The organism is Kaistia dalseonensis, from assembly GCF_030814715.1.
GTDB lineage: Bacteria > Pseudomonadota > Alphaproteobacteria > Rhizobiales > Kaistiaceae > Kaistia > Kaistia dalseonensis.
The window spans coordinates 346,030-403,700 of record NZ_JAUSVO010000001.1; the positions used below are offsets into that span (position 1 = coordinate 346,030).

Annotated in this window: 47 protein-coding genes (2 of these 47 only partly in view); 30 read left to right on the plus strand and 17 right to left on the minus strand. The window is 64.7% G+C overall.

What is annotated here, in order from left to right:
• Positions 1–573, plus strand: partial view of a DMT family transporter gene (locus QO014_RS01590; RefSeq protein ID WP_266346896.1) — the 3' portion only. 333 nt of this gene lie to the left of the window's left edge; only the last 573 of its 906 coding nucleotides appear in the window; its start codon lies beyond the left edge, outside the window; the stop codon is at positions 571–573.
• Here the strand turns inward: QO014_RS01590 and QO014_RS01595 are convergent.
• Complete coding sequence (locus QO014_RS01595; protein WP_266346897.1) at positions 554–1,252, minus strand: nitroreductase family protein; 699 nt, start codon at positions 1,250–1,252, stop codon at positions 554–556. The genes QO014_RS01590 and QO014_RS01595 overlap by 20 nt on opposite strands.
• Positions 1,253–1,608: 356 nt before the next feature.
• On the opposite strand from QO014_RS01595, the gene QO014_RS01600 reads away from it, so the two are divergent.
• Positions 1,609–4,848, plus strand: a complete 3,240-nt coding sequence (locus QO014_RS01600) for an autotransporter outer membrane beta-barrel domain-containing protein (RefSeq protein WP_266346898.1) — start codon at positions 1,609–1,611, stop codon at positions 4,846–4,848.
• Positions 4,849–5,064: 216 nt separating this feature from the next.
• Here QO014_RS01600 and QO014_RS01605 read toward each other — a convergent pair whose 3' ends face one another.
• The 5 genes from QO014_RS01605 to QO014_RS01625 form a co-directional block, all read right to left on the minus strand.
• Complete coding sequence (locus QO014_RS01605) at positions 5,065–5,856, minus strand: ATP-binding cassette domain-containing protein (RefSeq protein ID WP_266346899.1); 792 nt, start codon at positions 5,854–5,856, stop codon at positions 5,065–5,067.
• On the minus strand, positions 5,849–8,137 hold the full coding sequence (locus QO014_RS01610; protein WP_266346900.1) for an ABC transporter permease: 2,289 nt from the start codon (positions 8,135–8,137) through the stop codon (positions 5,849–5,851). The genes QO014_RS01605 and QO014_RS01610 overlap by 8 nt, the downstream gene beginning before the upstream one ends.
• 184 nt (positions 8,138–8,321) lie before the next feature.
• A complete protein-coding gene (locus QO014_RS01615; protein ID WP_266346901.1) occupies positions 8,322–9,404 on the minus strand; it encodes a substrate-binding domain-containing protein in 1,083 nt (360 codons plus the stop codon).
• 343 nt (positions 9,405–9,747) lie between these two features.
• The gene (locus QO014_RS01620; RefSeq protein ID WP_266346902.1) at positions 9,748–10,374 is read right to left on the minus strand and encodes a YitT family protein; all 627 of its coding nucleotides are present in this window, start codon (positions 10,372–10,374) and stop codon (positions 9,748–9,750) included.
• Between the two features lie 27 nt (positions 10,375–10,401).
• Positions 10,402–11,709, minus strand: a complete 1,308-nt coding sequence (locus QO014_RS01625; protein WP_266346903.1) for an NtaA/DmoA family FMN-dependent monooxygenase — start codon at positions 11,707–11,709, stop codon at positions 10,402–10,404.
• Positions 11,710–11,983: 274 nt separating this feature from the next.
• Between QO014_RS01625 and QO014_RS01630 the strand changes: the two genes are divergently transcribed.
• From QO014_RS01630 to QO014_RS01670, 9 genes are all read left to right on the plus strand, one after another.
• The gene (locus QO014_RS01630) at positions 11,984–12,868 is read left to right on the plus strand and encodes an SMP-30/gluconolactonase/LRE family protein (RefSeq protein ID WP_266346904.1); all 885 of its coding nucleotides are present in this window, start codon (positions 11,984–11,986) and stop codon (positions 12,866–12,868) included.
• Between the two features lie 564 nt (positions 12,869–13,432).
• Positions 13,433–14,752, plus strand: a complete 1,320-nt coding sequence (proS, locus tag QO014_RS01635; RefSeq protein WP_266346905.1) for a proline--tRNA ligase — start codon at positions 13,433–13,435, stop codon at positions 14,750–14,752.
• Between the two features lie 42 nt (positions 14,753–14,794).
• Entirely contained in the window at positions 14,795–16,063 is a 1,269-nt protein-coding gene (locus tag QO014_RS01640) for a lipoprotein-releasing ABC transporter permease subunit (protein ID WP_266346906.1), read from the plus strand.
• Complete coding sequence (locus QO014_RS01645; RefSeq protein ID WP_266346907.1) at positions 16,060–16,782, plus strand: ABC transporter ATP-binding protein; 723 nt, start codon at positions 16,060–16,062, stop codon at positions 16,780–16,782. Before QO014_RS01640 ends, QO014_RS01645 begins: the two co-directional genes overlap by 4 nt.
• Before the next feature lie 33 nt (positions 16,783–16,815).
• Positions 16,816–17,097 (plus strand): TM2 domain-containing protein, encoded by a 282-nt coding sequence (locus QO014_RS01650; RefSeq protein WP_266346908.1) that lies wholly within the window; start codon positions 16,816–16,818, stop codon positions 17,095–17,097.
• Positions 17,098–17,262: 165 nt separating this feature from the next.
• Entirely contained in the window at positions 17,263–18,270 is a 1,008-nt protein-coding gene (cysP, locus tag QO014_RS01655) for a thiosulfate ABC transporter substrate-binding protein CysP (RefSeq protein WP_266346909.1), read from the plus strand.
• A gap of 17 nt (positions 18,271–18,287) precedes the next feature.
• Positions 18,288–19,151, plus strand: a complete 864-nt coding sequence (cysT, locus tag QO014_RS01660) for a sulfate ABC transporter permease subunit CysT (RefSeq protein WP_266347759.1) — start codon at positions 18,288–18,290, stop codon at positions 19,149–19,151.
• A gap of 2 nt (positions 19,152–19,153) precedes the next feature.
• Positions 19,154–19,996: a sulfate ABC transporter permease subunit CysW gene (gene cysW, locus QO014_RS01665; protein ID WP_266347760.1), complete on the plus strand. Its 843-nt coding sequence runs from the start codon at positions 19,154–19,156 to the stop codon at positions 19,994–19,996.
• A gap of 191 nt (positions 19,997–20,187) precedes the next feature.
• The gene (locus QO014_RS01670) at positions 20,188–21,216 is read left to right on the plus strand and encodes a helix-turn-helix domain-containing protein (protein ID WP_266346910.1); all 1,029 of its coding nucleotides are present in this window, start codon (positions 20,188–20,190) and stop codon (positions 21,214–21,216) included.
• A 27-nt stretch (positions 21,217–21,243) separates the two neighbouring features.
• On the opposite strand, the gene QO014_RS01675 is transcribed toward QO014_RS01670, so the two are convergent.
• From QO014_RS01675 to QO014_RS01685, 3 genes are all read right to left on the minus strand, one after another.
• The gene (locus QO014_RS01675; RefSeq protein WP_266346911.1) at positions 21,244–22,158 is read right to left on the minus strand and encodes a DUF2950 domain-containing protein; all 915 of its coding nucleotides are present in this window, start codon (positions 22,156–22,158) and stop codon (positions 21,244–21,246) included.
• Between the two features lie 11 nt (positions 22,159–22,169).
• The gene (locus QO014_RS01680) at positions 22,170–23,561 is read right to left on the minus strand and encodes a DUF3300 domain-containing protein (RefSeq protein ID WP_266346912.1); all 1,392 of its coding nucleotides are present in this window, start codon (positions 23,559–23,561) and stop codon (positions 22,170–22,172) included.
• Positions 23,562–24,074: 513 nt separating this feature from the next.
• Entirely contained in the window at positions 24,075–28,790 is a 4,716-nt protein-coding gene (locus QO014_RS01685; protein ID WP_266346913.1) for a PAS domain-containing protein, read from the minus strand.
• Positions 28,791–29,180: 390 nt separating this feature from the next.
• Between QO014_RS01685 and QO014_RS01690 the strand changes: the two genes are divergently transcribed.
• Genes QO014_RS01690 through QO014_RS01700 form a run of 3 tightly spaced genes read left to right on the plus strand, consistent with a single transcriptional unit; the run spans position 29,181 to position 30,877 of the window.
• On the plus strand, positions 29,181–29,831 hold the full coding sequence (locus tag QO014_RS01690) for a response regulator transcription factor (RefSeq protein WP_266346914.1): 651 nt from the start codon (positions 29,181–29,183) through the stop codon (positions 29,829–29,831).
• On the plus strand, positions 29,824–30,213 hold the full coding sequence (locus QO014_RS01695) for a response regulator (protein ID WP_266346915.1): 390 nt from the start codon (positions 29,824–29,826) through the stop codon (positions 30,211–30,213). The genes QO014_RS01690 and QO014_RS01695 overlap by 8 nt, the downstream gene beginning before the upstream one ends.
• Positions 30,203–30,877, plus strand: a complete 675-nt coding sequence (locus tag QO014_RS01700; RefSeq protein WP_266346916.1) for a response regulator transcription factor — start codon at positions 30,203–30,205, stop codon at positions 30,875–30,877. Before QO014_RS01695 ends, QO014_RS01700 begins: the two co-directional genes overlap by 11 nt.
• Before the next feature lie 144 nt (positions 30,878–31,021).
• Here QO014_RS01700 and QO014_RS01705 read toward each other — a convergent pair whose 3' ends face one another.
• The 7 genes from QO014_RS01705 to QO014_RS01735 form a co-directional block, all read right to left on the minus strand.
• A complete protein-coding gene (locus QO014_RS01705; RefSeq protein ID WP_266346917.1) occupies positions 31,022–31,774 on the minus strand; it encodes an SDR family NAD(P)-dependent oxidoreductase in 753 nt (250 codons plus the stop codon).
• Positions 31,775–31,828: 54 nt separating this feature from the next.
• Positions 31,829–32,266 carry a glutathione S-transferase C-terminal domain-containing protein gene (locus tag QO014_RS01710; protein WP_266346918.1) on the minus strand — a complete coding sequence of 146 codons (438 nt, stop codon included), beginning with the start codon at positions 32,264–32,266 and terminating at the stop codon, positions 31,829–31,831.
• Positions 32,267–32,502: 236 nt separating this feature from the next.
• Positions 32,503–32,916 carry a cupin domain-containing protein gene (locus tag QO014_RS01715; protein ID WP_266346919.1) on the minus strand — a complete coding sequence of 138 codons (414 nt, stop codon included), beginning with the start codon at positions 32,914–32,916 and terminating at the stop codon, positions 32,503–32,505.
• A 60-nt stretch (positions 32,917–32,976) separates the two neighbouring features.
• Positions 32,977–33,948: an alpha/beta fold hydrolase gene (locus QO014_RS01720; protein ID WP_266346920.1), complete on the minus strand. Its 972-nt coding sequence runs from the start codon at positions 33,946–33,948 to the stop codon at positions 32,977–32,979.
• A 62-nt stretch (positions 33,949–34,010) separates the two neighbouring features.
• A complete protein-coding gene (locus QO014_RS01725; RefSeq protein WP_266346921.1) occupies positions 34,011–34,769 on the minus strand; it encodes an SDR family oxidoreductase in 759 nt (252 codons plus the stop codon).
• Between the two features lie 57 nt (positions 34,770–34,826).
• Positions 34,827–35,606 carry an alpha/beta fold hydrolase gene (locus QO014_RS01730; RefSeq protein WP_266346922.1) on the minus strand — a complete coding sequence of 260 codons (780 nt, stop codon included), beginning with the start codon at positions 35,604–35,606 and terminating at the stop codon, positions 34,827–34,829.
• Positions 35,607–36,532: 926 nt separating this feature from the next.
• Entirely contained in the window at positions 36,533–37,303 is a 771-nt protein-coding gene (locus tag QO014_RS01735; RefSeq protein WP_266347761.1) for an SDR family oxidoreductase, read from the minus strand.
• Between the two features lie 406 nt (positions 37,304–37,709).
• Between QO014_RS01735 and QO014_RS01740 the strand changes: the two genes are divergently transcribed.
• The 3 genes from QO014_RS01740 to dnaE all read left to right on the plus strand — a co-directional run bounded on the left by QO014_RS01740 (position 37,710) and on the right by dnaE (position 44,044).
• Positions 37,710–38,054: a hypothetical protein gene (locus QO014_RS01740; protein WP_266346923.1), complete on the plus strand. Its 345-nt coding sequence runs from the start codon at positions 37,710–37,712 to the stop codon at positions 38,052–38,054.
• Between the two features lie 337 nt (positions 38,055–38,391).
• Entirely contained in the window at positions 38,392–39,906 is a 1,515-nt protein-coding gene (locus tag QO014_RS01745) for a mechanosensitive ion channel family protein (RefSeq protein ID WP_266346924.1), read from the plus strand.
• Between the two features lie 655 nt (positions 39,907–40,561).
• Positions 40,562–44,044 (plus strand): DNA polymerase III subunit alpha, encoded by a 3,483-nt coding sequence (gene dnaE / locus QO014_RS01750; RefSeq protein WP_266346925.1) that lies wholly within the window; start codon positions 40,562–40,564, stop codon positions 44,042–44,044.
• Between the two features lie 56 nt (positions 44,045–44,100).
• Here dnaE and QO014_RS01755 read toward each other — a convergent pair whose 3' ends face one another.
• A complete protein-coding gene (locus QO014_RS01755) occupies positions 44,101–44,898 on the minus strand; it encodes a class I SAM-dependent methyltransferase (RefSeq protein WP_266346926.1) in 798 nt (265 codons plus the stop codon).
• A gap of 445 nt (positions 44,899–45,343) precedes the next feature.
• Here QO014_RS01755 and rpsB point away from each other — a divergent pair, with 445 nt between their 5' ends.
• The 13 genes from rpsB to QO014_RS01820 all read left to right on the plus strand — a co-directional run.
• Entirely contained in the window at positions 45,344–46,126 is a 783-nt protein-coding gene (gene rpsB, locus QO014_RS01760) for a 30S ribosomal protein S2 (RefSeq protein ID WP_266346927.1), read from the plus strand.
• 111 nt (positions 46,127–46,237) lie between these two features.
• Positions 46,238–47,164 carry a translation elongation factor Ts gene (gene tsf, locus QO014_RS01765; RefSeq protein ID WP_266346928.1) on the plus strand — a complete coding sequence of 309 codons (927 nt, stop codon included), beginning with the start codon at positions 46,238–46,240 and terminating at the stop codon, positions 47,162–47,164.
• A gap of 98 nt (positions 47,165–47,262) precedes the next feature.
• Positions 47,263–47,985, plus strand: coding sequence for a UMP kinase (gene pyrH, locus QO014_RS01770; protein WP_266346929.1), 723 nt, complete (start codon positions 47,263–47,265; stop codon positions 47,983–47,985).
• Positions 47,986–48,030: 45 nt separating this feature from the next.
• Entirely contained in the window at positions 48,031–48,576 is a 546-nt protein-coding gene (gene frr, locus QO014_RS01775) for a ribosome recycling factor (protein ID WP_266346930.1), read from the plus strand.
• A gap of 16 nt (positions 48,577–48,592) precedes the next feature.
• The gene (locus QO014_RS01780; protein WP_266346931.1) at positions 48,593–49,378 is read left to right on the plus strand and encodes an isoprenyl transferase; all 786 of its coding nucleotides are present in this window, start codon (positions 48,593–48,595) and stop codon (positions 49,376–49,378) included.
• Between the two features lie 5 nt (positions 49,379–49,383).
• Entirely contained in the window at positions 49,384–50,238 is an 855-nt protein-coding gene (locus QO014_RS01785) for a phosphatidate cytidylyltransferase (protein ID WP_266347762.1), read from the plus strand.
• Positions 50,239–50,264: 26 nt separating this feature from the next.
• Positions 50,265–51,464 (plus strand): 1-deoxy-D-xylulose-5-phosphate reductoisomerase, encoded by a 1,200-nt coding sequence (gene dxr, locus QO014_RS01790; RefSeq protein ID WP_266347763.1) that lies wholly within the window; start codon positions 50,265–50,267, stop codon positions 51,462–51,464.
• Positions 51,465–51,512: 48 nt separating this feature from the next.
• Positions 51,513–52,658, plus strand: a complete 1,146-nt coding sequence (gene rseP / locus QO014_RS01795; protein WP_266346932.1) for an RIP metalloprotease RseP — start codon at positions 51,513–51,515, stop codon at positions 52,656–52,658.
• Positions 52,659–52,840: 182 nt separating this feature from the next.
• Entirely contained in the window at positions 52,841–55,183 is a 2,343-nt protein-coding gene (gene bamA, locus QO014_RS01800) for an outer membrane protein assembly factor BamA (RefSeq protein ID WP_266346933.1), read from the plus strand.
• A gap of 68 nt (positions 55,184–55,251) precedes the next feature.
• Positions 55,252–56,316 (plus strand): UDP-3-O-(3-hydroxymyristoyl)glucosamine N-acyltransferase, encoded by a 1,065-nt coding sequence (lpxD, locus tag QO014_RS01805; RefSeq protein ID WP_266346934.1) that lies wholly within the window; start codon positions 55,252–55,254, stop codon positions 56,314–56,316.
• 4 nt (positions 56,317–56,320) lie between these two features.
• A complete protein-coding gene (gene fabZ, locus QO014_RS01810; RefSeq protein WP_266346935.1) occupies positions 56,321–56,776 on the plus strand; it encodes a 3-hydroxyacyl-ACP dehydratase FabZ in 456 nt (151 codons plus the stop codon).
• Between the two features lie 9 nt (positions 56,777–56,785).
• Positions 56,786–57,598: an acyl-ACP--UDP-N-acetylglucosamine O-acyltransferase gene (lpxA, locus tag QO014_RS01815; RefSeq protein ID WP_266346936.1), complete on the plus strand. Its 813-nt coding sequence runs from the start codon at positions 56,786–56,788 to the stop codon at positions 57,596–57,598.
• 10 nt (positions 57,599–57,608) lie between these two features.
• Positions 57,609–57,671: the 5' end (the start) of an LpxI family protein gene (locus QO014_RS01820; protein WP_266346937.1), read on the plus strand. Its footprint extends 810 nt past the window's final position; only the first 63 of its 873 coding nucleotides appear in the window; its start codon is at positions 57,609–57,611; its stop codon lies off the right edge, out of view.

Genomic DNA, 57,671 nt, shown 5'->3' on the forward strand with positions numbered 1-57,671 from the left:
GCGGCGGCGGCGATCTTTCTCGGCGAGGCCGTGGGCTGGCGTCGCTGGACGGCTGTCGGCATCGGGTTCATCGGCGTGATGCTGATCATGCGGCCGGGCGTCGCCGGATTCGATATCTATTCGGTCGCGGCGCTCGCCTCGATGGGCTTCATCACCATGCGCGATCTGGTGACGCGGCGCTTCGAACCCGGCATTCCGACGCTGCTGGTGATCGCAGTTACCGCCGCGGCCGTGATGCTGTCCGGCCTGGTTGTGGCCGCCGGCGAGACATGGCCGGCGCCGACGGGGACGGAATGGCTGATGCTGCTCGGCGCCTCGACCATGCTGCTGGCCGGCTATGGCACCTCGATCCTCGCCATGCGCTATGGCGAGATGTCGGTCGTGGCGCCGTTCCGCTATAGCGGCATCGTCTTCGCCATCATCATCGGCTACGTGATCTGGAGCGACGTGCCCGACATCTTCACGATCGCCGGAACGCTCATCGTCGTCGCGACGGGCATCTACACCTTCAATCGCGAGCGGCGGATCGCGCAGGCTAAGCGGGCGGAAATCGTCAGCCCGTCCAGCGCGTGACGACGGTCGCGAGGTCCGGGCGGATCCGGTCGGCCGGCTTTTCCGTCTGCCGGCCGAGATGGATGAAGCCCGCCACGCGCTCGCCCGGCTGAACGCCGACCAGCGCTGCCGCCTCGCCATCGCGCCCCGGCCATTTCAGCAGCCATTGCGCGGCATAGCCGAGCGCGGTGGCGCCGTGGATCAGGTTCATGCCGGCCGCGCCCGCGCTCAGCATCTGGTCCCATTCCGGGATCTTGGAGGCGGGGTCGGTGCGGCTCACCACTACGACCGTGACCGGCGCGCGCAGCATATAGAGCGTCCAGATATCCTTCTTCGACGGGTCGAGGCCGGGATTGCGCGCGGCATAGAGCGCATCGAAGCGCTCGCCGGCGACCCGCCGCGCATCGCCCTCGATGACGATGAACCGCCAGGGCACGAGGCGCCCGTGATCGGGCGAGCGCGCCGCGATCTTCAGCATGCGATCGAGCTCGACGGCGGGAATCGGCGCCGGGTCGAAGGCGCGCATCGGCACCGAGCGGCGCATGTCGAGCTTGGCCAGCATGTCCGGCGCGATCTGGAGTTCGAACGCATCATAGTAGATCGGCTCGGGAGCAGGGGCAGGCGCGCCGTGATGGGTCGAGCCGTGGGACTGACTGCCCTGATGATTCGGTGTGCCCTGATGATTCATGACGTGGTTCATGGCGCAGGCCTTCGGAATTCGGGCGCGGTGACGGCGGAGATGTGCGCCCGAGGCCGTGATTTTGCAAGCCGGCCGGGATCGCCCCCGCGTTTCGTTGGGGGGAATGGCTGTTGCATTTGTGTCAGCGGACAGTCGAAAGTGCCGCGCTTGCCGTCGGGGAAGTGGACGAATGGGCGGCGGAGTTCGATAATCGTCTTGAATATTGCCGCATGGGGGGCGATGCGAGATCAGGACGGGACGGTCGCCATGGCCGCCGGCCTCGGTTCGTCCTGTTGCCCATGATCGGCGAGCGTGAAATTTCGTGCCGGGGGGCATTCTCGATGTCGGTGTATCGTGTGGTTCCAGGTCGCGGCGGCGTGAGCGCCACGCGACAGCAGGCATCGCGCTCGGTCTCCGGGCGGCCCGCTCTCTGGCGCCGGCTCCTGGCGACATCGGCGCTGGTTCCGGCCGCCGCCTCCTGTGGCCTGCTGCTCTCCGCGCTCGCGGCAAGCCCCGCGGCTGCGGCCTGCAATGTCACGGGCACCACGACCATCTCCACGTGTGACGCATCCTCCGTCGGCGTGACCATGATACCGGGCACGGGCTCGCTGACCGTCAGCGACATGACCACAGGCTCGGTCGGCTATGCCTCGCCGACGACGACGGGCATTTACGATCAGTCCGTCCTGCTGACGGGCGACCTCGTTCTCAATCGGCCGGATTACAGCGCGCTGATCATGCAGTTCGGCACGAATTCGTCGGCGGAGACGATCCCCGTCACGGTGAATGTCGACATCACGATCGACAGCACGGTCAAGGCCACGGCGAGCGCGGGCTTCGGCACGATCTGGGTCCGCAATGATTATGCCGGCACGATCTCGATCGACAATGCCGGCACGATCGACTGGAAGGGACCGACCTCCTATCCCGGCAGTGCGGCGATCGATGCTTCCACGCATCTCGGCGGGATCACAGTCGTCAATGCCGGCATCGTGACGTCGAACGCCCGCGGCATCTATGCCGACGGCAATTTCTACGGCGCCGACGCTGGCGAGCGGCAGACCGTCTCGGTGACCAACACCGGATCTGTCACCGCCACCACGGCCGGCATCCGCGTGATCGACTATTACGGCCTGGCCAAGATCGTGAATGAGGGCACCGTCCAGGCGACGCTGCAGCACGGGCTCACCGCCTGGTCGGCCGATGGCGATGCTAGCATCACCAATTCCGGCACCGTCACCTCGGGCAATGACAACGCCATATTTGCCGCGACGGAAATGGGCGCCGCCACCGTCTACAATAGCGGCACCGTCACGGCCGAGGGCGACCCGGCGCTGGACGACGCCCATGCCGCGCTCAAGGCGGCGCAAGGCTATAATGGCCTCCGCGCGAACGCCTACATCTCTGGCGACGTGGCGATCACCAATACCGCAACCGGCGTGGTCACCGCCAATCGCGACGCCGGCATCCTGGCCGAGACGCCCAAGGGCGACATCACGATCATCAATGACGGCAAGGTGACCGCGAAAATCGGTATCGCCGCCGATAGCGGCGCGACGACGGGCTATAATGGCGCGGTCGTCGGCATGGTCGATGGCGCGGTCTCGATCACCAATAATGGTAGTGTCACGGCCACGGAACTGGCCGTGCGCATGGATGGCAAGACCAACGGCCTGGTGAACACCGGAACACTCGCCACGATCGACGCCACGGCCGTCAGGATCGGCGACGGCGATACGACGGTCTATAATGCTGGCACGATTTCCGCTGGTTCCGCCGCCGGTACGGCGATCGCGATGGGCGGCGGCAACAATCGCCTCGTGATCGCGGACACGTCCGTCCTCGTCGGCAAGGTGACGAATGAAAGCGCCGGCAACGCGCTGGAACTGACCGGCACGGGCAGCGGCACGCTCGACCTCGGCAGCGTCAGCGACACCGGCGCCTATCAGGGCTTCTCCAACCTGACCAAGTCCGGCTCCGGCCTCTGGGTGCTGAGCGGTTCCGGCGGCAGCCTGACCGGGCCGACCACGATTGACGCGGGCATGCTGCAACTTGCCTATGGCGCCTCGTCGGCCTCGGTCTTCACGGTCAATGGTGGCACGCTCGGCGGAACGGGCTCGATCGGCGGGCTGGTGGTCAATGCCGGCGGCACGGTCGCGCCCGGCTATTCGCCGGGCACGCTGACCGTCAACGGCAATGTCGCCTTCGCCAGCGGCTCGACCTATCTGGTCGATATCGCGACCTCCGGCGCCAATGATCTGATCACCGCGACGGGAACGGCGACGATCTCCGGCGGCACCGTGCAGGTTGCGGCTGAGACCGGCTATGCCGACCCGCTCGCGACCTACACCATCCTGACGGCCTCGAGCGGCGTCAGCGGCACGTTCGACAGCGCGACGACCGATTATGCCTTCCTGACGCCGGTGCTCGGCTATGACGCGAAGGACGTCTATCTGACGATCGCCCGCAACGACATCCGCTTCGCCGCCATGGCCCAGACGCCGAACGAGCGCGCCGCAGCCGTCGCGGCCGAATCGCTCGGGCTCGGCAATCCGGTCTATAATTCCGTGCTGCAATTGACCGCCCTGCAGGCGCCGGGCGCCTTCAACGCACTGTCCGGCGAGGCCTATGCGAGCGCTGTCTCGGTCATCGGGCAGGATTCGATCTATCTGCGCCAGGCGGTTGGCGCGCGTGTCTGGCAGGGTCTCGGCGCCGATGCCGCGCCTGCGGCCGACGGGCCGGCCACGGCCAAGCTCGGCACCGGCCTGACCGTCTGGGGCCAGGGCTATGGCGCCTGGGGCAATATTGACGGCGACGGCAACGCGGCGTCGGTCTCGCGCGACATTGGCGGCTTCTTCGCCGGCGTCGATGGCGCCGTCGCCGATGGCGTCCGCCTCGGCGTTGTCGGCGGCTATGGCCGCTCGAGCTTCCAGATCGATGATCGCGCCTCGTCCGGCGACATCGATACCTATGATCTCGGCGCCTATGGCGGCGCGCGGATCGGCGCCCTCGGCCTGCTCGGCGCCGCGACCTACAGCTGGAACGATGTCTCGGTCAGCCGCACGGTCGCCTTCCCCGGCTATCTCGGCGCCAATAATGCGAGCTTCGATGTCGGCACGACGCAGATCTTCGGCGAGGCCAACTGGCGCTTCGACCTGACCGCGCCCGGCAGCGAGCCGGCCTATGGCAAGGCCTGGCTCGAACCCTTCGTGAGCCCGGCCTATGTCAATCTCGGCTCGGGCGACATTGCCGAGACCGGCTCGAGCTCGGCGCTGACCGGTTCGACGGATGGCGAGGATCTGTTCTATGTGACGCTCGGCGCGCGGGTCGCGACCACGATCAAGCTCGCCAATGATGCGAGCCTGACGCCGCGCCTCAGCCTCGGCTGGCAGCACGCCTTTGGCGACGTGAACCCGAGCGCCAGCCTCGCCTTTGCGAGCGGCGGACTGCCCTTCGCCGTCAGCGGCGTACCGATCGCGCAGAACACCGCCGTGATCGGCGCCGGCGTCGATTACGGCTTCAACCAGACCGTCTCCGCCGGAATCTCCTATAGCGGCCAGTTCGGCGACGGCCTGCAGGACAACGCCGTCAAGGGAACCCTCAACGTCAAGTTCTGACCGCTGCTCGCGGCCCGATCGGCCGCGACCAGCCTTTGTCTCGATCGGGCAGAGCCTTTCATCGGTTCAGAGAAGCCGTTGAAGGCGCGCATCCTATGTCCGGTTGTGCGCAGTTTCGCGCCGGACTTGAGGAGTGACGGGGCCACGAGGCGCCTCGTCGAAGGCAGTCGGCCGCGTGCGACCTCAATCGTGAGCCTCGATCAGGGTTGGCGGGCCTTATGCCGCCCGCGATTCGAGCGCCTGGTCGGCGGTCAGCGCCGTCTCCGGCGTGCCGGAGACGATCAGTTCGAGCACTTCCTGCTCGGTCGTGTGCGCGATGTAGCGATCGCCGACATTCTGCCCGCGCTTCATCACCATGATCCGGTCGCCGACCTCGAAAATGTCGGTCAGGCGGTGCGAGATGATGATCTGCGCCACACCCTGCTTCTTCAGTTCGCTCATGGTTTCGAGCAGCCGTTCGGTGGCCATGACGGAAAGATTGGCGGTCGGCTCGTCGAGGACGACGACCTTGGGGTCGAACGAGATCGCGCGGGCGATGGCGACTGATTGCTGCCGCCCGCCCGAGAGGCTCTCGACCTTCTGGAACACGGAATTCACATCGACCTTGAGGCGCTTCAGCACCTGGTCGGCTTCCTCATACATGCGCCTGCGATCGACGAAGAGGCCGCGCCGGGGCCAGCGGCCGAGGAAGATGTTCTGCGCGATGTCCATGTTCCCGCAGAGCGCGAAGTCTTGGTAGATCATCTCGATACCGTCGACGCGGCTCTCATGCGGGCTCTTGAAATGGGTCTCGCGGCCATTGACGAGCACATCGCCGCTGTCGCGCTGATAGGCGCCGGTCATCACCTTCATCAGCGTCGACTTGCCGGCCGAATTGTCGCCGACCAGCCCGAGGATTTCGCCGGGCGCCAGCGTCAGGTTGATGTCGCGCAGCGCCTGCACGGGGCCGAACGCCTTGGAGATGTTGCGCATCTCGATGAACGGTGTGGGGCGGCTATGATCAGACATGGCGGGCGGCTCCATGGGCCGGGGCACGGCGGGAGAAGAAGCGTCGGCGGATGGTCCCGGCGAGATCGCCCTGTCGGAGCCAGATGTCGCCGACCACGGCAACGATCAGGATGAGACCGATGAAGACGTTGACCCAATGCTGCGGCATCACGAAGGATTGGCCGTTCGAGAGGATCAGTTGCAGCGAGAGCAGCGCGCGGATGAGCGCAATCACGGCGGCGCCGGCGAGCGCGCCGAGCACGGTGCCATAGCCGCCGAAGATCGAGCCGCCGCCGATGATCACCGCCGCGATCGCATCGAGCTCGCGCAACTGACCGGCCGAGGGGTTGAAGCTCCGCAGGAAGGCGACATAGATCACGCCGGCGCAGGCGGCGCAGAGCGCGGAGAAGACGAGGCTGATCGCGCGCACCCGGCCGGAATTGATGCCGGCATATTCGGCCGCGCGGCGGTTGCCGCCGGTCGCATAGACCATCTGGCCGAAGGGCGTCTTGGCGAGCACGATGCCGGCCAGGATCGCCACCACGATCATGAAGATGGTCTGCACGCTGAGCGCGGCGGCGATGTCGTAGACGAGGGTCCCCCGCGCCGGCGCGATGCCGAAATAGGTCAGCGCGTCGATCAGCTTGCGGCCGAGCAGGTTGAAGGTCTCGGAGAAGGAGGAGAGCTGGCGCCCCGCCGTCATCCAGGCGCCGATGCCGCGCGCCATATAGAACATGCCGAGCGTGGCGACGAAGGCGGGCAGGCCGAAGCCGACCGTCAGGAGCGCATTGACGAGACCGGCCGCCGCGCCCGCCATCAGCGCGATGAAGACGGCGGTCCAGGGATCGAAGCCCATCTGCTTCATCAGGAAGGCGCAGGTGGCGGCCGAAAGCGCCAGCACCGAGCCGACCGAAAGGTCGATGTCGCCATTGGCGATGACATAGGTCATGCCGATCGAGAGCAGGCCGACCTCGGTGAAGGACAGCATCAGGTTGAACGAATTGTCGATCGAGCCCCAGAAATCGGGCCTGAGGTAGAGGCCGACGCACCAGAGCAGAATAGCGAGCACGATCGCGGCCGCATCGCGCCGGGCGAGGAAATGGCCGATCGGCCCGCGCGCCCGCATCGCGCTGTCGGAGGCCGAGGAACCCTTGGTCTGCGCGCCCTCGATGGCGACCCCGCCGACTTCGATGATCGGCGGCAGCGGCCGGCCGGTGAGGCGAGCCCAGAGGCGGGGGAAGACGTTGCGGCGGATGATCCACGGCTCGATCAGCACGGCGATGAGCAGGATCAGGCCGAGAAAGGCCGGGACGGCGCCGGGTGGCAATTGCGCCATGCCCTGCACCTGCATGTCGACGCCGCCGACCTTGACGGTGCGAGTCATCGGGATGCCCTCGCGCAGCACCTTGTCGATCAGCACCACGAGGATCGCGCCAAGCGCGCCGCCGAGCAGCCGCCCACGCCCGCCGAGGATCGAGGCGCCGCCGACGATGACGGCCGCGATCACGATCAGTTCCGCGCCCTGGCCATATTGCGAGGTGATGCCCTTGTCCTGCGCGACGTTCATGAGGCCGGCCAGCGTCGCGCAGAGTGCGGAGAGCACATAGCCGCGCATGCGCACGCGCCGCGTGGGGATGCCGGCATAGATCGAGGCCATCTCGTTGCCGCCGGTCGCATAGGTCTCATAGCCCCAGCGCGTCTTGGCGAGCACGATCATGCCGACGATGGTAACGGCGAGGAAGATCAGAATCTGGTTGTTGAAGCCGAGGGCGTTGGTCTCGCCGATCTGGAAGAACCACGGCGCCTCCAGCGCCTTCTCGCTATAGGAGATCGTCTTGCCGCCGGTGAGCCCGAGCACGAAGCCGCGGCCGATGAACAGCATGGTCAACGTCGTGATGAAGGAGGGGACGCGGAGCACCGTCACGAAGAAGCCGTTGACGAGCCCGACGCCGAGGCCGACCAGCACCGCCGCAATCACCGACGGTCCGATGCCGAGATCGTAATAGGATTTGGAAAAGCAGATCGAGAACACGGTCGCGACCAGGCCGAGCGTCGAGCCGACCGAGAGGTCGAGATCCTTGTTGATGATGACGAAAGTCATCCCCGCCGCCATGACGCCATAGCGCGCCGTATCGCGCAGGATCGCCGAGAAGGCGTCGGTCTGGCCGAAGAATTTCGGGTTGATGAAGACGCCGGCGATGTAGAGCAGCACCATGAAGACGATGAGGCCCACCTCCCAGCCGCCGATCAGCTGGAGCGGCAGGCGTCTGCGGGCGGGCGCGGCAAGGGTCGTTGCGGTCATCGACAGGGTCTTTGGGTTCAGGGCGTTGCCGAGGGCCAGGCACCGTCATCCCACGCAGGCGGGACCCGTGAAGGGCGGAACGAGTCCGGCCCTCACGAGTTCCGGGGCAAGCCCGGGATGGCGGCAGCATGTGGGGGCACGTCGCGCCTCATGAAGAGTGGCGACGTGCCCGATCGGGTTTGGCTCAGTTCTCGAAGCGCTTTCCGACGAGATCGACCGTATCCTTCGTCACGAGCTGCGCGCTGGTGTCGAGATTGGCGGCGGAGATGCCGCGGTCGATCTGGAGGTAGAGCTGCGCGACGGGCCAGAAGCCCTGCAGGAACGGCTGCTGGCCGAGCGAGCCGGTCAGCGCGCCGGTGCGGATCTGCTCCTGCTGCTTCGGACCGAGGTCGAAGCCGAAGGCGCAGACCTTGCCGTTGAGCTTGAGCTGGGCCACCGCATCGCCGAGCGCCGGCGTCACGAAGCCATTGGCGGCAAACGCGCCGACGACGTCGCCGCGCGATTCGATCAGCGACACGACCGAATTGGTGATGTCGTCCTTGTTGACGTCGATGCCGATATTCTCCGGGCCGGCATCGACCTTGAAGTCGGCCAGGCGGCCGGCATCGTTCAGCCCCTTGACGGTGGCCTCGAAGGCGGCCGTCACGCGGCGGTTGACCTCTTCATTGCCGAGCGTCGTCGTCGACGGGAAGATGATCGAGCCGCCCTTGGCGCCGCTCGCGAGCACGCATTTGGCGAGCGCCTCGCCGCCGATCGCCGCGGCCTGCGACTGCTGGCCGGTATGGCTGATCTGCGAGCGGTTGGCGATCTTCGGATCGAACGAATTGGTCGTCGCGACCGGAATGCCGTTGGCGAAGGCCTTCTTGACGATGTCGTCATAGGCGCCGGATTGCGGCGTGGTCAGGATCAGCCCGTCGATCGTCGGATCGTTGATGACCTGGTTCAGGATCTCGATCTCGCGCGGAATATCGTCGACCGGGGCTTCCGAGCCGAGCTTGATCAGGTTGATGCCGAAGGCGTTGGCGGCCACCTGCGCGCCGACATAGGTCGGGTCGAAGAAGCCGTTGCCGGCGGTGTGGGTGATGATCGCGAAGGTCAGCTTGCCGTCCTTGGAGTGGAAATCCTTGGTCGTCGGCGCTTCCTTGGCGGCGTCCTCGAACGAATAGCCGCCGACGGCCTTGTCGAGCGTGCCGGACTGGGCATGGGCATAGCTGGCGATGACCGAGACGGCGGCGCCGAACGCCAGCGTCTTCATGAGCGTTTTCATACTATCCTCCCAAATAGCTGATCCCGGACTTCTTTGAAATCGATCCAGGTGGCGGCAGCATATTGAACGGGATCGAGGGTCGCAACGACTCGATGATGTGTTGAAGCGGATTTTGAGGTTCGCTCTTCAAAGTATCGGTCATTGAATACAGGCTGAAAATTCTGATGCACTGCACACATCATTTCACATCATAACGACAAGTCTTCGGTCAATGATGCTGCAACGCGATATTGATTGGAGCGATCCTGCGGCAGTGCATGGCCGACTTTACGTCAGGACCGCCAGCCTGCGGGGCGCTCCCGGTGGACCGTTCAGGCTCGCGCGTGTCGGCATCCGGTTGCGGTCAGCTGATGCCCATGTAGCGGCCGGGCTTGTGGTTCATCGCCAGGATCAGGTTGAGCACGGCGGCGCCGATCATCGACAGGATGACCTTGTCGATCGGCAGCACCATCAGCGCGCAGGCGAGGATCACGCCGTCGACGGCGAGCTGGAAATAGCCGGCGCGGATGCCGTGATGGTCCTGCAGGTAGAGCGCGAGGATGTTGATGCCGCCGAGGCCCGCGCGGTGGCGGAACAGCATCAAGAGGCCGATGCCGGAGAGCGCGCCGCCGATGATCGCCGCATAGAGATCGTCGAGCCGGGCGAAGGAGACCCAGCCGGGCGTCAGCCGCGAGAAGAGCGAGACGAGGGCGACGGCGATGAAGGTCTTGAGCGTGAAGCGCCAGCCCATGCGGCGGAAGGCGAGAATGTAGAAGGGGAGGTTGATGACGAAGAAGATCGCGCCGAAGGAAAATCGGCTGACATAGGAGACGAGCAGGGCGATGCCGGCGGTGCTGCCGGTCAGCAGCATCGCCTTGGTATAGAAGGTGACGCCGAGCGCGACGAGCAGCGTGCCGAGCAGCATCGCCAGCGCATCTTCATAGAGGCGGTGGCGATCATGGGGCGGCGGCACGCCGTCGTCGGTCGGCATGGTTGCTGATGGGCCGGGCAGGGCGGCTCAGAACTCCTTCAGCGTCTGGCGCAGCGTCGGCTGCGTGTAGACGCTGCGGGTCAGGCCGCGGCGCTGCAGCGCGGGGATCAGCCCTTCCGTGACTTCGACCAGATATTTCCGGTTGATGCGGTGGAAGGGCGCGGTGATCAGGAAGCCGTCGCCGCCGACCGCCTCCATGACCTCGCCCATCTGGTCGGCGACGCTGTCCGGCGTGCCGATCAGCTCGACCGAGCCCGACATGCCGCCATCGATCGCGAGCTGGCGCAGCGTCTTGCCCGAGCCCCATTGCTGGAACTTGTCGAGCGAACCCTGCTCGCCATTGGTGACGAGCTTTTCCGGCAGCGGCTTGTCGAGATCATAGACGGAGAAGTCGATATCGGTGAACGAGCCAAAAAGGGCGAGCGCGCGCTTGACGTATTCGGTCGAGTTGACCGCGCGGTCGGTCTTGGCGCGAGCCTCCTCGATCGTATCGGCCAGGATGGGGGCGGCGAGGAACAGCACCTTGATGTCGTCCGGGTTGCGGCCGAGCGCCGCCGCGCGGGCGCGCACGTCGTCGCGATAGGCCTTCATCCCCTCGATGCCGTTCGCGGTCGCGATGATCGAATCGGCATATTTGGCGGCAAACTGCCGACCCTTGGGCGAGCCGCCGGCCTGCACATAGGCCGGGCGGCCCTGCGGCATCGGCGCGGTGTTGAGCGGGCCGCGCGAGGAGAAATACTTGCCCTTGAAATGGATCGGCCGAACCTTGTTGAAATCGGCATAGGTGTCCGTCTCGCGGTCCATGACGATCGCGTCGGGATCCCAGCTTTCGAACAATTGGCCGACGAGCTGGAGATATTCGTCCGCCATGTCGTAGCGCAGCTCGCGCGGCGGCAGCTTCTCGAGGCCGAAATTCTGCGCCGCCGTATCCTCGCCGCTGGTGACGATGTTCCAGCCGAAGCGGCCCTTGGCGATATGGTCCATGGTCGCCGCGAGGCGCGCGAGCAGGAAGGGCGGATAGGCCATGGTCGACATGGTCGTGACGACGCCGAGATTCTTGGTCGCCGCGCTGATCACGGCCGCGAGCGGCAGCGGATCGTGCTTCGGCACCATGATGGCGGCCTTCAGATATTCCTCCGTCGTGCCGCCATAGGCTTCGGAGAGCATCAGCGTATCTTCGAACATGATGTAGTCGAAGCAGGCCCGCTCCAGCGCCTTCGCCATGTCGACATAGAACTCGCCATCCCAGGGCTGGCCGCCGGACGCGAACGGATCGTTCCATTCGTCGATGCCGAAGGTGGTGAACCAGCCGAGGTGAAAGCGTTTAGCCGCCATATCCGAAGTCTCCGCAACAAGATGCCCGTTCCGAGGAGCGAGGATGGAGGGTGGCTTAAGCGTTGCAAAGATTAGATATTCGCCAGATGCGCCATGAAAGAGGCAGCGACCTGCCGCAGATCGGCCCGCATGCGCGCAATGACGCCTGCAATGTGCGTGGCGGGCCGGCAGCTCTGTCGCGGCTCGACGGGAAAGGGGGGCTGTGCGATGGTCCGCCGACTGGCGCCCCGGCGCTTTCGGCGCCTCTTGGCGCATTTGGCTTACGGAACATCATATGACGGATCTCGGTCTTCGCCCTCTTGTCCCGACGCTCTATCAGCTGGCCGAGAGCCCGGTCTATGACGACCGCAGTCACAGGCTGGTGTTCTGCGACATCGTCGACAATGCCGTCCACGCCGTCGATCTCGCGACTGGTGAAGATCGCGTCTGGCGCTTTCCTTCGCTCGTTGCCTCGCTTGGCCTCGCCGAAAGCGGCAAGATCGTCGTGGCGCTCAAGGACAGCGTCATTCTGTTCGATCCCGAGACCGGGACGAGCAAGACGCTCGCCTCCGTCGAGGCCGACAAGCCATCGACGCGGTTGAACGACGGCAAGGTCGGGCCGGACGGCGCGTTCTGGGTCGGCACCATCAACGAAGCGGCCGATCGAGCGCCGATTGGCGGGCTCTACCGCGTCGATGCGGCCGGCCATGTCGAACTCAAGGTCGACGGCATCAAATGCTCGAACGGCCTCGCCTTTACGGCCGATGGCCGCACCATGTTCCACACCGATACGCGCGGCCCCTGGATCGACCGCTGGGATTTCGATCCCGCGACGGGCGCGATTTCCGGCCGCACGCGGATCGCGACGCCTGATGACGCGACGGGGCGGCCCGATGGCGGGGCGGCGGATGTCGAGGGCTATTACTGGAGTTCCGGCGTCTCGGCCGCGCGCCTCAACCGCTACGCGCCGGATGGCACGCTGGTCGAGAGCTATCCGGTCCCGGCGGCGGCGCCGACCATGCCGGCCTTTGGCGGGCCCGACATGAAGACGCTCTTCGTCACCAGCCTGCGGCAGGGGCGCAGCGCCGAGCAACTGGCGCAATATCCGCTGAGCGGCAGCGTCTTCATCGGTGCGGCGCCGGTCGCGGGCGTCAAGGTCTCGCGCTTCCGCGATATCTGAGCCGTCCTGTTCGAGGGCGCGACCTCGCGACGGGCGAGCGCCCTCGGACATGAGCCGCCTAACTAAAACGGGCGCTGGCGAAACGGAGCTGAAAATAAAAAAGCAAGGCCCGTGAGAGCCTTGCTTCTTAGTTCGCGTCCTACCCCTCAAGCCGAGCTTTTCGCCCGATTGGCTTGATCGAGCTCATTAAACGAGCCCGGCGGCAGCAGCCTTACGGCGCGCCAGAGGGGTCTTCCTCCCAAGACTCAGACCGCGATGCCATTTGTTGGAACCGTGCTTGTTCGCCGGTTCCTTTCTTATGGGGACGGACGTTATCCAAGCTTCGAACGCTTGTCATCTATTTGTGCAGCCCCAGCACATTATTTTTGCGTCAGTATGACTGACGTGAATATGGAAATGACGGAATCGAGCCATAGCGAGGTTTGAACGTGCTTTATGCAGACTGCGCAGAATTGATGCAGCGGTCCGGACGTTCTGCGGCGATTGATCTCAAGCGCGCCCTTGTTTTTTCACTCGTCTATGGCTTGATGGCGGCCCATTCGACTCGTCCGGAGCCCCTGACTGATGCGCCTTTCCCGGTCCTTCCTGCCGATCCTGCGCGAAACGCCCAAAGAGGCCGAGATCGTCTCGCATCGGCTGATGCTGCGCGCGGGGCTGATACGCCAGCAAAGCGCCGGCATTTACTCCTGGCTGCCGCTCGGCAAGCGCGTGCTCGCCAATATCGAGCGAATCGTTCGCGAGGAGCAGGATCGCGCCGGCGCGATCGAGGTGTTGATGCCGACGCTGCAATCGGCCGATCTCTGGAAGGAGAGCGGGCGCTACGACGATTACGGCAAGGAGATGCTGCGCATCGAGGACCGGCACGAGCGCGCCATGCTCTACGGCCCGACGAATGAGGAGATGATCACCGACATCTTCCGCAGCTATGTGCGCTCCTACAAGGAGCTGCCGCTCAATCTCTACCATATCCAGTGGAAGTTCCGCGACGAGGTCCGCCCCCGCTTCGGCGTGATGCGCGGCCGCGAATTCCTGATGAAGGACGCCTATTCCTTCGATATCGACGAGGCGGCGGCCCGCCGCGCCTATAACCGCATGTTCGTCGCCTATCTCAGGACCTTCGACCGCCTGGGCGTCAAGGCGATCCCGATGCGCGCCGATTCCGGCCCGATCGGCGGCGATGCGACGCATGAATTCATCGTGCTGGCCGCGACGGGTGAAAGCGCCGTCTTCCTCGACAAGGCCGCGCTCGATACGCCGATCCCGCCCGCCGACGTTGATTTCGACGGCGATCTCACGCCGATCGTCGCCGCCTGGACCGAGAAATACGCCGCGACCGAGGAAATGCACGACAAGGCCGTCTTCGAGGCCCTGCCAGAAGATCAGCGCATCGAGGCGCGCGGTATCGAGGTCGGCCAGGTCTTCTATTTCGGCACGAAATATTCCGAGCCGATGGGCGCCAAGGTCACTGGCCCCGATGGTGTCGAGCACGCCGTCCATATGGGCTCCTACGGCATCGGCGTCTCGCGCCTCGTCGCCGCGATCATCGAGGCGAGCCATGACGAGGCCGGCATCATATGGCCGGAGAGCATCGCGCCCTACCGCGTCGGGCTCATCAACATGAAGGCCGGCGACGACGCGACCGACACGGTCTGCAACGCGATCTATGAGCGCCTTACGAATGCCGGAATCGAGGTCCTTTACGATGATCTCGACCAGCGCGCCGGCGCCAAGTTCGCGACGATGGACCTGATCGGCCTGCCGTGGCAGCTGATCGTCGGTCCGCGTGGATTGGCGAATGGCGAAGTCGAATTGAAGCGACGCGCCACGGGCGAACGTGAGACACTGACGATCGACGCGGCAGTGAATCGGCTCATCGCGGGCTGATCGGCTTTTGAACGGCGCGCTCGCGCCGCGGATAGGACAGGAATGGCGGAGCCGACCGGCACCAAGCCTTTTTCAGCCTTCGAATGGATGCTGGCGCTGCGCTATCTTCGCGCGCGGCGCCGCGAGACGTTCATCTCGATCATTGCCGGCTTCTCCTTCATCGGCATCATGCTGGGCGTCGCGACGCTCATCATTGTCATGGCGGTGATGAATGGCTTTCGCGGTGAGCTGATCGGCAAGATCCTCGGCATTAACGGCCATGTGATCCTGCAGCCAATCGATACGCCACTGACAGATTTCGCCGATGTGAGCGCCCGGCTTGCGATGGTGAAGGGCGTCAAGGCGGCGATCCCCTTCGTCGAGGGCCAGGTGCTGGCCTCGGGCGCCTCGGCATCGAGCGGCGCGCTGGTGCGCGGCATTCGCGCCGAGGATCTGCCGGCGATCCCCGGCGTCTCGAAGAATGTGAAGCTCGGCACGCTCGACAATTTCGACAGCGCCAATGGCGTGGCGATCGGAACGCGGCTCGCGACCTCGCTCGGCCTTTCGATCGGCGACAAGATCACGCTGGTCTCGCCGCGCGGCGCCGTGACTCCCATGGGGGTGACGCCGCGCGTGAAGGCCTATCCGATCGTGGCGATCTTCGAGATCGGCATGTCGGAATATGATTCCTCCTTCGTCTTCATGCCGTTCGCCGAGGCGCAGGCCTATTTCAACCAGGACGACAAGGCGACTGCGATCGAGATCTATCTCGACGATGCCGACCAGACCGGGGCGATGCGCGATGAGCTCGAGAAGGCTGCGGGCCGGCCTGTGCTGCTGAGCGATTGGCGCCAGAGGAACATGACGTTCTTCTCCGCGCTGGAGGTCGAGCGCAACATGATGTTCATGATTCTGACCCTGATCGTGCTGGTCGCGGCCCTCAACATCATTTCCGGCCTCACCATGCTGGTGAAGGACAAGGGCCACGACATCGCGATCCTGCGCACCATGGGCGCGACGCGCGGCGCCATCCTGCGCGTGTTCTTCATCACCGGGGCGGCGATCGGCACCGTCGGCACCTTTGTCGGCGTGATCCTCGGCATGATCGTCTGCCTCAATATCGAATCGATCCGCCAGTTCGTCTCGTGGATCACGCGGACCGAGATCTTCTCGCCCGAGCTCTATTATCTCTCGCGCCTGCCCGCCGACATGAACGCCGGCGAGACGATCTCCATCGTCGTCATGGCGCTGGTGCTGTCCTATCTCGCGACGCTCTACCCGGCATGGCGGGCCGCCAGGCTCGATCCCGTCGAGGCATTGCGATACGAATGAGCGAACAGGCGAGCACCTTGTCGAGACCCACGGCTACGAAGCGCGTTCCCGTGCTGCGCCTTGCCGGCATAGAGCGCCATTACAAGGAAGGCGCGGGGCGGCTCAACATATTGAGCGGCGCCAATCTCTCGGTCTATCCGGGCGAACTGGTCGCGCTCGTTGCGCCCTCTGGCGCCGGCAAGTCGACGCTGCTGCATGTGGCGGGCCTGCTCGAAAAGCCCGATGCCGGCGACGTCTTCATCGACGAGAAGCCGCTCGGCGAATTGAACGACGCCAACCGCACCATCATCCGCAGACTGCAGATCGGCTTCGTCTATCAGTTCCACCATCTGCTGCCGGAATTCTCGGCGCTGGAAAACGTGATGATGCCGCAACTGATCCGCGGCCTCTCCAAGGCCGAGGCGGCGAAGCGTGCGGCCGAACTGCTCTCCTATATGCGGCTCGGCGAGCGCAAGGATCACCGTCCGTCGGAGCTTTCCGGCGGCGAGCAACAGCGTGTCGCCATCGCGCGCGCGGTCGCCAATGCGCCGCGCATTCTTCTCGCCGACGAGCCGACCGGCAATCTCGATCCGACCACCGCCCATTACGTCTTCGACGCGCTCGCGGCGCTGGTGCGCGCCTCGGGACTCGCGGCGCTGATCGTCACCCACAATATGGACTTGGCGGAACGCATGGATCGCCGCATAACGCTGAACGCCGGCAAGATCGTCGAGTTCTAGGCCGACCACAAACGCCAATCCAGGAAGCATCGCATGTCGCTGACCACGCAGGACAAGCTCCTCATCGAGCAGCGCGTGACGAATGAAGGCCCGAACATCGTCGTCGCCTATCTGTTCTGGCTCTTCCTCTGGTTCGTCTCGGCGCACCGCTTCTATCTCGGACGCCCCAAATCAGCAGTGCTGCAGATCCTGAGCTATTTCATCGTGATCGGCTTCGTCTGGATCCTCGTCGACATCTTCCTGATCCCCGGCATGATCCGCGAGCGCCAGCAGCAAATTCGCGACCGTCTGGCGTTCCAGATGCTGCAGGGCTGACGCCACGGCAGGATATCCGCTGATATGGTGCGCCGGTAGAACGACGATCCGCCCAGACGTCTGAAATGGGATTGTCGTTCCTCGAAGTCGCGGTTTTCGTTTGTTAGTTTGCCCGTCCAATCTGGTCGGAGGGTTCGTCCCTCTGCTTTTCGAACGGGGACGACGATGCGCTCGATTTCGATCCTGACGGCTGCGGCCGTCTTCGCCCTCGGCGGTTTCGCCACCGCCTCGGCCGAGGAACCCACCAAGATCCTCAACGCCTCCTATGACGTGTCGCGCGAGCTCTTCGTCGCGGTCGACAAGGCCTTCGTCGAGAAATACGCCAAGGACACCGGCAAGACGGTCACGATCGACCAGTCCCATGCCGGCTCCTCGAAGCAGGCGCGCTCGATCCTGGAAGGCCTCGACGCCGACGTCGTGACCTTCAACCAGACCACCGACGTGCAGGTGCTGGCCGACAAGGGCTTCGTCGCCGCCGACTGGCAGGCCAAGTTCCCGAACCACGCCTCGCCTTATTATTCGCTGCCCGTCTTCCTCGTCCGCGCCGGCAATCCCAAGAACATCAAGGATTGGGACGATCTCGTCCGCGACGACGTCAAGCTCGTCTTCCCGAACCCCAAGACATCGGGCAATGCGCGCTACACCTATCTGGCCGCGATGGCCTATGCGAAGGAGAAGTTCGGCAACGACGACGCGAAGGTCGAGGCCTTCATGAAGAAGTTCCTGTCGAACGTCCCGGTGTTCGATACGGGCGGCCGCGCCGCCACGACGACCTTCGTCGAGCGTGAGGTCGGCGACGTGCTGATCACCTTCGAGACGGAGACCATGGGCATTCGCAAGGAGTTCGGGGACGACAAGTTCCAGACCGTCACCCCCTCCGTCAGCCTGCTGGCCGATTTCCCCGTCGCGGTTGTCGACAAGGTCGCCGACAAGCGCGGCTCGCGTCAGCTCGCCACCGACTACCTCAATTTCCTCTACACGCCGGAAGGCCAGACCATTCTGGCCGAGAACGGCAACCGGGTGCGCAACGAGGCCGTGGCGGCCAAGTTCGCCGACAGCTTCCCCAAGGTTCGTCTGGTGACGGTCGACGAGGTGTTCGGCAGCTGGGCCGACGTGACGAAGAAGCAGTTCGGCTCCGATGGCGTGCTGGATCGCCTGCTCGCCGGCACGTGACCGTCCTCGATCAAGCCATAGGCCGGCCGCTCGCCGGCCCCGCAGCGAGCGCCGTCAAGCAAGGCCGGGTCGTTCCCGGCTTTCGCCTTTCGCTGGGCGTGACGCTGGTCTATGCCGCGCTGGTCATCTGCCTGCCGCTGGCGACGCTGATCTTCGTCGGCGCCGGCCTCGGCTTTGCCGATTACTGGCAGGTCGTGACCTCGCCGCGCGCGCTGGCGAGCTATCGTGTGACGCTGCTGTCGGCGGCGCTCGCGACTGCCTTCAACACCGTCTACGGCTTCATGCTCGCTTGGGTGCTGGTGCGCTATGATTTTCCCGGCCGGCGCCTGCTCGACGCGATCGTCGATCTGCCATTCGCGCTGCCGACCGCCGTCGCCGGCATCGCGCTGACGGCATTGTTCGCGAAGAATGGCTGGTTCGGCGCGCCTCTGCTCGCGATGGGGATCAAGGTCGCCTATACGCCGATCGGCATCGCCGTCGCCATGGCCTTCACGAGCCTGCCCTTCATCGTGCGCACCTTACAGCCCGTGCTGGAGGAACTCGATTCCGCGGTCGAGGAGGCCGCGCGGACTCTCGGCGCCGGCGCGTTCACCGTCTTCCGCCGTGTCGTGCTGCCAATCCTCGTGCCTGCGCTGCTCGCCGGCGTGTCGCTCGCCTTCGCCCGCTCGCTCGGCGAATTCGGCGCGGTGATCTTCATCGCCGGCAACCAGCCCTATGTCTCCGAGATCACGGCGCTCGTCGCCTTCATCAAGATCGAGGAATATGACTATCCGGCCGCGGCGGCGATCGCGACCGTGATGCTCGGCACCGCCTTCATCATGCTCGTCGTCACCAATGCGCTGCAGGCCTATGCGCGCCGCCATGAGGGCGATCGCCGATGAGCATGGTGGCCCATTCCCCGCCGAGCGCCGGACCGGCGCGGCGCCTCGTCGATGGCCGCCGCCTGATCATCGGCATCGTCCTGCTCTTGACGGCGATCGTCATCATCGCACCGGTCGGCGTCATCCTGATCCAGGCCGGCAGCCAGGGGTTCGGCGCGTTCTTGGGCTCGCTGTCGACCTCCGATACCCGCGCCGCGATCGGGCTCAGCCTCGTCACGGCGCTGATCGTGGTGCCGATCAATACGCTGTTCGGCATCGCCGCCGCCTGGGCAATCGCCAAGTTCCGCTTCCCCGGACGCAAGCTGCTGCTCGCCATCGTCGAACTGCCCTTCTCGGTCTCGCCGATCGTCGCCGGCATTGCCTATCTGTTCGTCTATGGCGGGCAGGGGCTGCTCGGCCCGTTCCTCGACGCGCATGATCTGAAGATCATGTTCGCCCTTCCGGGCATCGTGCTGGCCTCGATGTTCGTCACCGCGCCCTTCGTCGCGCGCGAATTGATCCCGCTGATGACGCTGCAGGGCAATGACGATGAGGAGGTCGCGGCGACGCTCGGCGCGCATGGACGGCAGATCTTCTTCCGCGTGACGCTGCCCAATATTCGCTGGGGCCTGCTCTACGGCATCGTGCTCTGCAATGCCCGCGTGCTGGGCGAGTTCGGCGCCGTCTCGATCGTCTCCGGCAGCATTCGCGGCGAGACCAACACGTTGCCGCTGCAGATCGAGCTGCTCTATCACGATTACAACACCGCCGGCGCCTTCGCGGCTGCCTCGGTGCTGACGCTGGTGGCGCTCGTTACGCTGGTGGTGAAGCTGATCCTCGAGGCGCGGATCGGCGAGGGCCACTGACGCTTTTGCCGGCTGATCGTCGTCTCCCTGACGCATACGGATGCCGCAAACGGAACGGCGGCCCAAAACGGCCATAATCTCCGGCTCATCACCACGGCGGGCAGTATGCGGCGTTCGCCGTCAGGGCGTGATGATGGCGGGCGGAATCCGGACAGGTTTCCAACCCGCGAGGAGGTTGGGGAAGTCCTTTCATGACTGCCGACGCGGCACGGCCGCTCAATCCGATTCGCTTCAATTCGTCCGCCATTCCGAAGCACGATCAGTTCGATGCCTGGCGCACCTTTGTCGGCGGCGCGGCGGATATTTCGCTCGTCTCGGCGCCGGAGAGCGGCTTTGCCGCCGACCTGACGATCTGGGACCTGCAGAGCATGGCCTTCATGCGCGCGGAGCTGCCCGGCCAGGGCTATCTGCGCCGCTACCAGAACCGCCAGAAAGACCCGGTCGACCATTGGTGCCTGTTGCTGACGGGCCGATCCGAATCGACTGCAGGCGGGGCGGGGTCCTGGACGCTGCGGATGCGGCCCCTCGGCCTGCCGTTCGACCATGTCAGCGAAGACCCGGAAATGCTGCTGCTCTATGTGTGCCGGGATCTGTTCCCCGGTCTCGAGCAGGCCCTTGATTCCCTACCCGCCGATGTTCCCGATAGCGGGCTCGCCCGCATCGTCGCGGATTATATGCAGATCCTCGCCCGCAACCTGCCGCGCGTGACGGCGGCGGAGCGGGGCGCGGTGACCGAGGCGACGCGGGTCTTGCTCGCAGCCCTCGCCGCGTCGAATCCGGACGCGCTTGCCGAGGCGGAGCGGACGATCGACATGACGCTGCGCGCGCGCATCCGCCGCTATATCCGCCAGAATCTCGGCGCTCCCGATCTTTCTCCGGACGGTCTCTGCCGGGCTGTGGGCATTTCGCGTTCCCGGCTCTATCGGCTGTTCGAGGATCTGGGCGGCGTGGCCGCCTATATCCAGCGCCAGCGCCTGCTTGCAGCGCTTGCGGCGCTGTCGGAGCCCGATCCAACGCGGACGGTTTCCAGCGTCGCGCAGGCGCTCGCCTTCCGGGATCTTTCGAGCTTCAGCCGTTCGTTCAAGAACGTGTTCGGCTTCAGCCCGAGCGATGCGCGCCAGGCCGGCGCCGCCGGCCGGCCGTTGCTGCCATGGACGATGGGCGCCCTCGAACGGGAGCCCGATGATTTCGACATGCTGCTCCGGCGCCTGCAGGTCTGAGCGCGGTGTTTCCGGCCGGCAGCGTGCCTATTCCGGCACGACCTGCCAGTCGGGGCCGGGATTGAAGGCCCGGATCGCCGCAGCCGTCTTGGCCGTTGAAGGGCCGAGATTGCGCTCATAGACATTGCCGCGCTGGTCGCACAGGAACGTCATGATACCGGTCTCGCCCCATTTCTCCGGATAAGCGACGAGCGCATAGCCGGCGAGCAGGCGGCCGTTCACCATGTAGTCATAGGCGCCGCCGGGCGCCTCCGGCCCCTGGCGCGTCAGGATGCGATAGAAATAGCCCTGATAGGAACGCGGCGCGCCCTCGGCCTCGCCGGTCCTGACCGTCGCGGCCGCGATCCTGTCGCCGAGCGGACTGCGATCGGCCTGCGTCTCTGGCTCCCAGAACAGGCCGTCATGCAGCCCGGGCGTGCTGATAAAGTGCTGAGCGTATTGCTGCACCGGCTCGTCATCATGGAGGGAACCGAAATACTCGTTCTGCGCGGCGACATAATCCGCGCAGGCGGCAATGGTCAGCAGTTCGTTGCGGCCGATTTCCCGGTCCGTGACGGCCTGCCGGCCGGCGGCGAGATCGAAGGTCCAGCCCGACGGCCCCGATTTGAGCGGGATCGGGAACGACCACTGGTTCTGCCCGTAGGTCAGCAGCTTCTCCCCGTCCTTGCCGTCGATCACGGCCATGCCCCTGGAGGCGAGATCGAGAAAGGCCGAGAGGCGGTCACTGTCGACGGCGGGATCGCCGGAGGAGAGCAGGTCTTCGCCGCCCGGCCCGAAGATCTTGTCGAGCAGATGGTTGCCGGGCGCCTTGGCCGCCTCGACCAGCGCGGCGGAGGCCGCCTCGGGTGTTGGGAAGACCTGCTGCGCCAGGGCAGGGAAGGCGGCGAGCGAAAGTCCCGCCGCGATAAGGGCGCCGAGAAGCGAAGTGCGATCATTCATCATGGCCATTCTCCTCAACGCCTGCGTCCGCCGCCACCACCGCCGCCCATCTGCCGGCCGCCACCGCCGCGGTTCACGGCGGGCCTGTTGCCGCCTTGAGGCCGCGAGATCGATTGCCGGCTCGCCGCGCCGCGGTTCGACATCGCCCCGGAGGCGCGACCACCATAATCGGCGCCGCTGAAGGCGGTGTCGCGCGCCGGACGCTGCTGAGCCGCCGGTCGCTTGGCCGGGGCGGCGCTCTTCTTGGCTGCGGCAGCCTGCTTTTTCGGCGCGGCGGCCTGCTTCTTGGTCGTCACCTTGCCGCTCGTGGCCTGGCGATTGCCCGCGCCGGCCTCGGCGCGCGCACGGGCCTCGCCGCCGCCGACCTTGGCGCCGGCGCCGGCCGCGCCGAGCTTCGCGCCGCCCTCGCCACCGCCGATCCGCGGCACCGACCCGTCCGGACGGCCTGCGGCGCCGGGACGGGCGGCATTGCTGGTCCGTGAACCGGACGGCCGGTTGGCGAGCGCGGGCTTGCTGCCCTGTCCGGGACGATAGCGGTCATTGTCCGGCCGCCAGGGCCGCGTATTGCCGCTGCCTATATTGATCTCGTTGCCGATATTCACGTTGCCGCCGCCATAGCCCGGGCGATAACCGGGATAGCCGGCCCAGCGCGGCGGATAGACCCAGCCGCGATTCCAGTCCCAGGGATTGTTGACGATGGCGCCGACGGCGACCCCGACGCCGAAGCCGATCACGCCGGCCGCGAGCGCGTCGCCACTGTCGTAATAGACCGTGGCCGGATCGTAGACGGGTACGTAGATCACGCCCGGATCAGCCGGCTCGATGACGACGTAATTCGTCCCGCCCTGATCCTGGACGCTGACTTTCTGCTGCTTGGTCGTCTTGAGGCTGCCCGCCTTCTGCGCCTCGCGGCGCAGGTCCTGGATCATGCTCGCCACGTCTTCCGGCTGGTTGACGAAGGCGTCGCCGAGATCGGTCGTCAGGTCCAGATCGTCGTTCAGCTTGGCGATGATGTCGGGGAAGCGCACGAGCGCCTTGACCGAGGGATCCCAGTTCTGCGTGTCGGCGCTGGAGAAATCGCCCTTGGCGACGGCCGCCTTGTTCTTGTCGATCCAGCGCGCGGCCTGGACGATGTCGACTGGATAGGCGCAGGCGGGCAGCAATTGCGCCAGCAGCGCGTCGGGATAGAGCGCGAAGGGCGCGAGCAGCTTGCGCAGCTCCGCCTGGGTGAAAAGGTCGGCTGCGGGCGCCGCAGCGGCGGCCTGGTCGGCCGGTGCCGCGTCGACGGGCGGCGCGGTTGGAACTGCCGGCGCCGTCTGCGCCGCGGGCGGCGGTGGAGTCTCGGCCGCGCGCCCGATCGACGACATCGTCGTCAAGGATGTGGCGGCAAGCAGAAAAAGTGCCAAACCGTGCGGGCTCTTGATGTTCAGCCGGCCGTACATTGGCGTCCTCCGATAATGTTTGCTGTCATGAGGCATCGTCATGACGTTCGGAACCATCGCCAGATTAGCAGGAAAGCTTGGCGGTACGAAAGAAAGTTCAGCGGTGAAGAAAGCGCGGCATGATGGCGCCGCCGAATTCATAAACTTGTCTCGCCTCGACAAGAATAGATGTCGGCCTCAACAAGCCATGGCCTGGCGTCGCGTTCCCTCGGAACCCGTCAGTGCTGAAGGCGGTCCGTGCGGGCGGCGAGGGATTCGATGGGTGTCCGGTCTGCGACAGCGGTGGAGACCCATCCAATATCTGCCGGAGCTTAGCGGTATTAGCCGGGACTAGCCGGATGACGCCGGACGAGCCCGGATTGGGCCGCTTGCGCGCATCAGCGTGTCGGGAGTTTCCCACTATTGCCTGTCGCTGGCGGGCTGAACGCGTGCCGAAAATTGCAGAATGCAGCGAGAGGGATTGGTCCAAAGATGCGCTCATGCCGGCTTGCTTTGGGGATTGGGCGTCGGCCCGTTCGACGAGTAACCATCATCCGGGCCGCCGCCGACGTGCGACTCTTGGCGCTGCTCTGTGCTGGCCGGCACCGGCTCGACCGGCAATACGAAGACGAATTTCGCTCCGATCGGCGTGTTGGGTTCGACCCATAGCCTTCCGCCATGTGCCTCGACGATCGAACGGCAGATCGCGAGGCCCATGCCCATTCCGCTCGACTTCGTGGTGTAGAAGGGCTCGAAGACCTTCTCCGGATCAGCAAGCCCGGGGCCGAGATCGCTGATCTCGGTGTAAACCTGTTCGCCGACTCGGCGCGCGCGAATGCCGAGCGCGCGCTTGCCGTCTACGGTTTCCATTGCCTCGATAGCATTGCGGATCAAATTGATCACGACCTGCTGCAACTGGACACGGTCGAGGGCCACCGGCGGAAGCCCGGCATCGACTTCGATGTCGATGCGGATACGGCTGCGCATCGCCTCCTCGGACATCAGATTGCAGGCTTCCCGGATGAAGCCGTCGAACGCTGTCGGATGTCTGACGACGCTCGATTGCCTGAACAGCGCCCGGATGCGGCTCACAATGTCCGCGGCCCGATTGGCATCGCGAATGATCCGTTCCGCCGTAGTGACCGCGCGTTCGATGTTGGGCGGCGTGCCGGTCAGCCAGCGGTGGCAGGCATGCGAATTAGCAATGATCGCCGCAAGCGGCTGGTTCACTTCATGCGCGATCGAGGCCGAAAGCTCGGCCAGGCTGGCGGCCTGGCTGGCGCGGGACAATCGCTCGCGGGCAAGGCGGAGCGCTTCCTCGGCGTGGACCTCGCTGTCGATGTCGAGGCAGATGACGTTCCACTGCACGATGGTCCCCGCGGCGTCGCGCATCGGACCGGCCCGCGTCTCGACCCAGCGATAGACGCCGTCGAAGCGGCGCAGACGATGCCTGCGCGCATAGGGTTCGCCGGTCGTCAGTGATTGGGCGTAGCGCTCCTTGACGCCGGCAAGGTCGTCGGGATGCACGCCGGCTTCGAGCGTGCCGGCCAGGCGGGATTTGCCCGTTCCGTCGAGTTCCTCGAGATTGTAGCCGAGGAATTCGCGCAATTGCTGGCTTCGATAGACGGGTTCGCCGTTGGGTGCTGCGCAATCGATCATGGCTGGCAGCGTCTCGACGAGTTGCCAAAGGAAACGCTCGCGTTCACGAAGCGCCTCCTGTGCGCGCATCTCGTCCTCGATGTCGATGGAAACGATGTACCACTGCACGATCGCGCCGGCTGGATCTCGCAAGGCTTGCGCTCGCGCTTCGATCCATCGGTAGAGACCGTCGCTGCACAACCGGCGAAAGCGATTGACGAAAGGCTCGCCCGTCGCAAAGCCGCTCAAGGCTCTGCGCAGCATGACCGGCAGGTCTTCAGGGTGCGCTATCTCCCGGGCGAGCGCCTCGAAGTCCTCCACGCGGGGCGCTCCGACCGTGTCGTGATAGCGTCGGCTGGCATAGGTGAGCCGGCCCGAGGGGGCAAAACTGAGAATGTTGATCGGCAGCGTGTCGATCATCTGCTCAAGCTGCTGCTTGCTCTGGTGCAGTGCCTCTTCTGCGCGCTTTCGTTCCGTCAGGTCCAGGATATAGGCGACGCCCCGCTGGGACTGCCCTTCGAAGCACGCCGCGCCGATCAGGACGGGAACGCGCGTCCCATCCTTTCGGAAGTACTCCTTCTCGCGAGCCAGCATCTTGCCCGTCCTCGCGAGTTCTTCGGCCTCTTCCTGGGCGTGAACCTCTTGCCAATCGGGCGGAGTCATATCGAACCAGTTTATCCCGCGCTCCACGTCCTCGCGGTCGTAGCGAACCATCTTGAGAAAGGCATCGTTGGCATCGATGAGCGTTCCATCCAGATCCCAAATCACGATGCCGATGATGTCGGAATCGACCAGTCGCCGTATCCGAGCCTCACGCTCCGCAACGTCGCTGTAGAGACGCGTCTGTTCGTCGATATCGTGGCAGAAACCGAACCACTGGACGATGTCGCCGCGTTCGTCGCGCAGTGGATCGGCGCCCGCGTCCATCCACCGGTAGACGCCGTCCGCACGGCGCAGCCGGAATTTCATCGAGAAGCGCTCGCCGGCCGCAATTGAGTGCTCGAACGCCGCGCTGACCTTGGCAGCGTCGTCAGAGTGAACCGAGTTTTCGATGAGCCCGGCGAGTCGATCGGTTTGTGGCTGATCGGCGTCGGACACGTCGTAGCCCAAAAACTCTGCGAGGCGTCGATTGAAGAAGTTTGGCTTGCCGCCGGCCGTCAGCCGCCAGAGATAGCTCGGCACCATATTGATCAGATGCGAAAGCTCTCCTTCCCGTCGACGGAGCGCCAGCTCTGTGGCCACCATGTCGTCGATGTCGACATTGGCCCCGTACCAGCGGATGATGCGGCCTGTTTCGTCGCGAAGCGGCTCCGCACGCCCCTCTGTCCAGCGATAGGTTCCGTCCCACCGCAAGTTGCGAAACTTCAGCTCGAACGGCTCGCCAGTGGCGAAGGAATGGCTGAGTGCGCCGAACAGGGCCTCCCTGTCCTCCGGATGCACAATCTTGTCGATCGCGCTCGGCAGTCCGCCTTCGGCCTCGAAGTCGCCGAGCTTGAGGCCGATATAGTTCGCCATGGTCTTGTTGATATAGGCGGGCTCACCTCCCGGTGTGACGCACCAGATCTGGACCGGCACTGTATCAATCAGATGCTGGAGCTCGCGCTTCCCAAGACGGATCGACTCCTCCGCACGGATCTGGTCGTCGATGTCGTGAGAAAGGCCGTACCACTGGACGATATGCCCGGCCTCGTCGCGTAGCGGCTCCGCGCGGCTTGACATCCAGCGATATTGGCCATCGGAGCGCCGCAGGCGGCAGTTCAGCGAGAAGGTCTCGCCATTCGCCAGCGAGTCGCGGAGCGCCGCACTCACCCGCTCGACATCGTCGGGATGGACGATGACGCCGATCAGTTCGGACAGTCGACCGTCATTTGGCCGGTCGAGATCATCCACATCCAGGCCAATGAAATCGATCATGCGCCGATTGAAGAAGTTCGGTTCGCCCCGCTGGTCCAGGCGCCAGACATGGCTCGGTATCATGTAGACGAGCTGGGAGAGCTCACGCTCGCTGCGTTGCAGCGCCTGCTCCGCCTTCATTTGATCATCAATGTCGTGGCAGAGAGCGTACCATTGTACGATATTGCCTGCCTGATCACGCAACGGCTCGGCGCGACTGGACATCCATCGATAGACTCCGTCGGCGCGACGCAAGCGATAGCGCAGGGAGAATGGCTCGCCGGACATCAAGCTGTGCATCAACGCATCGCGGAGCGCCGGAGCATCCTCGGGATGCGCTGCTGCGATCAGAGCGTCGAGCCGCGCCCGGCCCGACGGGCCGAAATCCTCCAGCGTCATTCCGAGATAGTCGATCATGCGCTGGTTGAGAAAAGTCGGCTCGCCCTCGGCCGTCAGGCACCACAAATGGCTCGGAACCATGTTGACGAGCTGTGACAGCTCGCGTTCGCGTTCGCGCAAAGCGGCTTCGGTCCGCTTGTAGACATCGATATCGAGCGAGATGCCATACCAGCCCGTGAGCCGTCCCTGGCTGTCATGTGTCGGACGAGCGCCGACGCGATGCCAGACATAGTCGCCATTGGCGCGCAGGATGCGGTATTCCACATTCCACGCCGTTCCCGTCCGGAGCCCGTGGCGAAATTCGGTTGCCATCTGCTCATAGTCATCCGGATGGACGGTCCGCTTCCAGCCCTGCTCTCCACCGTCAATGAAGTCAGCTCCGCCCGTCGATCGATTGAGATCGTCGAGCGTCATGCCGATGGACGTCTGAGTCGTGGGGGTCGCGTAGGTGAACAGGCCACGCGCATCCAGCGCCCAGGCGCCGCCATAGAGGTTCTCGATGATCCGCGCCGCGCGCACGGCTTCCGCCGTTTCGCCGATCGACGGCGCGGTGGTCCAAGGCTGGTCCTGCATCGCCACCGCGACGCCCGGCTCGACGCTCGCGCCATATGGCGGCTCGATACGCAATTCGGTCCAGCGGTAGCTGCCATCGGGCTGCCGTTGCCGATAGGACGTGACCTGCGGAACGCCGTGGAAGAAGGCTCGTGCCGAAGCCTGGTCGACCGACGATCGGTCGTGGGGATGAACGAGCGCCATGTCCGGCGCTGTATTCGTGCGCGGCGCGGAGGTGCCGTTGGCCGGCCTGACCACGTCGCCCGCCGCATTGCCGTCGAGTACCGTCCCATACCATCCGATGATCCGGGCGCTGCCGTCACGGAGCGGCTGGCCGGAACTCTTCGACCAGACATAGGAGCCGGTCGGCCGCAGCATGCGATGTTCGCAAACATAGCGCTCGCCGGTCTGGAGGGCATGGCGCCATGCGGCGGCGGCGGCGAGATAGTCGTCGGGGTGGATGACGTGCTTCCACCCGAAGCTGGCTCCATCCGGGGGCTCGTTCAACGTCGCGAGCGTGAGGTCGAGATAGTCCAGAGCAGCCGGCGTCACATAGATGAAGCGGCCATGAGGATCGGTCGCCCAGGCGTTTCCGACCACGCCTTCGACGATCCTCGCTGCTTGCAGGATCTCGGCGTCAGATGCACCAGCCATGCTTGTCATGGGCCGTTCCCTCGGGGAGTGCCGCCAATGTGTTCGCTCCGACCTGCCCGCGGTCGACTGGCCTCGCACCCCTGCCTGCTTGAAAGGTACAATCCGATGAAGGGGCTGTCATCCCATGGAAATCCTTGGGTCCCCCGGCATCCGGAGGTCGCTTCGGAGGATCACCCGTGCTGCCGGTTGACCCGAGCGGCCGTCTCGGACCGGCCGGGCGCGCGATCGTGTGGCTGCGGCAGGAACCCATGGATTTCCCGCAGATGCGGCCATGATCGATCGGAACTAGACTCGCCAGCACATGACGGAGCCGGCATTCCCGGTCGGCCGCAAGGTGAGTCGCTTGAGCCGTCTGAGCTCCGTCAGTCCGTGTGGTAGGAGATCAGTCATGAGCGGAGTATTGGCCTGGCGTGCGGGGAACGATCGGCAGGAGCCGCGAACTGCCGCACCCACCTCGAAGACCTCATCATGACATCAGCCGACCATATTGTTTTCATCGTCGATGACGATGCCGCGATCCGGGAGGCTCTTGGGGAGTTGCTTGCATCCCATGGCACCGATTCCGTCGGATTCGAGTCGGCCAGAGCTTATATTGCTGCAGAGAAGCCGGCTCGCCCGGCATGCCTGATCCTCGACGTCGAACTGCCCGATATTAACGGGCTCGACCTGCAGCAGCAAATTGCCGGCGAAGATCATCCGCCGATTGTCTTCATTACCGGACATGGCGACATTCCTTCCTCCGTGCGCGCGATCAAACGGGGCGCAGTCGACTTTCTGACCAAGCCCTTCAGCGATGCCGAGCTGATGACGGCCGTGGCAACGGCGATCGGCGAGGATCGAAGGCAACGGGCCGACAGGGCCGAACTGAGCGGCTTGCGGCAGCGCCTCGACGCGTTGACGCCGCGGGAACGTCAGGTGCTGCAACTGGTGGTCGGCGGGCTGCTGAACAAGCAGGCGGCGGCGGAACTGGGGATCAGCGAGGCGACGCTCGAGTTCCACAGGCGAAATGTCATGCAGAAGATGATGGCTGCGTCCTTCGCCGATCTCGTGCGCATCGCAGGGCGGCTAGACATCCCGATCGCGAAGTCCCGGCGCATAGGAGAAGACCGGGATGGGTAGGCGCAAAGCGGTCGTGGCCGTTGTCGACGACGATCCCTCGGTGATCGGATCGCTTGAGAATCTGCTTGAGTCGTCCGGATATGGTTTTGTGGGCTTTGCCAGCGCCCGACACCTGCTGAATCACGGCGTCTCCGATCTCGATCTCGTCATCACCGACATCGGCATGCCGGGGATGGACGGGCTCGAGCTCCGCGAGGTGGTCAAGCGCACGCGTCCGGATCTTCCCGTCTTTCTCATAACGGGCCGTCATGAGATCGCCGACCGAGAGCGAGCGCCGCGCCTGGGTGCCGTCTTTCGCAAACCGTTCGATGTCGTGGCCCTGCTTGATGCGATCGCCAAGGCTCTGGAGCAACAAGAACTGGAGGGTGAGCATGAGGAATGACCAGGCACTCCCGCCGCGAACCAGCGGGCAGGCAACGTCTCGGCCGAGCGAGACGCATGAGCCACTCGTCACGATCGTCGATGATGATGCTGCCGTCCGCCAAGCTCTTGAGGAGCTCCTCGCATCGGCGGGCTACGAGACTGCCGCCTTTGCGTCGACACGAGAACTGCTCGAGACAGACATACTCGCCCGACCCGGCTGCCTGATCCTCGACGTGCGCATGCCGGGTTCGAGTGGCCTCGACCTTCAGAACCAACTGGTGCGCGACGGGAATCCGAAGCCGGTCATATTCCTGACCGGGCATGGCGATATTCCGATGACCGTCCAGGCGATGAAGGGCGGCGCCGTCGACTTCCTGACGAAACCGGTCCGCGACCAGACGCTGCTCGACGCCGTGGTCGCGGCAATCGCTCTCGACGAGCAAAGGCGCATGGAGGCGTTGGTCGCCCGGCGCAATATCGAGCGACTGGCGACGCTCACGCCGCGCGAACGCGAGGTGCTCGATTTCGTGGCGCGTGGCCGTGTCAACAAACAGATCGCCTTCGACCTTGGCATCAGCGAGGTGACGGTCAAGCTTCATCGCGGCAATGTCATGCGGAAGATGGAGGTGGCCTCGCTCGGCGAACTCATCCGCGCCTGGCAGACACTGCCACATTCCACCTGAAGTGCTTGAGGGCGAGACAAGCGGACGCGGCGCTCGGAGACCCTCAATCCTGCAATGGCAGGGACCCCACAAGGCGCCGACGAGACGTCCTGTTGGCCGGTTCCATCACACGGCCCTGCGCGTTGCCGGCCAGAGCTCCAGCATTCAGGTGAGGCCAAGCCCACCGTCGACGGAGATGACCTGTCCGGTGACCCACGCTCCTGCGGGGCCAACCAAATGGCTGATCCACGCAGCGATATCGTCCGGCGTACCGCGGCGCTTCAAAGGAATCTGCTCCCGTTCTGCCTCTTCGATGACGGCGGCGTGCTCCGGGGAGAGCCCCATCATACCGGTTAGCGCTCCGGACGCCGTCGGGCCTGCGGCAACGGCATTGACCCGGATACCGAGCGGTGCCAGTTCGAGCGCCCAGCAGCGGGTCAGGTGCTCGAGCGCCGCTTTGCTGGCCGCATAGTGCGAGAGGCCGGTGCCGGCCTTGTGGCCGAATGTGCTCGAAACATTGATGACGGAGCCTTGGGTCTCCGTCAGATGCGGAAGCGCTACCTTCGCCAGCAAACTCGGACCGATGACATTTACGGCCAGAATGTCGGAGATTCTGCTGGCCGTCACTTCGTGCAGAGGCAGCAGCGCACCGGCGCCGGCATTGTTGATCAGGACATCCAGGCGGCGCCACTTGCCGACGACAGCGTCGATTGTATGTGCCGCGTCGTCCGGGATGCCAGTGTCGGCCACGATCGCCATCAGGTTGGGATTGCCCGCAACCAAAGCGTCGAGCGCACTTCGCCGACGTCCGGTCACGGCGACCTGCGCGCCCATGCCGGCGAGATGGAGGGCCGTGGCACGGCCGATGCCGGAGCTGCCTCCCGTGATGAGTACGACTTTGCCATCCATGTCGGACATGATGTCATCCTTGCTATCGAAATTGGCTGCAGCAGGCTCCGCCGATTGGCGGCGTCATTCGACAAGCGCAGCGAGAAGACCTTCATGCCGCAGCGCGGCCTCGACCGCAGGCCGGCGGATGAGGCGTTCACGGAGCGACGTCAGGCGCCCGGGGGTCTCCACATCGAACCGCTTTGCCCAAAGCAGCATGACGAAGAGGTAGAAATCGGCGACGCTTGGTCGATCGCCGAAGAGATAGGCGCCGGCGAGGGTGTCGGAGATCTGATTGAGAAGTGCCGAGATTTGGGCGCTGGCGCGCGACCGTTCGGCGTCCGTCGCAGCGTGCCACATCGGCTTGAAGCTCCGGTGGATCTCGGTGGAGACGAATGCGAGCGCCTCGATCAGGCGCGTTCGACCGAGCGGGCCGGCAACGCCGAGAACGGGGTATTCGGCCGCGAGCCAGTCGAGGATCGCGATATTCTCCGTCAGCACCTCGCCCACTGTCGAGGACAAGCACCGGGACATAGGCCTTCGGCGTGATCGTGGCGAGATTGATACCGGATGCGGTTCGCTTCGTCGCGAGATCGACGCGTTCGCGCTCGAAGACGACGCCTGCTTCGAGCAGGGCGATGTGATCGGCGAGGCTGCAGGCGAGGGGGCTATAATAGAGTTTCATCATCATCTCTGCTGGCGAGCGTCGCCGCCAATGCCGCCGTTGAGGACGGCGTCGGCGGCGACTGCGGGGCGCTTCATTCGTCAAAGGGTGTAGTGAGTTCGGTCTCGTCGGTATCGACCACGAAGACCGCCAGCAGTTTGGCCGGCTCGGTCTTGCTGGCGTTCTCGCTGACACCGTGGCGATCGCCGGGGAATTCCGAGAAGGCCTCGCCGGCGCTGTAGGTCGTGACCGGCCCGTTGTTCACCTTGCTGCGGATGGCGCCATCCAGAACGCGTGCGTAGATGAAGGCGGAGTTGGGGTGCGTGTGGCCGGACGACGTACCGCCTGGCGCGTATTCCACCAGAACGACGCGCATGCTCTTGCCGGGGGCATTGGGGAGCTTCTGGTCGTAGACCAGCGTAACCTTGTCGCCGTGGGCTTCGTTTGCCGATGCGGGCAATACCGCGAGCAAGGCGAAAGCTGCAGGAATGATGAGGGCTTTTCTCATGATCGGTTCCATTTTTGCGGGGAGGCGCGGGAGATCGCGGCCGTCGGCCGCGATCGGGCGCTAGACCTTGATGAAGGCGAGTAGATCAGCGTTGATCTGGTCTCGGTGCGTGGCGGTGAGGCCGTGTGGCGCGCCTGGATAGAAGATCGCCTTGGCGCCGCGGATGAGCTTGGCGGATTTCCGGCCTGCATCATCGATCGGGACGATCTGGTCGTCCTCGCCGTGCATGATCAGTGTGGGCACGTCGAATTTCGCGAGATCGGCGGTGAAGTCGGTCTCCGAGAATGCCTTCACGCACTCATAGGCGTTCTTGATTCCGACCTGCATGCACCAGAGCCAGAACTGATCGAGGATGGATTGGGGGATCGTGGCGCCGGGACGGTTCGCACTATAGAAGGCGACGCCGAACTCCCGGTAGAATTGCGAGCGGTTGCTGGAGACGCCGGCGCGGATCGTGTCGAAGACGTCTTTCGGCAGACCCTCGGGATTGGCTGCGGTCTTGATCATGATCGGTGGAACGGCACTGATCAGCACGGCCTTGGCGACGCGCCTGGTTCCATGCCGGCCGATATAGCGTGCCACCTCGCCGCCGCCGGTGGAATGACCGACCATGACGATGTCCCGCAGATCGAGCGCCTCGGCCAGGGCGGCGAAATCGTCGGCGTAGGTGTCCATGTCGTTGCCTGAGGAGGCCTGCTCGGATCGGCCATGGCCGCGACGGTCATGCGCGATGACCCTGAAGCCATTCTGGGCGAGGAACAGCATCTGGCCGTCCCAGGCGTCGGCGTTGAGCGGCCAGCCATGGGCGAAGGTAACGACGGGGCCGCTACCCCAGTCCTTGTAGAAGATTCTGGTGCCGTCTTTCGTGGTGATCGTGTCCATTTTCGTCTCTCCTGATGTTTCGTGGGTATTGAAGGTCCCGTCGGCCGCTGCCGAAGCGGGTGTTGGCAGAGATGCCGCGAGTGCCGCGGCAAGAGCGCCTGTGAGGACCTCTCGTCTCGAGACGTCGACGGCAGGGATGCTGGTTGTCATGGTTTGTCTCCTTCGGATGCGAGGCCGCGCACAGTAGGGGCCGCGCTACCTCGCTCTGCGCGCTAGCGCCGCGTCGTGGCGGATAGGCGGAACCAGTCCTCGAAGCGGATCGACCCGAGCCGCGCGCCGGCGCCGGGCACGAGCGAGCGGTCGTCGAGCTCGGTGCCGAAATAGCGGGCGTGGGGATCGGCGATGACCTGACGCGGATCACCAGTCGCTTTCAGGAACCGGGCCACAAGGTCGCTCATACGCACGGCTTCCGGCCCGCCGATCTCGATCACGCCGTTGACCGGCGGCGCGAGCGCAACATCGGCCATCACATCGGCGACGTCGTCGGAGGCGATCGGCTGGAACAGCGCCGAGGGAACGGTGGCCGTATCGCCGACCGTCCCCGACTGGGCGATCGCGCCAAGAAACTCGAAGAACTGCGTCGAGTGAACGATCGTGAAGGGCAGACCCGACTGCCGGATCAGCTTTTCCTGCGCCACCTTCGCGCGCAGATAACCGCTATCGGGAAGTCGTTCGGCGCCGACGACCGAAAGCGCGATGTGATGCTTCACGCCGGCTTCGGTCTCGGCCGAGAGGAGGTTGCGGCCAGCCGTCTGGAAGAACTCGAGCACGGCCTTGTCCTCGAAGGACGGCGAGTTTGCGAGGTCGATGACAATGTCCGCGGCCGCGAGCGCTGCCGCGAGCCCTTCACCGGTCAGCGTATTGACGCCGCTGTTCGGAGAGGCGGGCAACACGTCGTGGCCCTTCTTGCGCAGCCGTTCGGTGGTCTTCGAGCCGACAAGGCCAGTGCCGCCGATGATGACGATCTTCATGTCGATCTCCTTGTTCTGGTTAGGATTTGGAGGAAGGCAGGGAGGCGTGCTGTCGCATCAGCGCGCCTTGGCGGCGTCCTCAATGAGCGAGGCGACTTCGCGGGGATGCGAGACCATCAGGGCGTGGGAAGCGCCGTCGATCTCGACCGTCTTCACGGCATGGGCGCGCTCGGCCATGAACTTCATGACCGCGGCCGGAATGTTGCGATCGTCCGAGCCGTAGATCACGTAGGAGGGGATGGTCTTCCAACTGGCGGCGCCGGAGGGCTCCGCAAGCGCTGCGGCTTTGATCGGCCGCTGCGTCGCTGCCATCAGCCGAACCTCGGCTGCAGGGAGATCGGCTGCGAACTGAGCCCGGAACTTCTCGGGCCGGATATAGAGGTCCTGTCCACCCTCGGGCAGCGGCACGGAGAGCAAGGCTTTGTCGAGTGTGCTGCCGGGAAACTTGACGGACAGCGACGCGCTGGATTCGCCGGGTTCCGGGGCGAAGGCGGCGACATAGACGAGCGCCTTCACCTTGCTCTTCCCGTTGGCCGCCTCGGTGATGACAGGGCCGCCATAGGAATGGCCGACGAGGACGATTGGCCCTTCGGTCGACGCGATCAGGGACGAAACCGATTGGGCGTCGGACTTCACGCCGCGCAGCGGATTGGCCGCGGCAATCGCGTGATAACCGTCGCGGCCAAGCTGGGCGAGGACGCCGTCCCAACTGGAGGACTCGGCGAATGCGCCATGTACCAGGATGATCGTCGGTTTCGACTCGGCGGCTCTCGCCGCGGCGCTGGCTGCAAGCGCGAACGACGTGCCGAGCAGCAGGGTTCGTAGGATCGAGTGCATTGCTACCTCCATGGCCGGGATGGCCGACGGGTTCGACAATGCGCTCGGGGCTGGCGTTGCAACCATTGGGCGAACGGACAGCCACCGCCATGCCAAGGTCTAGTCGGACCTCGCGACCAGGCGCGGTCGACCGGCCGCGGAGGCGCGGGCTGACTGTCGAGCGGTTGGGCTGATGCCTGGCAGAGGATGGCGACGTGCGGCCGGGTGCAGGTCACGCCAATCCGATCGATCGGCATGACCATCCCGACGTCTTGTCGGTCCTCGCCTAATGCCCGGTCGATTTCAGACGCACGAGATCAATCGCCTCGGTGAACGCGCGATCGGAGACGCAGAGGAGAATTCAGAATGTTCCGCGAGGGGGCAGCGCGCCAGGCGCAATCGCCACGGAGCGGCGGCGGCAACTGCCCGAGGATCACCATTGCTGGAAGATGGACTGAACTCGACCGGCGACCTGCACGACCTCGGCAACTTGATCCAGGTCGCAGCATCGGCGCTTAGTCGTTCCGCGGGTGGGCGCTCAATGGTTGCAGCACCGGCGCTCGGCTCGCTCGTCGGAGCAGCGAGGACCGGGCTGCAGCAACATGTCCGCGGGCTCGAACGACGACGCTGGCCGGGCCGGTATGGTCGCGTCCCTGGTGGACGTCGCGGGGGTTGTTTCCCTGTGATTGTCGTCAGTGTCAGGGATGACGACGCGGGAATGTCGCCGGAGCCGAAGTAGCGCTTCGCCCTCCCGCCGCCGTCCGCTCACTCCGGTGGCCCTGCGGGGCTTGGCAATCGCGGACCGGTCATCGCTATCCGAAGACCGGCCGAATAGCGAGGCGGTGCACTTCAAGTCCACTGCCTCGCGCTCACAGTCTGGTGCCGATTCCGATTGGCTCCGGTCGGCTGGTGCAGACCGGACCAGCGACTGACAGGATTGTTCGTCGCTAGAATGCCGGTGTGAGCTTCTGTGCGATCGACAGACGCAGCCAATCCTCGAAGCGCGTCATGGCAAAGCGTGGATGATCACCGGGCATCAGGGAGTCGTCGTCGAGAATGGCCCCGAAATACGGGGCCTGGCGGTCGGGAATGACAGGTCGCGGATCCTCATTGGCGGTGAGTATCTGCACGGCGAGCTCGTCGAGCCGGAAGCTGTCTGGTCCGACCACCTCGAGCTCCTGATTCTGGGGGCGGCCGAGCGCGATGTCACGCAGAGCGACCGCGACGTCGCCGGCGGCGATTGGCTGAACATATGCCGGCGTGACATGCAGCGCGCTGCCTTCCGGGTCTGCTTCGACGATTGCGCCGATGAACTCGAAGAACGGCGCGGAACGCAGAATGGTATAGGGCCTCTGTGAGCCCCTGACGAGGCGCTCCTGAGCCATCTTGGCGCGAAAATAGCCGCTGCCGGGCAGTCGATCGGTGCCGACCGCCGAAAGCGCCACGTGATGGCGGACGCCGGCCTCCGATTCAGCGGCGAGGAGATGGCGGCCCGATGCCTCGAAAAAGGCGAGAGCTGTTTCGGGATCCTCCGATGGGGAGTTCGACACGTCGACGACGACGGACGCGTCACGAAGGGCATCGGCAAGGCCGGACCCGCTCACGGTATCGACGCCGAGTGTAGGCGAGGCCGGCACGACCTCGTGGTCGGTCAGGCGCAGCAGCTCCACAAGTCTTGACCCGATGAGGCCGGTCCCGCCTATCACGACAATCTTCATGGCTCTCGCCCTTTCCTGGCTTCGCGTGGCGCGGCCTCGCGGCGCCTTCCTTGCGGTTGAGATGAGAGCCGGACGGGTTGGGCGCTCGCCTGCCAGTTCGTCGGCTGCAGAGAGAAACCGGAAAAACCTCTGCACTCGCCATCCCCGTCGCGTCCGGTTGACACGGCTCTCCACCTATCTATCGGCGGATGTCGTGTGATACCGTCGCCATGAAGTATAGATGGGACAGTGTATTGGTGCAGGTTTGACAATCTGGTTCTACAACGCGATATATCTCGGCTTCTGGCGAAGATGGGCTATGATTTTCTGTGATTGATGGAGCTGAATAGGCTGTCGTAGCGGCCGAGCGAAACGATCGAGATCGCGGCATAGGGGTGATATCAGGTCGATATAGATTATCTATACGATGGTCCAGGCGCATCTCCCCGATCTGTTGATTAATCTTGCTGTCGATCTGACACCAACAGAGGACAACCCGATGACCAGGATCATTTCGATGGGCTCTGCCGCCCTTCTTCTGGCCAGCATCCTTCCCGCCCATGCCGAGCAGACAACCGGTGTTGTCAGGTCCGTCAATGCATGGACCGGTGTGCTCACCTTGCAGTCCGGCGAAGCCTTCAGGTTCGACGACCCTTTCCTGCTCAATGGCATCGCGCCGGGCGACCGCGTCGGCGTGTTCCACCAGCGGGGTAACGGCGTCAATGTCTACGATCCCGATCCGGCTATCCGTGACGACATCGATGTCAACTGAGGCGCGAGCGGGAGCCGATACAGCGAATGTTGGCATCCGGGAACGCCACCCGGCGCCCCAATGCAGGGCGCGGCGATCGGAGAGCCCGGTGAGCAAACGAACGACCCATGGAACGAAGGACGGCAATCCTTCGGTATCGGCCGCGGTCGACCAGGAACAGTCTGTGCGCGATGGGACCGACGAGGCAATCCGACCCGAGGCACTGCTCGACCCAAGATCGGGGAGGGGCGAAACCACTCCGGTTCGACCGCCTCGAGGTCCATCGCGGCTTTGGCGCTCTCATTGAATCCCGGCCAAGGGGGGTGGCCCCATGCGCCGCTCCAGGGTCCCGACCTCCATGACTATATTGGACGCGCCCGGCTTTCACGTTGCCCTGCTCGGTATAGCGGGCATCGCGGTCTGGTGGATCATCCCGCGTCGCCGTTCGACGACGCGGCTGTATGTGCAGATTGGCTTCTTCCTCGCGATGTCTGCTTTGCTCCTGGAAGATGTCGTCATTCCCTACGCGCCGGACACTGCGAACCGGGAAGTGATCGCAGCCGCCGTGCTAACGACAGCCAAGCTGTTATGGTGGGTGCATCTCGCCTGGGCGCTGATCGGCATTGTCCGCCTCTATCTCGTGTTCGAGCGGAGGCCGCGCGAAGCACGCCTCATTCAAGAGGTCGTCGTCGGCGTCGTCTATGTCGGCACGGCTCTATCGATCCTGTCATTCGTCTTTGCCGTGCCGGTGGGCACGCTCATCGCCACATCGGGCGCGCTCGCGCTTGTCCTGGGTCTCGCACTTCAGACGACGCTAAGCGACGTCTTTTCTGGCATCGCCCTTACGGTCGGCCATCCCTATGGTCTCGGAGACTGGATCATGCTCGATGACGGCACTGAAGGACGGGTCGTCGAGACCAATTGGCAATCCACCCATCTTCTGACGGCTGGACACAATATCGTCGTGCTGCCGAACAGTGTTCTGGCCAAACTGGCGCTGACCAATGTCAGCAGCCCCGATGAGTCCCACGGTCTCTCTGTGACGGTCAGGATCGCCGCGACGACGTCTCCCGCCGCCATCGTGGCAGTCATGCAAACAGCGCTCTCCAGTTGTGATGTGATTCTCGACGAGCCCGCTCCGCTAATTGTCATTCGCGACATCGATGATGCAGCGGTCGAGCTCGATCTCTGGGCCCGGGTCGCCAATGTCGAGGGCCGGGTCGCGGCCAGAAACGCGATCGTCGATCTCGTCTATCGCCACAGCCGGGCCGCCGGGCTTTCTTTGGCTCCCCCTGCCGTGGCGGCACGAGCGGGCCTGTTCACTCATGTGGCCATGCAACTGCCAGAAGCGCTCGAACTCATCCGCTCCTCTCCGGTCTTTGCTGCGCTCGATCAGGACGAAGCGCGGTCGCTCGCCGCATCCGCGCAATTCCGCCGCTTCCACCGCGATCATGCTGTCGGTCCACAAAGCGTGGCACAGCCATCGCTGATGATCATTCGAACCGGTGTGGCGATCTGGGAGGAAGCCCGCGGGGGAGGCACATTCGCGAGGGGCCATCTGGCGCCTGGAGACGTCTTCGACGCCGCCTCGCCGGCCGCCTCTGGAGACGGTTTCTCGTTGCGCGCAATGACAGAGATGACGGTCTACGAAATCGAGGCCGGACGTGCCGCGCGGCTCCTCGCCGATCACCCCGAGGTGGCCAGAGAGATTTCGGCGGCATTCGAACGGATGCCCGTCTTACCAGAGCCTGCAAAGGTAAGTCCGTCGCAGGGGGCGTCGGGGTTGGCGCGTTCCCTTCACAACCTGCTGCTCTCGAAGTCTCGCGGCGATGCATCCAGCCGTCACGGGCCGCCAGCAGAGCCACGGAGCTGAGGCCGCAAGCTCAACGATTTCCATGGGTTGAACCGCCCCAGTTTCGGTCGCATGCCCTTTGGTTTGAGGCAGGCCGCCAAGGCATGTTCTTTCAGCTCGAGCGTGTGGTGGGCGCCCGCGTGCGGCTCGACATGAAGCTGGAGTCTGGCGGGCAGCCTATGCCGATAAGGGCAACGGCCACGATGCACCGCCACGCGTCGCGAGGGCGACCAGTACCGAGAAGTCCCTCCAATCAACATCGGGCATGCGGATTGAGCACTTGATGCCCGACTGTTTGCGATGGCTCGGCTGTCGAGAGGCAATTGCTGGAATGCCCATCATTCGGAACATTAGCCCAGTTGCCTTCGGGGGGGTGCGGCGGGAGCTGACCTTGCCCATACGGTGATTGACTCACGGAACAAAACGTGAACATATGTGGATATCGCAGTGTTTTCAGAGGATAACGCCATGACGATACTTGTTCGCGATCTCGCCGCTCTCGCAGCCCTCGGTCTCTTCGTCGCCACCGTCAGCCTCTGGTCGGACCTGATCGTCCACATCGTCTGAGGCGGGCGGCTGCGTCGATCCGCTCGTGGAGTGGACGCGGCTGTTGTGGACCTGGCCGGGCGACTCGGAGGACAATGGCGGCTTGTTGCTCGGTCGAGAGGTCAACCGCATGAGCCGTCCGGTCGCAGAGGATCGCCTCGTCAAGGATGTCGGCTTCGTCCATCTGCGCGTGCATTCCGCCTATTCGTTGCTCGAAGGCGCGCTGCCGCTGAAGACGCTGACCAAGCTCGCGATCGCCGACAAGATGCCGGCACTCGCCCTCACGGATACGGGCAATCTGTTCGGGGCGCTGGAATTCTCCGAGAAGATGGTCGAGATCGGCATTCAGCCGATCATCGGCTGCCAGATGGCGATCGACTTCGACGACGGCTTCGAGCCGAGCCGTCGTCCGCTGCCGGGTCAGAAATCGCTCGCCGATCTCGTCATGCTGGCCGCGAGCGAGGAGGGATACTGGAATCTGGTCCGCCTCGTCTCGCGCTCCTTCATGGAGACGGATTCGGGCGACCGCCCGCATATTTCGATCGCCGATCTCGAAGGCGCGCATCAGGGGCTCATCGTGCTGTCCGGCGGCGGCAACGGGCCGGTCGACCAGGCGATCCGGGTCGGGCAGGGTGCCTTTGCGGAGAAGCGGCTGGAGCGTCTGGCCGCCATGCTGGACAACAGGCTCTATGTCGAATTGCAGCGTCACAAGACGCCGGATGAACTGCGCACCGAGCCGGAGCTGGTTTCGCTCGCCTATCGCCACGGTCTGCCGCTGGTCGCGACCAATGAGGCGTTCTTCCCGAAGCGCGGCGATTACGAGGCCCATGACGCGCTGATCGCCATCGCCGAGGGTGCGGTGGTGGCGGACGACAAGAGGCGCCGGCTGACGGCGGAGCATTATTTCAAAAGCCGCGCCGAGATGGTGTCGCTGTTCTCCGACCTGCCCGAGGCGGTCGGCAATTCGGTCGAGATCGCGCTGCGCTGCCATTACCGGCCGCTGAAGCGCAAGCCGATCCTGCCGCGCTTCGCCGGCGCCGATGCCGATGCGGAGGAGGCGGAAAAGGCCGAGGTGGCGGCGCTGCGCCAGCAGGCACGCGACGGGCTGGAGAAACGCCTCGCCTTCCATGGCCGCGCGCCGGGATTGTCGGAGGAAGATTACTGGTCGCGGCTCGAATTCGAGCTCGGCGTCATCGAGAAGATGAAGTTCCCCGGCTACTTCCTGATCGTCGCCGACTTCATCAAATGGGCCAAGGCACAGGGCATTCCGGTCGGGCCGGGCCGCGGCTCGGGCGCGGGCTCGCTGGTCGCCTGGTCGCTCACCATCACCGATCTCGATCCGATGCGCTTCGCGCTGCTGTTCGAGCGCTTCCTCAATCCCGAGCGCGTCTCGATGCCGGATTTCGACATCGATTTCTGCCAGGACCGCCGCGACGAGGTCATCAACTACGTCCAACAGAAATATGGCGCCGCGCAGGTCGCGCAGATCATCACCTTCGGTACGCTGCAGGCGCGCGCCGTGCTGCGCGATGTCGGCCGCGTGCTGCAGATGCCCTATGGCCAGGTCGACCGGCTCTGCAAGCTCGTGCCGCAGAACCCGGCCAATCCCGTCTCGCTCGACAAGGCGATCGAGGACGAGCCGCGCCTGCGCGCCGCCCGCGACGAGGAGCCGATCGTCGCCCAACTGCTCGACATGGCGCAGAAGCTCGAGGGCCTCTATCGCCACGCCTCGACGCATGCCGCAGGCATCGTGATCGGCGATCGCCGGCTGGATGCGCTGGTGCCGCTCTATCGCGACCCGCGCTCCTCCATGCCGGTGACCCAGTTCAACATGAAATGGGTCGAGAGCGCCGGGCTGGTGAAGTTCGACTTCCTCGGCCTGAAGACGCTGACCGTCCTCGAAACCGCTGTAAAGCTCGTCGCCAAGCGCGGGATAAAGCTCGATCTTTCGGCGCTGCCGCTCGACGACAAGCTCTCCTACGACATGCTGACGCGGGGTGAGACGGTCGGCGTGTTCCAGTTGGAAAGCCAGGGCATGCGCAAGGCGCTGGTCGGCATGCGGCCGGACCGGTTCGAGGACATCATCGCCCTCGTCGCGCTCTATCGCCCTGGCCCGATGGACAATATCCCGACCTACAACGCCCGCAAGCATGGCGAGGAGAAGCCGGACTATCTCCACCCCCTGCTGGAGACGGTGCTGAAGGAGACCCACGGCGTCATCATCTACCAGGAACAGGTGATGCAGATCGCGCAGATCCTGTCCGGCTATTCGCTCGGCGAAGCGGATCTTCTGCGCCGTGCCATGGGCAAGAAGATCAAGGCCGAAATGGATGCGCAGCGCGTGCGCTTCGTCGAGGGCGCCGTCAAGCAGGGCCTGACCAAGGAACGCGCCGACACGATCTTCGACCTCCTGGCGAAATTCGCCGATTACGGCTTCAACAAGAGCCACGCGGCCGCCTATGCGCTGGTCGCCTACCAGACCGCCTATATGAAGGCGAACTATCCGGTCGAGTTCCTGGCGGCGTCGATGACGCTCGACATGGGCAATACCGACAAGCTGAACGATTTCCGCCGCGAGGCGATGCGACTCGGCATTACGGTTGAGCTTCCCTCGGTCAACCGCTCGGGCGGCGTCTTCGACGTCGAGGATGGGCGGATCCTGTATTCGCTCGCAGCGATCAAGGGCGTCGGCGGGCAGGCGATCGAGCATCTGGTCGAGGCGCGGGGTGAGCGCCCCTTCAGCGATCTCGCCGATTTCGCCGCGCGCATCAACCCGAAGATCCTGAACAAGCGCACGCTGGAAAGCCTGATCGCAGCCGGCGCGTTCGATGCCTTCGAGCGCGATCGCGCCCAGATCCTGGCCGGTGCCGAGCGCATCCTCGCCATGGGCGCGCGTGTGGTCGAAGGCTCGATGAGCGGGCAGAACGATTTCTTCGGCGGCGGCGGCGCGCAGCGCGAGCCGCTGATCCTCCCGCCGGTCGAGCCCTGGTTGCCCTCGGAGCGATTGCAGCGCGAGCATGCGGTGGTTGGCTTCTATCTCTCCGCCCATCCGCTCGATGAATATGCGCCAGTGCTGCAGCGGCTGCGCGTGCAGAGCTGGGCCGATTTCTCCGAGGCGGTGCGGCGCGGCGCTTCGGCCGGCCGTCTCGCCGGCACGGTCACGGCGCGGCAGGAGCGCAAGACCAAGACCGGCAATCGCATGGGCATCGTCCAGTTTTCCGACCCGACGGGCCAGTTCGAGGCGATTCTGTTCTCGGAGGCGCTGAACGAGTTCCGCGATCGGCTGGAGCCGGGCAATTCGGTGGTCGTGCAGGTCGGTGCGGAAGATCGGCCCGAGGGCATCAGCGTGCGCATCATCTCGGTCAAGCCGCTCGACGAGGTGGATAGTGGGCTCAAGCAACTGCGTGTCTTCCTGCGCGGCGAGGAGCCCTTGCGCAGCATTCAGCGCCATCTCGCGCGCGGCAATGGCGATGGCGATGTCAGCCTCGTGCTGCTGCTCGACCGGGGCGCGCGCGAAGTCGAGGTCCAGCTTCCCGGCCGCTATCAATTGTCGCCGCAGATCGCGAGCGCGCTCCGCGCCGTGAACGGCGTCGAGCATGTCGAGCTGGTTTAGGGCAGGGCTGTTCCTGCCCTAAAGCTCTGTGAGCCGGGTTGCGCGTCGGCCGGCTCTCAAGCCGCCGTCACGACGAGCGCCTGCATCGGCGCATGGAAGGGGCCGGCGCCGAACCGCGCGGTGATCGCCGCCGCCGTAGCGTCGGTCGCCCGCATGAGGCCGTTCGGATCGCGGGCCTCGATCTCGCCCCGCAGCGGCGAGCCCTGGCAGCAACCGGTCGCGGGATGCGTCGCATCCGCCACGGCGCCTTGCGTGCGCGCCTCCTCGATCGTGACCGACCGGAAGCCGGCTTCGCGCAGATCGCGCTCGATCCGCGCCTTGTCATGATAGCCGCAGGGTGTGCGGGCGAGAAAATGCGGCGGGTCCTCCGGAAACAGGCCCGCCACGGTCTCGTCGGCAATCGCCATCAACGGATTGGCGTCGATCCGGTCCCAGACGGTGAAGATGAAGCGGCGGCCGGGCTTGAGCACGCGCTGTGCCTCGCGATAGGCGGCCTGCTTGTCCGGCATGAACATGACGCCGAAAGACGAGACGACGACGTCGAAGGTGGAATCGGCGAAGGGCAGGGCCTGCGCATCCGCCTGCCGCCATGTCACCCGGCCATCAGCCAACCGCGCGGCGGCGACGTCGAGCATGGCCTGGTTGAGATCGGTCGCGACGAGGCTGCTTGCCGGCCAGGCGGATGCGAGCGCGCGCGTGACGATGCCGGTGCCGGCGGCGGTCTCGAGGATCGTCTGGTCGGTCGCGTCGAGCCGGCCGGCGAGAAGTTCGGCATAGGGCTGGAACAGGATCGGCCCGAGATAGCGGTCATAGACCTGCGGGACGGGACCCGCGAAGACCTTGTCGGATTCCATTGGAGCAGCCTCCCAGGAGCATCGCGCCGCCAAGGCGTTCTCCGCCCCGGCTGGCTCATGTTGTTGCGGCGCCTTGATGGGCCTGCATCCCCCGGGAGTTGTTCGTCACGCTGCCGATGGCGCCGTGATCGACCGGCGGGTGGCGAACGCGCTATTCTAGCACGGATCGCAGGCACGGCCGGCATCGCAATGGCGTGTTCCGCTAGAGCCGGGAGACCGCGCGCTGCGGCGGGCGGCACCGGCTCGAGCCGAACAGGGGCTGGACATCGCGGCGCCATGCTTGCCAGCCGCGCCTTGCCTTCTGTGACTTTCGCGACTATAAGGCGCGCATTCCACACGTGGGGCTCGGGTTCCGGCGGCGATCAGTATCGTTTGTCGAAACCCACCGGTGCCGCAGACGCGGCTTTCCCCACGGAGGTTCAACCGGTAAAAGGATACCTGTACTATGGCAGTTCCTGATTTCTCCATGCGCCAGCTTCTCGAAGCCGGCGTGCATTTCGGTCACCAGAAGCACCGCTGGAATCCGAAGATGGCGCCCTATCTCTATGGCGTCCGCAACAACATCCACATCATCGATCTCGCCCAGACCGTGCCGATGCTGCATCGCGCGCTGCAGGCGGTGAGCGACACCGTCGCCGGTGGTGGTCGCGTTCTCTTCGTTGGCACGAAGCGCCAGGCTGCCGAGCCGGTCGCTGCTGCCGCCAAGCGTTGCGCGCAGTATTATGTCAATTCGCGTTGGCTCGGCGGCATGCTGACCAACTGGAAGACGATCTCGCATTCGATCCAGCGCCTGCGTCACCTCGACGAACTGCTGTCGTCGGACGTGCAGGGCCTGACCAAGAAGGAGCGTCTGACGCTGTCGCGCGAGCGCGACAAGCTCGAGAACGCCCTCGGCGGTATCAAGGACATGGGCGGCATTCCGGACCTCCTCTTCGTGATCGACACGAACAAGGAAGCCCTCGCCATCCAGGAAGCACGCCGCCTGCACATTCCGGTCGCCGCGGTGATCGACTCGAATTCCGACCCGGACGGCATTACCTATCCGATCCCGGGCAATGACGATGCCGGCCGCGCCCTGACGCTCTATGGCGATCTCATTGCGCGCGCAGCGCTCGACGGCATCCTGCGGGCCTCCGGCTCGGCTGGTGTCGATATCGGCGCCGAGGAAGAGGTCTATGACGATGCGGTTCCCGCCGAGGAGCCCGTCGCCGAAGTGACCGCCGCCTGAATTTAATCGAGCGGCCGCGCCGATGCGCGGTTGCCCATGACCGAAGACAGACCAGCAGCCGGGCGCCTTTGCCCGGCTGTTCGTTAGAAAAAACAGGAAACGAGGCAGACGATGGCTATTTCCGCTTCGATGGTGAAGGACCTGCGCGAGAAGACTGGCGCGGGCATGATGGACTGCAAGAGCGCGCTGACCGAGACCGACGGCGACATCGAGGCCGCGATCGACTGGCTCCGGACCAAGGGTCTCGCCAAGGCCGCCAAGAAGGCTGGCCGCGTGGCTGCCGAGGGTCTGGTCGGCGTTGCCGTTTCGGGCCCGAAGGCCGTTGTCGTCGAGGTCAACTCCGAGACCGACTTCGTCGCGCGCAATGCCGAGTTCCAGCAGATCGTCCAGAACGTCGCCCAGGCGGCGCTCGGCACTGATGGTTCGGTCGAGGCGGTCGCCGCCGCGCCGTTCCCCGGTTCCGACAAGACCGTCGCCGATGCGATCACCGCCGCGATCGCGACGATCGGCGAGCACATGAATCTCCGCCGCTCGGCCGAAGTCTCGGTCAGCAACGGCGTGGTCGCGACCTATATCCATGGCGCCACCGCGCCGGGCCTGGGCAAGATCGGCGTCGTCGTCGGCCTCGAATCGTCCGGCGACAAGGATGCGCTGCTCGCCTTGGGCCGCCAGGTCGCGATGCACATCGCCGCCGCGAACCCGCTGGCGCTGAAGGCCGAGGACATCGATCCGGCAGTCGTCGCGCGCGAGCGTGCGGTCTATGCCGACCAGGCCCGTGAATCGGGCAAGCCCGAGGCGATCATCGAGAAGATGGTCGAGGGTCGCGTGCGCAAGTTCTACGAGGAAGTCGTGCTTCTCTCGCAGGCCTTCGTCATCAATCCCGACCTGACGGTCGAGAAGGCGGTCAAGGCTGCGGAAGCCGATGTCGGCGCTCCGATCACGGTTGCGAAGTTCGTCTCCTTCCGCCTCGGCGAAGGCGTCGAGAAGGAAGAGAGCGATTTCGCCGCCGAGGTCGCTGCTGTTGCCGGCACGAAATAATTCAATAGTTTCTGAATGAAACTTCGGGGCGCCGGATGACAATCCGGCGCCCTTCGTGTATCCGAAAACGCCTTCACTCAAGTAGCCCGGAGAACAATATGGCGGCGGCAGCCCGGTATCGACGCGTGCTCCTCAAAGTCTCTGGTGAAGCGTTGCTGGGGTCCCAGCCCTTCGGAATCGACGAAAAGGTCATCGATCGCATAGCGGGGGAAGTCGGGCAGGCCGTCGAATCGGGCGTTGAAGTCGCCCTCGTCGTGGGTGGCGGCAATATCTTCCGCGGCATGACCATTGCCAAGGCGGGCGGCAACCGCGTCGCCGGCGATCATATGGGCATGCTGGCCACGGTCATGAACGCGATCGGCATGCATGAGGCGCTGGAGCGCCGTCGCATCTCGTCGCGCATCTTCTCCGCCATTCCGATGCCCACGATCTGCGAGACCTTCTCGCAGCAACGCGCCGAGCGGGCGCTGAAGCGTGGCAAGGTCGTGCTCTTCGCCGGCGGCACCGGCAACCCGTTCTTCACCACAGATTCCGGTGCTGCGCTGCGCGCCGCCGAAATGGACTGCGATGCCCTCTTCAAGGGCACCAATGTCGATGGCGTCTATTCGGCGGACCCCAAGAAGGACCCGAATGCGGTGCGTTTCGACAGGATCACCCACGCTGACGTGTTGGCGCGCGGATTGCAGGTAATGGATGCCGCCGCCGTGGCGCTTGCCCGCGACAATGGAATTCCGCTAATCGTGTTCTCGATCCAGCAGCCAGGCGCCTTCGTCGACGTTCTGCGCGGCGAAGGACGTGCCACGATCATTGCCGACGAATGAACAAGTCCGACGCGGCGGATCGGCAAATAAGAATAAGAGGATGCCATGAATCTCGATGATCTCAATCGCCGCATGCAGGGCGCGATTTCCGTGCTCAAGGGCGAATTGGCCGGTTTGAGGACGGGGCGCGCCTCGTCCAGCATGCTCGACCCGATCACGGTCAACGCCTATGGCACGAACATGCCGCTCTCGCAGCTCGCGACCGTGAGCGTTCCCGAGCCGCGCATGATCAATGTGCAGGTCTGGGACCGCGGCACGGCCCAGGCCGTCGAGAAGGCGATCCGTGAATCGAGCCTCGGCCTCAACCCGATCGTGGAGGGGCAGGTGTTTCGCATTCCGATTCCGGAGCTGAACGCCGACCGACGCAAGGAATTCGTCAAGGTCGCGCACAAATATGCGGAAGCGGCACGCATTTCCGTGCGCCATGTTCGCCGCGACGGCATTGACAGCCTGAAGAAGAGCGAGGCCGATGGCCTCAGCGAAGACGAGAGCCGTAAGCTCGCGGACAAGATCCAGAAGCTGACGGACGAGACCATCGCGGAGATCGACGCCGTTCTGGCGGCGAAGGAAGCGGAGATACTCCACGTCTGACCGGCAGGACAAGGCCATGAACTCGCATGCCGACGATTCGGGCGCCGAGCTTCTGGCGACGCCTTCAGATGCCGACATTGCCTCGCTGCAGATTCCCCGGCACGTTGCCATCATCATGGATGGCAATGGCCGCTGGGCTGTCGGGCGCGGCCTGTCGCGCACCGAAGGCCACCGGCGCGGAATGGAATCGGTGCGCGCCGCGGTCGAGACTTCGCGCGAGCTCGGCGTCGGCTATCTGACGCTGTTCAGCTTCTCCTCGGAGAACTGGTCCCGTCCGCCGCTCGAGGTGCAGTTCCTGTTCGGGCTGCTGCGGCTCTTCATCCAGCGCGATCTCGCCGATCTCAACCGCAACAATGTGCGCGTGCGCGTCATCGGCAGCCGGCTCAAGCTCACCGATGATATTCGCGCGCTGCTCGATCATGCCGAGGCGCTGACGGGGGCCAATACCGGACTCTGCCTGGTGATCGCCTTCAATTATGGTGGTCGCGACGAGATTACGCGGGCGGTTCGCCGGCTTGGCGAGGATGTGGCGGCCGGCCGCCTGGCGCCCGAGGCGATCGACGAGGCCGCGATCACCGCGCGCCTCGATACGGCCGATATGCCCGATCCGGACCTCGTCATCCGCACGAGCGGCGAGATGCGCCTCTCCAATTTCCTGCTCTGGCAGGCCGCCTATTCCGAACTCGTCTTCCTCCCGCTCTATTGGCCCGATTTCGACCGCAGCGCCTATGTGCAGGCCGTGGCCGAATATTCGAAGCGCACGCGCCGCTTCGGCGGGATCAAGGCGCGGAGGGGCGGTTGAAGGTCGTGCAGCCGTCTTTCACGCCCGAGCCCGCGAAACCCCGACGCAATGCCGACCTGGCACTTCGCCTCTGGTCGTCGCTGGTGCTTATCCCGGTCTCGCTCCTCGGCGCGTGGTGGGGCGGTCCCGCCGCCTACGCTCTCGCGGCGATTGTCGCGGCCATCGTGTTTGCCGAATGGGCGACGATCGTGGGGCGATCGCCCTCGATCTGGCCGAGCAACGCTGAGACGGCGCTGGGCACCGCCTTCGTCGTGCTGGCCGCCCTCTTGGCGGGGCTGTACGGCGTTGTCATAGGCCTTTGCGTCATGATCGCTGGCGCGCTCGTCGCGCTCGCTCTGTCGCGCTCGTTCTGGCTGGCGCTCGGCAGCCTCTATGCCGGCCTGCTTGGCGTATCGCTCGCCGCACTCAGGGCCGACCCCGCCTATGGCCTCACGGCCATCGTGGTGTTGCTGGTCGTCGTCTGGGGAACGGACAGCATCGCCTATTTTGCCGGACGCGGGATCGGCGGTCCTAAGCTCTGGCCCCGTGTTTCGCCGAAGAAGACCTGGTCAGGCTCGATCGGCGGCCTGATCGGCGGCGTTGCGCTCGCTCTCATTGCCCCCGTGCTGCTCGGCGTGCCGGTCGGATGGAAGCTGGTCGCGCTGCTCGTAGGGCTTTCCCTCGTTTCCCAGATCGGCGATCTGGTCGAATCGGCGCTGAAGCGTCTCTTCGACAAGAAGGATTCGAGCACCATCATCCCTGGCCATGGCGGCATGATGGACCGTGTCGACGGTCTCATCTTTGCCGGAGCCGCGGCCATGCTGGTCGGCTGGGCTCATGCCGGGCCTGCCGAAATCGGACGAGGAATGCTGCTTTGGTGAGAAGCCCGGTATCATCGAGCCGCGCCATGCGGGCGGAGGCCGGGCCGCGGAGGATCTCGATCCTCGGGGCGACGGGCTCGGTCGGCACCAGCACGGTCGACGTGGTCCTGCAGCAGCGCGCGGCCTTCGAGGTCGAGGTGGTGACGGCGCAGAGCCGAGCCGACGAGCTTGCCGCGATCGCGATCCGGCTGGGTGCGAAGCTTGCCGTCGTGGCTGATCCCGATGCGCATGGAGCACTCGTCGCGGCGCTCTCCGGCAGTGGCATTGCGGCCGCGGCTGGTCCGGCCGCGATCATCGAGGCGGCAGCTCGGCCCGTCGATCTCGTCGTGGCGGCGATCGTCGGCGCCGCCGGGCTTGCGCCGACGCTGGCGGCGATCGAGGCCGGTGCCGATATAGCGCTCGCCAACAAGGAGTGCCTCGTCTGCGCCGGCACGCTCTTCAACCGTCGCGCCGCAGCGGTGGGCGTGGGGGTTCTGCCCGTCGATTCGGAGCATGACGCGATCTTCCAGGCGCTCGAGGCAGAGAATGCGAGTGCCGTGGATCGCATCACCATCACCGCCTCGGGCGGGCCGTTCCGGACCTGGACGCTGGAGCAGATGAGCCGGGCGACGCTCGCCCAGGCCCTGAAGCATCCGAACTGGACCATGGGCCGCAAGATCACGATCGATTCGGCCACGATGATGAACAAGGGCCTCGAGATCATCGAGGCGCATCATCTCTTCGATATCGAATCGGATCGGATCGACGTGCTGGTTCATCCGCAATCGGTGGTGCACGGCTTCGTCGCTTATACGGACGGGTCGGTGATCGCGCATATGGGCGCGCCCGACATGCGCATTCCAATCGCCCATTGCCTCGCCTGGCCAAAGCGCGTGGCCGTCGCGACACCGCGCCTTGATCTGGCGCTCGCCGGCACGCTGACCTTCGAAAAGCCGGATTTGGAGCGCTTTCCATCTCTTCAATTGGCGCGGCGCGCCTTGGAGAGCGGAAACTGGGCCACCAATATACTGAATGCGGCCAATGAGGTTGCGGTTCAGTACTTCCTCGCCGGCGAGATCGACTATCTCGATATTGCGGCGACGGTCGAATCGGCCCTCGATCTTGCGACCGCCACTGTGGGCGGCGCCGAGGTCGGCTCGATCGAGGCGGCACTGACCATCGACGCCGAGGGTCGCCGGCTGGCGCGCGAGACGATTGCGCGCCGGGGCAGGCTCAGGGCAGGCTAGGGCTCCGCAACCGCGTGTGCCCATATTGTTGCAAAGGGTAGGGTGACGATGGAGTTTCTCGGCCATATCGGACAGTTCGGAACGGGCGCGCTCGGCTATCTCATTCCGTTTCTGTTCGTGCTGACACTGGTGGTCTTCGTCCACGAACTCGGCCATTTCCTCGTTGCGCGCTGGTGCGGTGTCAGCGTCAAGGCGTTCTCGATCGGCTTCGGCCCGGAACTGGTCGGCTTCAACGACCGCCACGGCACGCGCTGGAAGATTTCGGCGATTCCGCTCGGCGGCTATGTGAAGTTCCTCGGCGACGAGGACGGCGCCAGCACGCCAGACCGTCAGGCGCTCGACAAGATGAGCGATGACGAGCGCCGGGATACCTTCTTCGGCAAGTCGGTCTGGCAACGCGCGGCCATCGTCGCGGCCGGCCCGATCGCCAATTTCATTCTGGCCATCGCAATCTTCGCCGCCATCTTCACGATCTATGGCCGCGAGACGACGACGGCTCGCGTCGACCAGGTCGTCGCCGGCAGCGCCGCCGATATTGCCGGCTTCAAGCCGGGCGATCTGATTCTCGAAATCGGCGGCTCCAAGATCGAATCGTTCAACGATCTGCAGCGTATCGTCAGCACCAGCGCCGACCTGCCGCTGACCGTGCTGGTCCAGCGCGGCGGCAGCGAACTGACGCTGCAGGCGACGCCGGCGCGGCGCGAGGTCACCGACCGATTCGGCAATGTGCACCGGATTGGCCAGCTCGGGCTGTCGCGCGATGCGTCCGCGGCCAATGTGAAGGTCGAGCGTTTTGCGCTGCCGCAGGCGATTCTCCTCGGCGCCAAGGAGACCTGGTTCGTCGTCGATCGCACCTTCGCCTATATCGGCGGCATCTTCTCCGGCCGGGAATCGGCCGATGAACTGGGTGGTCCGATCCGGGTCGCGCAGGTCTCCGGCCAGGTCGCCACGCTGGGCTTCGTCGCGCTGGTCAATCTGGCGGCTGTTCTGTCCGTCAGCATAGGCCTGCTCAACCTTTTCCCGGTGCCGATGCTCGATGGCGGGCACCTTCTCTTCTACGCGATCGAGGCCGTTCGTGGCCGTCCGCTCAGCGCGCGGGCACAGGACCTGGGCTTCCGTATCGGGCTCGCGGCGGTCGTCATGTTGATGATCTTCACGACCTGGAACGATATCATGCACTTGACATCGCTTTGACATAATTTCGGAAGCCGTGGCGGCTTGGCAACGGACGGTTAAATTCCGTTGTGCCACATTGGGCCTCGACTTGCGGACCCTGGCAAAGCCTGCCACAAACGAATGAGTAGTGCGGCCTTATGAGGTTGATAGCCTCCGGGGTAGGGCCGGAAAGTCGGTATCGAAAAGGGCGTCTGATCCCAATGAATTTCTTCAGGACTTTCACGCGGGGGGGTGTTCGCGCGGCCTTCATGGCGATCGCGGCACTGGCGTTCCTTGCTCAGTTGTCAATCCTGGGTGCCGTCGAGGCTCGCGCCGAGACCGTCAGCAGCATCGTCGTTCAGGGCAATCAGCGCATCGATGCTGAGACCGTCCGCAATTACGTGTCGATCCAGCCGGGCAAGAGTTTCGGCCCGGATCAGATCAACGAATCGATCAAGGCGCTTTATGCGACCGGTCTGTTCTCAGACGTGAAGATCGCCAAGCGGGGGAGCTCGCTCGTCGTCAGCGTCAGCGAGAACAACGTCGTCGGCAGTGTGCGTTTCCAGGGCAACAAGAAGCTCAAGGACGATATGCTGACGACCGTCGTCGAGACGAAGCCGCGCGGCGTGCTGAGCCAGGCCAAGCTTGATGGCGACGTCGAGCGGCTGAAGGAGCTCTACAAGCGCAACGGTCGCGCCGAGGCAGCTGTCACCGTCCAGACCATTCCGCGCGACAATGGCCGCACCGACGTCGTATTCAACATCGTTGAAGGCACGCGCACCGGCATCTCGAACATCACCTTCGTCGGCAACAAGGCGTTCTCGTCCCGTCGCCTGCGCAATGTGATGTCGATCAAGACGACGAATTTCACCAGCTGGCTGTCCAAGCGCGACCAGTTCGACGACGCCAAGCTGCAGGCCGACGAGGAGCAGATTCGTCGCTTCTACATGCGCAACGGCTTTGCTGACTTCCGCGTCGTGTCGACGGACGTGCAGTTCAACGATCAGAAGAATCGCTACTCGATCACGATCACGGTCGATGAAGGTGCGCGCTATCGCTTCGGCAATGTGGCGGTCGACTCGTCGATCACCGATCTGAACACGGCGCCGCTCAATTCGCTCGTCCAGACCAAGAGCGGACGCGTCTTCAACTCGCAGCTCGTCGAGCGCACGACCGAGGCGTTGAACTCGGCCGTGCTTGGTGAGGGCCATTCCTTCGCGACGGTTCGTCCGCGCGGTGACCGCGACTACGCCAATCACACGATCAACATGACCTACATGGTCGACGAGGGCCCGCGGCTCTATGTCGAACGGATCGAGATTCGCGGCAACACGCGTACCCGTGACTATGTCATCCGTCGCGAGTTCGATATGTCGGAAGGCGACGCCTATAACCGCGTCCTGATCGACAAGGCGGAACGCCGGTTGAAGAATCTCGGCTACTTTAAGACGGTCAACATCACGACTCAGCCCGGCAGTACGCCCGACAAGGTTGTGATCATCTGTAATGTCGAGGATCAGTCGACCGGTTCGTTCCAGGTTGGTGGCGGCTACACCACCGATCAGGGCGGCGGCTTCATCGCCACCGTGTCGCTGACCGAGAAGAACTTCCTCGGCCGCGGCCAGTATCTGAAGCTGTCCGTTGGCGGTGGTCAGTCGGACCGTACCTTCAACGTCGCGTTTACCGAGCCCTTCTTCCTCGGTCGTCGCATGTCGCTGGGCTTTGACGGCCTCTATAATCAGGCCGAACAGACGGATTACCGTCCGTACAACATGAATAACTGGGGTGGCACGATCCGCCTCGGCCTGCCGATCACCGACGATTTCGACGTGCAGTTCAACTACAAGCTAGCTCAGCGCGACGTGACGTCATGGGGTACCCAGTACTTCCAGGATTGGGGTGCGTTCGCGCAGCTCTATCCGCTCGGCTCGTGGATCAATTCGTCCGTCGGTTATCAGCTGACCTACTCGACGATCGACAATTATCAGGAGCCTTCGAACGGCGTGTTCGTTCGCCTGGCTCAGGATTTTGCCGGTATCGGTGGCGATGGCCAATTCGTTCGCAGCACGATCGATGCGCGCTACTACAAGGAGCTGATGCCCGAATCGGACATCATCGGCTTGATCAAGGCTGGCGCGGGTAACATCACCGGCCTCGGCCAGGATGTCGCCGTCCTCGATAACTTCTATCGTGGCGGTGAGACGATCCGCGGCTTCCAGTCCTTCGGTTACGGTGGTCGTTACCAGGGCGTCGACGACAGCTACGCCATCGGTGGTACGAACTACTACAATGCCACCCTCGAAGTGCAGTTCCCGATGCCGGTGTTCCCGGAGGAGTTCGGTCTGCGTGGCGCCGTATTCGCCGATGCCGGTACGCTGTTCGGCTATGACGGTCTTGTCGGCCTGCAGATCGAGGACTCCTCGTCGATCCGCTCGTCGGTGGGTGCCTCGATCATCTGGAACTCGCCGTTCGGACCGCTGCGCGCCGACTTTGCGCAGGCTCTGACGAAGGAAACCTACGACCAGACGCAGGTCTTCCGCTTCAGCGCTGGTACGCAGTTCTGATCCTGCCTATAGAATGGCTAGGGGCCGCCGGGACCACCGGCGGCCCTTTTCTTTGTGGATTTGCATGAATGAGCGATCCCGTCTTTTTCCCGCCTGCAGGACCCATGAGCCTTGCCGAGATCGTGACCCTGACGGGCGCGCGCATCGTCAACGGTGTTGCGCCTGAGCGGGTGATCGTGAATGTCGCGCCGCTCGATCAGGCGCGCGCCTCGGACCTGACCTTCATCGACGCACCGCGCTACCTGCCGCTGTTGGCGGAGACGCGTGCGGCCGCCTGTTTCTGCGCGCCGAAACATTCCGCCAGCGTTCCCCCCGGCGTTGCCGCGCTCGAGACGCCGACGCCCTATGACGCCTATGTCGCGGTTGCCCGCAGGCTCTTCGCGGTGGCGCTGCGTCCTGCGCTCGTGGGGCAGGGCGGGATTTCGCCGGCTGCCCATATCGATGCTTCGGCGCGGATCGAGCCGGGCGTTACGGTCGAGCTGGGCGCAGTGATCGGCGCCAATGTCGAGATCGGCCGTGGCACGGTCATTGGCCCCGGTGCCGTGATCGGGCCGGGCTGCCGCATCGGGCGCGATTGCCATGTCGCGGCCGGCGCGACGCTGACCAATGCGCTGCTCGGCAACCGCGTCATCCTGCACCCGGGTGTCCGCATCGGGCAGGACGGTTTCGGCTATGTGATGAGCGGCAAGGGCCACAGCAAGGTTCCGCAGGTCGGCCGTGTCGTCATCCAGGATGATGTCGAGATCGGCGCGAATTCGACGGTCGATCGCGGCGCCAATCGCGACACGGTGATCGGCGAGGGCACCAAGATCGACAACCAGGTCCAGATCGGCCACAACGTGGTGATCGGGCGCCATTGCGTGATCGTCTCGCAGGTTGGCATTTCCGGCAGCGCCGTGCTGGGTGATTTCGTTGTTCTCGGCGGCAAGGTCGGTGTCAACGGCCATGTCACGATCGGTCATGGCGCCCAGGTGGCGGCGACGGCCTCGGTCAAGGACGATCTGGCGCCCGGCGGCCGCTATGGCGGCGCGCCGGCGCGGCCGATCAAGGAATGGTATCGGGAAGAGGTCGCGCTGAGGCGGCTGGCGCAGCGCGACATCAAGTCCGGACCCAAGCATGATGAAGGGAGATGATGTCATGACCGAGGACCAGAAAGTTCTGGGTTCGGCCGATATTGCGCGCCTGCTGGAACTTCTGCCGCACCGCTATCCGTTCCTGCTCGTCGACAAGATCATCGATATAGACGGCGACAATTCGGCGATCGGCATCAAGAACGTGACGTTCAATGAGCCGCATTTCCAGGGCCATTTCCCGCAAAAGCCGGTCATGCCCGGCGTGCTGATCATCGAGGGCATGGCGCAGACCGCGGGCGCGATCTGCCTTGCAGCCCGCCCCGGCAAGCCGCAGCTCGTCTATTTTTTGACAATCGACAATGCGAAGTTCCGCAAGCCTGTCGAACCTGGCGATGTGCTGGAATATCACGTGCGTAAGATCCGCAATCGCGGCAATCTCTGGCGCTTCCAGAGCGAAGCAAAGGTTGCGGGTGTGAAGGTTGCCGAGGCCGATATCAGCGCCATGCTGGTGGGGCAGTAACGGAGTTCCATGACGAACATTCATCCTACCGCCGTCATCGAGGACGGCGCGCGTCTCGGCGCCGATGTGAGCGTTGGCGCGTTTTCCTTTATCGGCCGTGATGTCACGCTGGGCGACGGTGTCGTCATCAACAATCACGTCTCGGTCAAGGCGCATACGACGATCGGCGACGGCACGGTGATCAGCCCCTTCGCCTCCTTGGGCGGCACGCCGCAATCCGTCCATTACAAGGGCGAGCCGGGCGCCATCATCATCGGCAAGAACTGCGTCATCCGCGAGAATGTGACGATCAACATCGGCTCGGTTGGCCCGCGCGAGACGCGGATCGGCGATCGCTGCTTCCTGATGACGGGCATCCACATCGCGCATGACTGCACGCTCGGCAATGATGTGATCATGGCCAATTGCGCCACGCTCGGCGGTCATGTCTCGATCGGCAACAACGTGTTCCTGGGTGGACTCTGCGCGCTGCACCAGTTCGTGCGCGTCGGTGATCATGCGATCGTCGGCGGCCTCTGCCCGGTCTGGCACGATGTCATTCCGTTCGGTGCGCTGCGCGAGGGTATTGAGGGGCTCGGTGGCCTCAACATCATTGGCATGAAGCGCCGCGGCTTCAGCCGGCCGGCGATCCAGGCGCTACGCGCGGCCTATCGCGATCTCTTCTTCGGCCCCGGCCAGTTCGCCGAGCGGCTTGAGCTGGTGACCGAGCGCTATGGCGAGGACGAGAACGTCGCCCATATCCTCGAATTCATCCGCCAGCGCGGCAAGCGCCGGATCACCATGCCCCGCCATGCGGCGGAGCATCACGACGCTGAGGCATGAGGCGGCGGCCGTGAGCGAAGCGGCCCCCACGTCCAACGCCGTATCGGACCTCGGTCCGATCGGCATCATTTGC

Coding starts and splice junctions, on each gene's coding strand:
- QO014_RS01595 (WP_266346897.1), bottom strand. CDS start 1,252: ATGAACCACGTCATGAATCATCAGGGCACACCGAATCATCAGGGCAGT.
- QO014_RS01605 (WP_266346899.1), bottom strand. CDS start 5,856: ATGTCTGATCATAGCCGCCCCACACCGTTCATCGAGATGCGCAACATC.
- QO014_RS01610 (WP_266346900.1), bottom strand. CDS start 8,137: ATGACCGCAACGACCCTTGCCGCGCCCGCCCGCAGACGCCTGCCGCTC.
- QO014_RS01615 (WP_266346901.1), bottom strand. CDS start 9,404: ATGAAAACGCTCATGAAGACGCTGGCGTTCGGCGCCGCCGTCTCGGTC.
- QO014_RS01620 (WP_266346902.1), bottom strand. CDS start 10,374: ATGCCGACCGACGACGGCGTGCCGCCGCCCCATGATCGCCACCGCCTC.
- QO014_RS01625 (WP_266346903.1), bottom strand. CDS start 11,709: ATGGCGGCTAAACGCTTTCACCTCGGCTGGTTCACCACCTTCGGCATC.
- QO014_RS01630 (WP_266346904.1), top strand. CDS start 11,984: ATGACGGATCTCGGTCTTCGCCCTCTTGTCCCGACGCTCTATCAGCTG.
- proS (WP_266346905.1), top strand. CDS start 13,433: ATGCGCCTTTCCCGGTCCTTCCTGCCGATCCTGCGCGAAACGCCCAAA.
- QO014_RS01640 (WP_266346906.1), top strand. CDS start 14,795: ATGGCGGAGCCGACCGGCACCAAGCCTTTTTCAGCCTTCGAATGGATG.
- QO014_RS01645 (WP_266346907.1), top strand. CDS start 16,060: ATGAGCGAACAGGCGAGCACCTTGTCGAGACCCACGGCTACGAAGCGC.
- QO014_RS01650 (WP_266346908.1), top strand. CDS start 16,816: ATGTCGCTGACCACGCAGGACAAGCTCCTCATCGAGCAGCGCGTGACG.
- cysP (WP_266346909.1), top strand. CDS start 17,263: ATGCGCTCGATTTCGATCCTGACGGCTGCGGCCGTCTTCGCCCTCGGC.
- cysW (WP_266347760.1), top strand. CDS start 19,154: ATGGTGGCCCATTCCCCGCCGAGCGCCGGACCGGCGCGGCGCCTCGTC.
- QO014_RS01670 (WP_266346910.1), top strand. CDS start 20,188: ATGACTGCCGACGCGGCACGGCCGCTCAATCCGATTCGCTTCAATTCG.
- QO014_RS01675 (WP_266346911.1), bottom strand. CDS start 22,158: ATGATGAATGATCGCACTTCGCTTCTCGGCGCCCTTATCGCGGCGGGA.
- QO014_RS01690 (WP_266346914.1), top strand. CDS start 29,181: ATGACATCAGCCGACCATATTGTTTTCATCGTCGATGACGATGCCGCG.
- QO014_RS01695 (WP_266346915.1), top strand. CDS start 29,824: ATGGGTAGGCGCAAAGCGGTCGTGGCCGTTGTCGACGACGATCCCTCG.
- QO014_RS01700 (WP_266346916.1), top strand. CDS start 30,203: ATGAGGAATGACCAGGCACTCCCGCCGCGAACCAGCGGGCAGGCAACG.
- QO014_RS01705 (WP_266346917.1), bottom strand. CDS start 31,774: ATGTCCGACATGGATGGCAAAGTCGTACTCATCACGGGAGGCAGCTCC.
- QO014_RS01715 (WP_266346919.1), bottom strand. CDS start 32,916: ATGAGAAAAGCCCTCATCATTCCTGCAGCTTTCGCCTTGCTCGCGGTA.
- QO014_RS01720 (WP_266346920.1), bottom strand. CDS start 33,948: ATGACAACCAGCATCCCTGCCGTCGACGTCTCGAGACGAGAGGTCCTC.
- QO014_RS01725 (WP_266346921.1), bottom strand. CDS start 34,769: ATGAAGATCGTCATCATCGGCGGCACTGGCCTTGTCGGCTCGAAGACC.
- QO014_RS01730 (WP_266346922.1), bottom strand. CDS start 35,606: ATGCACTCGATCCTACGAACCCTGCTGCTCGGCACGTCGTTCGCGCTT.
- QO014_RS01735 (WP_266347761.1), bottom strand. CDS start 37,303: ATGAAGATTGTCGTGATAGGCGGGACCGGCCTCATCGGGTCAAGACTT.
- QO014_RS01740 (WP_266346923.1), top strand. CDS start 37,710: ATGGTCCAGGCGCATCTCCCCGATCTGTTGATTAATCTTGCTGTCGAT.
- QO014_RS01745 (WP_266346924.1), top strand. CDS start 38,392: ATGACTATATTGGACGCGCCCGGCTTTCACGTTGCCCTGCTCGGTATA.
- dnaE (WP_266346925.1), top strand. CDS start 40,562: ATGAGCCGTCCGGTCGCAGAGGATCGCCTCGTCAAGGATGTCGGCTTC.
- QO014_RS01755 (WP_266346926.1), bottom strand. CDS start 44,898: ATGGAATCCGACAAGGTCTTCGCGGGTCCCGTCCCGCAGGTCTATGAC.
- rpsB (WP_266346927.1), top strand. CDS start 45,344: ATGGCAGTTCCTGATTTCTCCATGCGCCAGCTTCTCGAAGCCGGCGTG.
- tsf (WP_266346928.1), top strand. CDS start 46,238: ATGGCTATTTCCGCTTCGATGGTGAAGGACCTGCGCGAGAAGACTGGC.
- pyrH (WP_266346929.1), top strand. CDS start 47,263: ATGGCGGCGGCAGCCCGGTATCGACGCGTGCTCCTCAAAGTCTCTGGT.
- frr (WP_266346930.1), top strand. CDS start 48,031: ATGAATCTCGATGATCTCAATCGCCGCATGCAGGGCGCGATTTCCGTG.
- QO014_RS01780 (WP_266346931.1), top strand. CDS start 48,593: ATGAACTCGCATGCCGACGATTCGGGCGCCGAGCTTCTGGCGACGCCT.
- dxr (WP_266347763.1), top strand. CDS start 50,265: ATGCGGGCGGAGGCCGGGCCGCGGAGGATCTCGATCCTCGGGGCGACG.
- rseP (WP_266346932.1), top strand. CDS start 51,513: ATGGAGTTTCTCGGCCATATCGGACAGTTCGGAACGGGCGCGCTCGGC.
- bamA (WP_266346933.1), top strand. CDS start 52,841: ATGAATTTCTTCAGGACTTTCACGCGGGGGGGTGTTCGCGCGGCCTTC.
- lpxD (WP_266346934.1), top strand. CDS start 55,252: ATGAGCGATCCCGTCTTTTTCCCGCCTGCAGGACCCATGAGCCTTGCC.
- fabZ (WP_266346935.1), top strand. CDS start 56,321: ATGACCGAGGACCAGAAAGTTCTGGGTTCGGCCGATATTGCGCGCCTG.
- lpxA (WP_266346936.1), top strand. CDS start 56,786: ATGACGAACATTCATCCTACCGCCGTCATCGAGGACGGCGCGCGTCTC.